The 57,671-nt window shown below is 38.4% G+C and carries 53 protein-coding genes, 1 tRNA gene and 2 pseudogenes (1 of these 56 running past the window's edge); 20 read left to right on the forward strand and 36 right to left on the reverse strand.

Annotated elements, in window-relative coordinates:
- Nucleotides 1-304 precede the first annotated feature (304 nt).
- Nucleotides 305-1,129: a DUF5718 family protein gene (locus JP36_RS04435; RefSeq protein WP_039172349.1), complete on the forward strand. Its 825-nt coding sequence runs from the start codon at nucleotides 305-307 to the stop codon at nucleotides 1,127-1,129.
- 44 nt (nucleotides 1,130-1,173) lie between these two features.
- Here the strand turns inward: JP36_RS04435 and era are convergent, their stop codons facing one another.
- The 6 genes from era to JP36_RS04465 form a co-directional block, all read right to left on the reverse strand.
- Nucleotides 1,174-2,097: a GTPase Era gene (gene era, locus JP36_RS04440; RefSeq protein WP_039172352.1), complete on the reverse strand. Its 924-nt coding sequence runs from the start codon at nucleotides 2,095-2,097 to the stop codon at nucleotides 1,174-1,176.
- Between the two features lie 11 nt (nucleotides 2,098-2,108).
- Complete coding sequence (rnc, locus tag JP36_RS04445) at nucleotides 2,109-2,789, reverse strand: ribonuclease III (protein ID WP_039172355.1); 681 nt, start codon at nucleotides 2,787-2,789, stop codon at nucleotides 2,109-2,111.
- A 2-nt stretch (nucleotides 2,790-2,791) separates the two neighbouring features.
- Nucleotides 2,792-3,763, reverse strand: coding sequence for a signal peptidase I (gene lepB, locus JP36_RS04450; protein WP_039172357.1), 972 nt, complete (start codon nucleotides 3,761-3,763; stop codon nucleotides 2,792-2,794).
- 9 nt (nucleotides 3,764-3,772) lie between these two features.
- A complete protein-coding gene (gene lepA, locus JP36_RS04455; RefSeq protein ID WP_039137134.1) occupies nucleotides 3,773-5,569 on the reverse strand; it encodes a translation elongation factor 4 in 1,797 nt (598 codons plus the stop codon).
- 145 nt (nucleotides 5,570-5,714) lie between these two features.
- Nucleotides 5,715-6,299, reverse strand: coding sequence for a Fe-S biogenesis protein NfuA (gene nfuA, locus JP36_RS04460; RefSeq protein WP_013745975.1), 585 nt, complete (start codon nucleotides 6,297-6,299; stop codon nucleotides 5,715-5,717).
- 105 nt (nucleotides 6,300-6,404) lie between these two features.
- Nucleotides 6,405-7,103: a DNA utilization protein GntX gene (locus JP36_RS04465; RefSeq protein ID WP_039172359.1), complete on the reverse strand. Its 699-nt coding sequence runs from the start codon at nucleotides 7,101-7,103 to the stop codon at nucleotides 6,405-6,407.
- Between the two features lie 122 nt (nucleotides 7,104-7,225).
- On the opposite strand from JP36_RS04465, the gene JP36_RS04470 reads away from it, so the two are divergent.
- Complete coding sequence (locus tag JP36_RS04470) at nucleotides 7,226-8,044, forward strand: Cof-type HAD-IIB family hydrolase (protein ID WP_039172362.1); 819 nt, start codon at nucleotides 7,226-7,228, stop codon at nucleotides 8,042-8,044.
- Between the two features lie 67 nt (nucleotides 8,045-8,111).
- On the opposite strand, the gene JP36_RS04475 is transcribed toward JP36_RS04470, so the two are convergent.
- The 3 genes and pseudogenes from JP36_RS04475 to JP36_RS04485 form a co-directional block, all read right to left on the reverse strand.
- Nucleotides 8,112-9,056: a transketolase family protein gene (locus JP36_RS04475; RefSeq protein WP_039172365.1), complete on the reverse strand. Its 945-nt coding sequence runs from the start codon at nucleotides 9,054-9,056 to the stop codon at nucleotides 8,112-8,114.
- Nucleotides 9,049-9,870 carry a transketolase gene (locus tag JP36_RS04480; protein WP_081964337.1) on the reverse strand — a complete coding sequence of 274 codons (822 nt, stop codon included), beginning with the start codon at nucleotides 9,868-9,870 and terminating at the stop codon, nucleotides 9,049-9,051. Before JP36_RS04480 ends, JP36_RS04475 begins: the two co-directional genes overlap by 8 nt.
- 10 nt (nucleotides 9,871-9,880) lie before the next feature.
- A pseudogene (locus JP36_RS04485) lies at nucleotides 9,881-10,186 on the reverse strand (PTS transporter subunit IIC); the annotation flags it as partial.
- Between the two features lie 38 nt (nucleotides 10,187-10,224).
- Here JP36_RS04485 and JP36_RS04490 point away from each other — a divergent pair.
- Nucleotides 10,225-11,160: a LacI family DNA-binding transcriptional regulator gene (locus tag JP36_RS04490; RefSeq protein ID WP_234702146.1), complete on the forward strand. Its 936-nt coding sequence runs from the start codon at nucleotides 10,225-10,227 to the stop codon at nucleotides 11,158-11,160.
- Here JP36_RS04490 and JP36_RS04495 read toward each other — a convergent pair.
- A complete protein-coding gene (locus JP36_RS04495) occupies nucleotides 11,157-12,146 on the reverse strand; it encodes an acryloyl-CoA reductase (protein ID WP_039172373.1) in 990 nt (329 codons plus the stop codon). The two genes, JP36_RS04490 and JP36_RS04495, sit on opposite strands and share 4 nt — an antisense overlap.
- Nucleotides 12,147-12,149: 3 nt before the next feature.
- Entirely contained in the window at nucleotides 12,150-12,743 is a 594-nt protein-coding gene (gene rsmD / locus JP36_RS04500) for a 16S rRNA (guanine(966)-N(2))-methyltransferase RsmD (protein WP_039172377.1), read from the reverse strand.
- 125 nt (nucleotides 12,744-12,868) lie between these two features.
- Between rsmD and ftsY the strand changes: the two genes are divergently transcribed.
- The 4 genes from ftsY (at nucleotide 12,869) to corA (ending at nucleotide 16,983) form a co-directional block, all read left to right on the forward strand.
- The gene (ftsY, locus tag JP36_RS04505; RefSeq protein ID WP_039172380.1) at nucleotides 12,869-14,134 is read left to right on the forward strand and encodes a signal recognition particle-docking protein FtsY; all 1,266 of its coding nucleotides are present in this window, start codon (nucleotides 12,869-12,871) and stop codon (nucleotides 14,132-14,134) included.
- Between the two features lie 9 nt (nucleotides 14,135-14,143).
- On the forward strand, nucleotides 14,144-14,809 hold the full coding sequence (ftsE, locus tag JP36_RS04510; RefSeq protein ID WP_018345464.1) for a cell division ATP-binding protein FtsE: 666 nt from the start codon (nucleotides 14,144-14,146) through the stop codon (nucleotides 14,807-14,809).
- Nucleotides 14,810-14,819: 10 nt separating this feature from the next.
- Nucleotides 14,820-15,755 carry a permease-like cell division protein FtsX gene (gene ftsX / locus JP36_RS04515; RefSeq protein ID WP_039172382.1) on the forward strand — a complete coding sequence of 312 codons (936 nt, stop codon included), beginning with the start codon at nucleotides 14,820-14,822 and terminating at the stop codon, nucleotides 15,753-15,755.
- 280 nt (nucleotides 15,756-16,035) lie between these two features.
- Nucleotides 16,036-16,983, forward strand: a complete 948-nt coding sequence (gene corA, locus JP36_RS04520; RefSeq protein ID WP_039136178.1) for a magnesium/cobalt transporter CorA — start codon at nucleotides 16,036-16,038, stop codon at nucleotides 16,981-16,983.
- 30 nt (nucleotides 16,984-17,013) lie between these two features.
- Here the strand turns inward: corA and napF are convergent, their stop codons facing one another.
- From napF to ftsB, 23 genes and pseudogenes are all read right to left on the reverse strand, one after another.
- On the reverse strand, nucleotides 17,014-17,583 hold the full coding sequence (gene napF, locus JP36_RS04525) for a ferredoxin-type protein NapF (protein ID WP_234702147.1): 570 nt from the start codon (nucleotides 17,581-17,583) through the stop codon (nucleotides 17,014-17,016).
- Nucleotides 17,550-18,158: a Tat proofreading chaperone DmsD gene (gene dmsD / locus JP36_RS04530; RefSeq protein WP_052119445.1), complete on the reverse strand. Its 609-nt coding sequence runs from the start codon at nucleotides 18,156-18,158 to the stop codon at nucleotides 17,550-17,552. The genes napF and dmsD overlap by 34 nt, the downstream gene beginning before the upstream one ends.
- Nucleotides 18,159-18,215: 57 nt before the next feature.
- Nucleotides 18,216-18,305, reverse strand: a pseudogene (locus JP36_RS11905) (dimethyl sulfoxide reductase); the annotation flags it as partial.
- 192 nt (nucleotides 18,306-18,497) lie between these two features.
- Nucleotides 18,498-19,235, reverse strand: a complete 738-nt coding sequence (locus tag JP36_RS04535; protein WP_039172385.1) for an acid phosphatase — start codon at nucleotides 19,233-19,235, stop codon at nucleotides 18,498-18,500.
- 300 nt (nucleotides 19,236-19,535) lie between these two features.
- Nucleotides 19,536-19,961 carry a F0F1 ATP synthase subunit epsilon gene (locus JP36_RS04540; RefSeq protein WP_039136180.1) on the reverse strand — a complete coding sequence of 142 codons (426 nt, stop codon included), beginning with the start codon at nucleotides 19,959-19,961 and terminating at the stop codon, nucleotides 19,536-19,538.
- 37 nt (nucleotides 19,962-19,998) lie between these two features.
- Nucleotides 19,999-21,372 (reverse strand): F0F1 ATP synthase subunit beta, encoded by a 1,374-nt coding sequence (atpD, locus tag JP36_RS04545; RefSeq protein WP_039172389.1) that lies wholly within the window; start codon nucleotides 21,370-21,372, stop codon nucleotides 19,999-20,001.
- Between the two features lie 20 nt (nucleotides 21,373-21,392).
- Nucleotides 21,393-22,268 (reverse strand): F0F1 ATP synthase subunit gamma, encoded by an 876-nt coding sequence (atpG, locus tag JP36_RS04550; RefSeq protein ID WP_039172391.1) that lies wholly within the window; start codon nucleotides 22,266-22,268, stop codon nucleotides 21,393-21,395.
- 26 nt (nucleotides 22,269-22,294) lie between these two features.
- On the reverse strand, nucleotides 22,295-23,836 hold the full coding sequence (gene atpA, locus JP36_RS04555) for a F0F1 ATP synthase subunit alpha (protein WP_039172394.1): 1,542 nt from the start codon (nucleotides 23,834-23,836) through the stop codon (nucleotides 22,295-22,297).
- A 12-nt stretch (nucleotides 23,837-23,848) separates the two neighbouring features.
- Nucleotides 23,849-24,382, reverse strand: a complete 534-nt coding sequence (atpH, locus tag JP36_RS04560; protein WP_039172396.1) for a F0F1 ATP synthase subunit delta — start codon at nucleotides 24,380-24,382, stop codon at nucleotides 23,849-23,851.
- 12 nt (nucleotides 24,383-24,394) lie between these two features.
- Nucleotides 24,395-24,865 (reverse strand): F0F1 ATP synthase subunit B, encoded by a 471-nt coding sequence (gene atpF / locus JP36_RS04565; RefSeq protein WP_039172398.1) that lies wholly within the window; start codon nucleotides 24,863-24,865, stop codon nucleotides 24,395-24,397.
- Between the two features lie 57 nt (nucleotides 24,866-24,922).
- A complete protein-coding gene (gene atpE, locus JP36_RS04570; RefSeq protein WP_013746002.1) occupies nucleotides 24,923-25,177 on the reverse strand; it encodes a F0F1 ATP synthase subunit C in 255 nt (84 codons plus the stop codon).
- 57 nt (nucleotides 25,178-25,234) lie between these two features.
- A complete protein-coding gene (gene atpB, locus JP36_RS04575; protein WP_039141281.1) occupies nucleotides 25,235-26,044 on the reverse strand; it encodes a F0F1 ATP synthase subunit A in 810 nt (269 codons plus the stop codon).
- Nucleotides 26,045-26,070: 26 nt separating this feature from the next.
- Nucleotides 26,071-26,466, reverse strand: a complete 396-nt coding sequence (locus tag JP36_RS04580; RefSeq protein ID WP_039172400.1) for an ATP synthase subunit I — start codon at nucleotides 26,464-26,466, stop codon at nucleotides 26,071-26,073.
- Nucleotides 26,467-26,693: 227 nt separating this feature from the next.
- Nucleotides 26,694-27,317, reverse strand: a complete 624-nt coding sequence (gene rsmG, locus JP36_RS04585) for a 16S rRNA (guanine(527)-N(7))-methyltransferase RsmG (protein WP_039136188.1) — start codon at nucleotides 27,315-27,317, stop codon at nucleotides 26,694-26,696.
- 1 nt (nucleotide 27,318) lies between these two features.
- Nucleotides 27,319-29,208 (reverse strand): tRNA uridine-5-carboxymethylaminomethyl(34) synthesis enzyme MnmG, encoded by a 1,890-nt coding sequence (gene mnmG / locus JP36_RS04590; RefSeq protein ID WP_039172402.1) that lies wholly within the window; start codon nucleotides 29,206-29,208, stop codon nucleotides 27,319-27,321.
- 378 nt (nucleotides 29,209-29,586) lie between these two features.
- Nucleotides 29,587-30,033 (reverse strand): FMN-binding protein MioC, encoded by a 447-nt coding sequence (mioC, locus tag JP36_RS04595; RefSeq protein WP_039172404.1) that lies wholly within the window; start codon nucleotides 30,031-30,033, stop codon nucleotides 29,587-29,589.
- A 74-nt stretch (nucleotides 30,034-30,107) separates the two neighbouring features.
- Nucleotides 30,108-31,304, reverse strand: a complete 1,197-nt coding sequence (nlpD, locus tag JP36_RS04600) for a murein hydrolase activator NlpD (protein WP_039172406.1) — start codon at nucleotides 31,302-31,304, stop codon at nucleotides 30,108-30,110.
- 22 nt (nucleotides 31,305-31,326) lie between these two features.
- Nucleotides 31,327-31,902, reverse strand: a complete 576-nt coding sequence (locus JP36_RS04605) for a YqaA family protein (RefSeq protein WP_039172409.1) — start codon at nucleotides 31,900-31,902, stop codon at nucleotides 31,327-31,329.
- Nucleotides 31,899-32,525, reverse strand: coding sequence for a protein-L-isoaspartate(D-aspartate) O-methyltransferase (locus JP36_RS04610; protein WP_418904662.1), 627 nt, complete (start codon nucleotides 32,523-32,525; stop codon nucleotides 31,899-31,901). The genes JP36_RS04605 and JP36_RS04610 overlap by 4 nt, the downstream gene beginning before the upstream one ends.
- A 2-nt stretch (nucleotides 32,526-32,527) precedes the next feature.
- Nucleotides 32,528-33,268 (reverse strand): 5'/3'-nucleotidase SurE, encoded by a 741-nt coding sequence (surE, locus tag JP36_RS04615; protein WP_039172413.1) that lies wholly within the window; start codon nucleotides 33,266-33,268, stop codon nucleotides 32,528-32,530.
- A gap of 42 nt (nucleotides 33,269-33,310) precedes the next feature.
- A complete protein-coding gene (ispF, locus tag JP36_RS04620) occupies nucleotides 33,311-33,796 on the reverse strand; it encodes a 2-C-methyl-D-erythritol 2,4-cyclodiphosphate synthase (RefSeq protein WP_039172415.1) in 486 nt (161 codons plus the stop codon).
- The gene (ispD, locus tag JP36_RS04625) at nucleotides 33,793-34,488 is read right to left on the reverse strand and encodes a 2-C-methyl-D-erythritol 4-phosphate cytidylyltransferase (RefSeq protein ID WP_039172417.1); all 696 of its coding nucleotides are present in this window, start codon (nucleotides 34,486-34,488) and stop codon (nucleotides 33,793-33,795) included. The genes ispF and ispD overlap by 4 nt, the downstream gene beginning before the upstream one ends.
- A 14-nt stretch (nucleotides 34,489-34,502) precedes the next feature.
- Nucleotides 34,503-34,781: a cell division protein FtsB gene (ftsB, locus tag JP36_RS04630; protein ID WP_039136207.1), complete on the reverse strand. Its 279-nt coding sequence runs from the start codon at nucleotides 34,779-34,781 to the stop codon at nucleotides 34,503-34,505.
- Between the two features lie 182 nt (nucleotides 34,782-34,963).
- Between ftsB and fmt the strand changes: the two genes are divergently transcribed.
- From fmt to JP36_RS04660, 6 genes are all read left to right on the forward strand, one after another.
- Nucleotides 34,964-35,920: a methionyl-tRNA formyltransferase gene (fmt, locus tag JP36_RS04635; protein ID WP_039172419.1), complete on the forward strand. Its 957-nt coding sequence runs from the start codon at nucleotides 34,964-34,966 to the stop codon at nucleotides 35,918-35,920.
- An 11-nt stretch (nucleotides 35,921-35,931) separates the two neighbouring features.
- Nucleotides 35,932-37,254 (forward strand): 16S rRNA (cytosine(967)-C(5))-methyltransferase RsmB, encoded by a 1,323-nt coding sequence (rsmB, locus tag JP36_RS04640; protein WP_039172422.1) that lies wholly within the window; start codon nucleotides 35,932-35,934, stop codon nucleotides 37,252-37,254.
- A 5-nt stretch (nucleotides 37,255-37,259) separates the two neighbouring features.
- Complete coding sequence (gene trkA / locus JP36_RS04645; RefSeq protein WP_039172424.1) at nucleotides 37,260-38,636, forward strand: Trk system potassium transporter TrkA; 1,377 nt, start codon at nucleotides 37,260-37,262, stop codon at nucleotides 38,634-38,636.
- Between the two features lie 12 nt (nucleotides 38,637-38,648).
- The gene (locus tag JP36_RS04650) at nucleotides 38,649-40,091 is read left to right on the forward strand and encodes a TrkH family potassium uptake protein (protein WP_039172428.1); all 1,443 of its coding nucleotides are present in this window, start codon (nucleotides 38,649-38,651) and stop codon (nucleotides 40,089-40,091) included.
- 88 nt (nucleotides 40,092-40,179) lie between these two features.
- The gene (gene mscL / locus JP36_RS04655) at nucleotides 40,180-40,581 is read left to right on the forward strand and encodes a large-conductance mechanosensitive channel protein MscL (RefSeq protein WP_039136217.1); all 402 of its coding nucleotides are present in this window, start codon (nucleotides 40,180-40,182) and stop codon (nucleotides 40,579-40,581) included.
- A gap of 11 nt (nucleotides 40,582-40,592) precedes the next feature.
- Nucleotides 40,593-41,123 (forward strand): TIGR00645 family protein, encoded by a 531-nt coding sequence (locus JP36_RS04660; protein ID WP_039136219.1) that lies wholly within the window; start codon nucleotides 40,593-40,595, stop codon nucleotides 41,121-41,123.
- Nucleotides 41,124-41,435: 312 nt separating this feature from the next.
- Here JP36_RS04660 and JP36_RS11495 read toward each other — a convergent pair.
- Nucleotides 41,436-41,530: transfer RNA gene (locus JP36_RS11495), tRNA-Sec, on the reverse strand.
- A gap of 99 nt (nucleotides 41,531-41,629) precedes the next feature.
- Here JP36_RS11495 and selA point away from each other — a divergent pair.
- From selA to JP36_RS04685, 5 genes are all read left to right on the forward strand, one after another.
- Entirely contained in the window at nucleotides 41,630-43,021 is a 1,392-nt protein-coding gene (gene selA, locus JP36_RS04665) for an L-seryl-tRNA(Sec) selenium transferase (RefSeq protein WP_039172433.1), read from the forward strand.
- Nucleotides 43,018-44,856, forward strand: coding sequence for a selenocysteine-specific translation elongation factor (gene selB, locus JP36_RS04670; RefSeq protein ID WP_039172436.1), 1,839 nt, complete (start codon nucleotides 43,018-43,020; stop codon nucleotides 44,854-44,856). Before selA ends, selB begins: the two co-directional genes overlap by 4 nt.
- A gap of 92 nt (nucleotides 44,857-44,948) precedes the next feature.
- Nucleotides 44,949-46,205 (forward strand): TolC family protein, encoded by a 1,257-nt coding sequence (locus tag JP36_RS04675; RefSeq protein ID WP_039172439.1) that lies wholly within the window; start codon nucleotides 44,949-44,951, stop codon nucleotides 46,203-46,205.
- 15 nt (nucleotides 46,206-46,220) lie between these two features.
- Nucleotides 46,221-48,398 carry a type I secretion system permease/ATPase gene (locus tag JP36_RS04680; protein WP_039136227.1) on the forward strand — a complete coding sequence of 726 codons (2,178 nt, stop codon included), beginning with the start codon at nucleotides 46,221-46,223 and terminating at the stop codon, nucleotides 48,396-48,398.
- A 9-nt stretch (nucleotides 48,399-48,407) separates the two neighbouring features.
- A complete protein-coding gene (locus JP36_RS04685; RefSeq protein ID WP_039172442.1) occupies nucleotides 48,408-49,748 on the forward strand; it encodes an HlyD family efflux transporter periplasmic adaptor subunit in 1,341 nt (446 codons plus the stop codon).
- A 333-nt stretch (nucleotides 49,749-50,081) separates the two neighbouring features.
- Here the strand turns inward: JP36_RS04685 and JP36_RS11610 are convergent, their stop codons facing one another.
- Nucleotides 50,082-50,321 (reverse strand): hypothetical protein, encoded by a 240-nt coding sequence (locus JP36_RS11610; RefSeq protein WP_039172445.1) that lies wholly within the window; start codon nucleotides 50,319-50,321, stop codon nucleotides 50,082-50,084.
- A 452-nt stretch (nucleotides 50,322-50,773) separates the two neighbouring features.
- On the opposite strand from JP36_RS11610, the gene JP36_RS11310 reads away from it, so the two are divergent.
- Entirely contained in the window at nucleotides 50,774-50,923 is a 150-nt protein-coding gene (locus tag JP36_RS11310; protein WP_081964338.1) for an ESPR domain-containing protein, read from the forward strand.
- Between the two features lie 53 nt (nucleotides 50,924-50,976).
- On the forward strand, nucleotides 50,977-57,671 hold the 5' portion of the coding sequence (locus tag JP36_RS04695) for a YadA-like family protein (RefSeq protein ID WP_039172449.1). The gene runs 6,442 nt beyond the window's last position; the window shows 6,695 of its 13,137 coding nt (coding positions 1-6,695); it begins with the start codon at nucleotides 50,977-50,979; its stop codon lies beyond the right edge, outside the window.

Below are 57,671 nucleotides of genomic sequence, written 5' to 3' on the forward strand. Positions count from 1 at the left end.
TTTTTTAAAGAACAGGTCGCATTATTGCGACAAGGTCGTCTATACTACATTTCTTGACCTTTATTGTCAACAAGATTTTTTCAAGCTTTTTTTTCACTTTCTGGGATATTCTCTTCACTTTTGAGCCAATGTTTATCCTCTCTTGTTGCGTGAGGCGGCATTATAGGGATTTTTTTATGCCTTGCAACTGTTTTTATGACGAATATCACACTTTTTTATTTAACTGCCTAGAATTTCTGCAAAATGTATTGTTTTACATCAATTTTCTTTTTAATCTGTATTTTTTACTACTATGGAGATAACTATGGACTTAACTCAATTTATCGGCTTCGGAGTAGCCGGTAACTTTGCTGGGCATTTAGAACAAGCTGGTGAAGCAAAAGATTTTGAACAGGTTGTAACAAAAGAGGCTTCTCAACCGAAAGCTATTTTTCCTTTTTATGTACCTAATGCCGATAATTTTTTAGCAACTTTTCCGCTTTCATCCTCAACCATTCAAGCCCCTGTGGGTGCAGATAATTTACAAATAGAGCCAGAAGTTGCCATACTATTTAATATTAGTTATGACAGCAACAAAAAAGTCATCGCTTTATCGCCTTTTGCTTTTGCAGCTTATAATGATTGCTCCATCCGAAAACCTAATGCCAAGAAAATTTGTGAAAAAAAGAATTGGGGAAATGCGTCAAAAGGCATTTCGAGTCGCTTTTTAGATGTCAATTCTATAGATAAAGGTGGCAAACTAGATCATTATCGTATTGCTTGTTTTCACAAAAGAAATGATATCTTGACTGCATACGGTATAGATAGCCCTATATCAGGCTATAATTATTTCAATCAAAAATTAGTAAATTGGCTAATTGACAGAATGAATAATCAGCCCGATCAAGGACCAATGAATAACATTTCTGAATTGTTGCAACAAGCCAATTATCCTTCTCAAGCAATTATCAGTATTGGTGCAACCAGATATACCGAATTTGGTGAAACCCATTATTTACAAGCTGGAGATACCAGTATCGTAGTAGTATATGATGGAAGACAATATCATCATCAACAGATTGCACAATTTGCCCAAGCCGAAAACTTCCCTGACGATATTTCTGCACTTATTCAAAAAGTAAGTGCTTAATTAATGAAAAACCTCAAAAATCTGCTTTTTTGAGGTTTTCTTTTTTAGTCATCCATATAGCCTAGACTTCTTAACGCTCGTTCATCATCAGCCCAACCACTTTTCACTTTGACCCAAAGTTCCAAATGCACTTTCGCATCGAATAATCGTTGCATATCCTGTCGAGCTTCCGTTCCAATCGTTTTTAATTTTTGACCCTGATGACCAATCACCATTTTTTTCTGTCCATCACGCTCAACTAAAATTAATCCATTAATTTCATAAGTGCCACGTTCATTAATTTTAAACTGCTCAATTTCTACTGTAACGGAATAAGGCAACTCTTCTCCCATAAAACGCATTAACTTCTCACGAATGATTTCTGATGCCATAAAACGTTGAGAACGGTCGGTAACATACTCCTCCGGAAAATGGTGAACGCCTTTGTGTAAAAATTGACGCACAATCGCTTTTAATTGATGCACATTATTGCCTCGCTGTGCCGAAATAGGCACAACCTCTTTAAATGAAAACTTTTCTGTCAATTGCTGAATGAAAGGCAACAATTCATCTTTATTTTTCACATTATCAATTTTATTGATGGCCAACACTACCGGCGCTTTCGCACTGCGTAATTTTGTCAACACCATTTCATCATCATCAGTCCAATGGGTGCCATCAACAACAAAAATGATTAAATCTACATCTCCAATTGCACTACTCGCCGCACGATTCATCAAACGATTAATCGCACGTTTCTCTTCAATATGAAGTCCCGGAGTATCAACATATACCGCTTGATACACACCATCCGTATCAATTCCAACAATACGATGGCGTGTAGTTTGAGCTTTTCTTGAAGTAATGGATATTTTTTGCCCTAAAATTTTATTTAATAGTGTTGATTTACCGACATTCGGCCTCCCAACAATAGCGATAAAACCACAATAGGTTTCTTGTTGATTATCTGTTTGATGATCTACTGTCATTATGCTCTCATTTATTTTATTTTCAATGCAGACAAAATTTTCTCTGCCACAGCTTGTTCTGCTTTACGACGACTACTGCCGACGCCTTCAAATAAAGTTTCAGATTGTGAGATCTTACAGGTCACTTTAAAAGTTTGATTATGCGCTTCACCTTTAATTTCCACCACTTTATAAGTTGGCAGAGGTTGACGAATACCCTGTAGATATTCCTGTAAACGTGTTTTCGGATCTTTTTGATTATCGCCAGGCTTAATTTCTGCTAAGCGTTGTTGATACCATTTTAAAACAGTATCTTTCACTTTCTCAAAATTACTGTCTAAATAAATCGCACCAATAATCGCTTCCACACAATCAGAAAGGATTGAGCTTCTGCGATAACCACCACTTTTTAATTCACCCGGTCCTAATTTCAAATATTCACCCAAATCAAACTCTACTGCAATTTGAGCTAAAGTCTGTTCCCTAACTAGAGTAGCACGCATACGACTTAAATCCCCTTCAGCAGATTTAGGAAATTGATGATATAACGCCTCACCAATCGTAAAGTTTAAGATCGAATCACCTAAAAATTCTAAACGTTCATTATGTTCACTTGCCGCACTACGATGGGTTAAAGCTTGTTGCAATAACACCATTTTTTTAAATTGATAATTCAATTTATTTTGTAATCTATCTAAATGTTGATTATTCATAACTATTTAATTTGTTTAAAGAAACGCTCAGTCCGAATACCTCTCGGCCACTCACCTTCTTTTTTATCTAAACTTAACCAAATTACAGTAGCTTTACCAACAATATTTTTTTCCGGCACAAATCCCCAAAAACGGCTATCATTGCTATTATCTCGATTATCGCCCATCACAAAATACTCACCTTTCGGCACAGTCCATTCGCCGGCCGCATTTCCATCTTGTTTAAAATAATAAGGGTCATAATTAAAACGATCTGGATTAAGTAAAATCTGATGTGTTACTGCACCTATTTCAGTTCGTTCAATTTGTGAGTTACCGTGATAAACGAACTCCGGATTAGGTTCAAATCCCTCATACTGATAAGTTTGGCTTTCACAAACATCCTGACCACAAGCTGGTGTTATCGTTAAAACGCCATCCTGCTGATCATACTTAATATGATCTCCAGGTAATCCAATAACACGTTTAATATAATCCACGTTCGGTTGCATTGGTGCTTTAAAAACAATGACATCACCACGTTTCGGCTCGCCTAACGCCACCCACTTTTCCTGAAATACCGGATCTTTAATACCATACTCATATTTATTGACCAATAAGAAATCCCCTACTCTCAAAGTAGGTTCCATTGAACCAGAAGGAATTTGGAATGGTTCATATAAAAAAGAACGCACAATTAATACTACTGCCAACACAGGAAATAATGAAGCAATAAATTCCGCACTTTCTGAAATTGGCTCTATTTTTGATTTTTCTTCATCTGTTAACTGTTTACCACTACGTTGCTCTGCTCTTGCAATTTGACGCTGACGTTTCGGTTTCAGTACAAAACGTTGATGACACCAAAAAATACCCGATAACACCGAGAACACAATTAACAAAATTGTGAATGTATTCGGTAGTTGAAAATAATCCAACACTTTCCACAGGATAAATCCAACTACTAACAAAATAGGCAAGAAAAAGTTTGACATACTTGCTCCTTATTTATCTTTTCCAACGTGTAGAATCGCCAAAAACGCCTCTTGGGGAACTTCAACATTACCAAGCGATTTCATCCGCTTTTTACCCTCTTTTTGTTTCTGCAATAGTTTCTTCTTACGACTAACATCACCACCATAACATTTTGCCAACACGTTTTTCCGTAACTGTTTTACTGTTGAGCGTGCGATAATATGGTTGCCAATTGCTGCCTGAATCGCAATATCGAATTGTTGACGAGGAATAAGCTCTTTCATTTTCTCTACCAACTCTCGACCACGATAAGGCGCATTATCTTTATGAACAATCAACGCTAAAGCGTCTACACGCTCCCCATTAATCATTATATCTACTCGCACCATATCTGCCGCTTGGAAACGTTTAAATGAATAATCCAAAGACGCATAGCCACGCGAAGTTGATTTCAAACGGTCAAAGAAATCCAACACCACCTCACCCATTGGCATTTCATATGTCAATGCCACTTGATTACCGTGATATACCATATGCGTCTGTACACCACGTTTCTCAACACACAGAGTAATTACATTACCAAGATATTCCTGTGGCAGTAACATATTACATTCAGCAATAGGCTCTCTGATTTCAGCAATATTATTAATTGGTGGCAATTTTGCCGGACTATCGACATATAATACTTCTCCGTTTGTCATCGCCACTTCGTATATTACTGTCGGTGCAGTAGTAATTAAATCTAGATCATATTCTCGCTCCAAACGTTCTTGGATAATTTCCATATGTAATAAACCCAAGAAGCCACAACGAAAACCGAAGCCAAGCGCACTAGAATTTTCCGGTTCATAAAATAGCGATGCATCATTTAAACTTAATTTTCCTAATGCATCTCGGAATGCTTCATAATCATCGGAACTAACAGGAAATAAGCCTGCATATACTTGCGGTTTTACTTTTTTAAACCCCGGTAATGGTTTTAATGCAGGATTAAATTGTAATGTCAAAGTATCTCCTACCGGTGCGCCAAGAATATCTTTAATACCACAAACAACCCAGCCAACCTCACCACACGATAATTCATTCTTATCAACCTGTTTAGGTGTAAAAATACCTAATCTATCAACACCATAACTTTGACCGGTGCTCATTACTTTAATCTTATCACCTTTCTTTAAGGTTCCATTTTTTATACGAACTAAAGAAACCACACCTAAATAATTATCAAACCACGAATCAATAATTAACGCTTGTAACGGCGCTTCAGGATCACCTTGTGGTGCTGGAATACGTTTAACAATTTCTTCCAATACATCCTCAACTCCGACGCCAGTTTTCGCCGAACAACGAACTGCATCAATTGCATCAATCCCGACAATATCCTCAATCTCTTCCGCCACTCTTTCCGGATCGGCCGCCGGCAAATCAATCTTATTCAAGATCGGCACTACCTCAAGATCCATCTCAATTGCTGTATAACAATTCGCCAAAGTTTGAGCCTCAACGCCTTGTCCAGCATCAACCACTAATAAAGCTCCTTCACAAGCTGCCAACGAACGGGAAACTTCATAAGAAAAGTCTACATGCCCGGGAGTATCAATAAAATTTAACTGATAAATTTCACCATTTTTCGCTGTATAATTTAATGTAACGCTTTGTGCCTTAATAGTAATGCCACGCTCACGCTCTAAATCCATTGAATCTAATACTTGAGCTTCCATTTCACGGTCACTTAAACCACCACAAATTTGAATAAGACGATCTGATAGAGTGGACTTGCCGTGATCGATATGAGCAATAATTGAGAAATTACGGATATTCTTCATAAATGGATAATTTTAATAAAATAGTTGATTAATCAAATAAACCGCAAGATTTTACAAGAAACTAGCAAAAACTGCTACAAGAAAGGAATTTGTCAACAATATATCAAAAATATGGCAGGAATAGTCCTGCCCTTAACTTAACATTTTAATAATAAGAATGTTCACCACGTTGGTGTTCTGTAACATCTTTTACACCTGTCAGTTCACCTTCAAATTGTGCCAATAACTGTTTTTCCACACCATCTTTCAATGTAACATCAACCATTGAACATCCATTACAACCGCCACCGAATTGAAGAATTGCTTCGCCTTTATCAGTAATTTCAATCAAAGTTATGCGTCCGCCGTGGTTTGCCAACTGCGGATTAATCTGTGTTTGAATAACATATTCAACACGTTCAATTAATGGTGCATCATCCGCTACTTTACGCATTTTGGCATTCGGTGCTTTTAAAGTTAATTGTGACCCCATTTCATCAGTCACAAAATCAATTTCCGCATCCTCCAAAAACGGCAAACTTAACTCATCAACAAACGCTGAAAATGTTTCATATTTCATTTCATGGTCTGTTGCTTCAACTGCTGATTTCGGACAATAAGACACCCCGCATTCCGCATTCGGTGTACCCGGATTAACGACAAAAATACGGATATTTGTTCCCTCTTCCTGTTGATCAAGCAGTTTACGGAAATGTGCCTGTGCCGCACTGGAAATCACAATTTGCTGCATAATTTATCTATCCTTTTTGTTAATACTTGACTGATATGGTCGGGAATAATACGCCTAATCTAAAATTTTTTCTACTCCCTCACTCAATTAAACCGAAAGGAAAAATCATTTTTGCGTTCTACACAATGCCCATACCTGAATTTCTGCCAACTCCTGTTGCATCAGGCAACGACAAATTGCCTCCATTGTCGCTCCGGTAGTGATAACATCATCAATTAACGCAATTCGCTTTATTTGCGCCGGAAGACGCTGTTTTAAGGCAAATGCCTGTTGCATATTTTGCTCTCTTTGCCAGCTATTTTTGCCTCGCTGTGTCGAGGTAGCACGTTGACGAATAATAGCATTCTCTAAATAGGGAATATTCAACCAGCGACTTAAATATCGAGCTAACAATGAAGATTGATTATAACCGCGTCCCCACTGTCTTTTATGATGTAACGGCACCGGAATTAACAACTCCGGCAATTCTAATTGATGTGTTCGTCTCGCTTCTCTAACAGACAATAACAGCAATCTTGCTAAACTTCGATCCAACCAATAATCTTGCCGAAATTTAAAACGATAAATAAGCGATTGCAACGGTTCTTCAAACGCCGAAACAAATACTATTTTTTGCCATAACGGCGGTGTTAATAAACAAATACCACAACGTTGCCGATTCTCTGGTAATTTTGTACCACAACAACCACAATAATGAAATTTCTTAATCTGTTTATAACAAAATGAACAAAGCCCGTGTACCGCAATCTGCAAACGTCTTCCACATTGAATGCAACAAAAATCAAAAATATTATTCCGCTTCATTCCATTATCGTAATCAAAATCCTTAAACTATTAATGAGATAATGATAATTTTTGTGAAGAGGATCGAGAAATAAAGAAAAACTGCTAAAATTAACACTCTTTTCATTATCTCAAGGCAAGTTATGACAAAACCAGACATTAAAATTATCTTTTTCGATATTGACGAAACACTTTACGTAAAAAATAAAGCTATTCTGCCTGCCAGCGTGCCAAGCGTAATCCGCAGTTTAAAACATAAGGGCATTATTCCGGCTATCGCTACTGGACGAGCAAGATGTGCTTTTCCAGAAAAAATTGATCAATTAATCAAGCAAGAAGGTATCGAATTATTTGTAACTATTAACGGCCAATATAATAGTTATAAAAATCAAGTCATTAGCAAACATCCTATTGCTACAACAGATATTGAAAGAATTATCCATTTTTTACATACACACCAAATAGATTATGCTTTTGTCAGCAATGAAGCCATTGCAGTTTCTAACATTACGCCACAATTAAAAGAGGCACTTGATCCTATTACTACCCGATATTTTATCGACAAAGACTACTATAAAACGCACGACATTTATCAACTTTTACTTTTCTATCCTGAATCACAAGACCAATTTATCGCCGACTCAGGCATTTTAGGTGAACAATTTAAAACTGTCCGCTGGCACGACTATTCTGTGGATTGCCTTATCGCAAGTGGCTCAAAAGCAAGCGGTATTGATTCTGTTATAAACTATTTCGGTTTCACAATTGATAATGTGATGGCATTTGGCGATGGTTTAAATGATATTGAAATGATAACTCATGTCGGTACAGGTGTAGCGATGGGTAATGCTCATCCCGAACTGAAAAAAATTGCTAATTATGTTACTGAAGATATTGAACACGATGGTGTTCTCAAAGGTTTATTGGCTTTAGGTGTGTTAACTGAAGATGATTTAATTTAGGATATTAAAGTGGCTTAATTTTTTACAGAAAAAACAGTTAAGCCACTTATAAACGCTCTCTTTTTAATTAAAATATTGATAATGCTTGTTTAACAATATCCTCTGCAGTAAGTTGGTACTCTTTTTGCAAAAAATCGACCGTTCCCACTTGACCATAACGATGTTTTATCCCTACTCTTCTCATTGGCACAGGACAATGTTCAACTAGCACTTCGGCAACTGCCGAGCCTAAACCGTTTTCAATACTATGATTTTCACAGGTCACTACTTTTCCTGTTTGTTGGGCAAATTTCACTATCGTTTCTGCATCTATCGGTTTTAAGGTGAACATATCAATTACGGCTGCGGAAATTTGATGCTGTTCAGCTAAAATATCCGCCGCTCTTAACGCTTCTGCAACCATAATGCCATTAGCAATTAATGTCACATCCTTTCCTTGTTGCAAAACTTTTGCTTTACCGATAACAAATTCTTCATTGTCAGAATAAATTTTTGTCGCCTGCTTACGCATTGTTCTCACCCAATAAAAACCTTTCAATAATGCTAATTGACGCACAATATTTTTCATCATTGTCGCATCAGTCATTTCCATTACTGTTGCATAAGCCAAACCTCTAACAATTCCCATATCTTCAAACGACATATGTGTTCCACCATTATGTGCAGAAGTAATACCGGCATCAGAAGCAATCACTTTCACATTATTTTGCTGATAATCTACCGACATAAATAGTTGATCGAAACATCTGCGACTGGCAAAAGCTGTGAATGTATGAAAAAACGGAATATGTCCGGCTATCGACATTCCTGCTGCTAAACCGATACTATGCGCTTCCATAATGCCACAATTAATCACATTTTTCGGATACAGCTTCTGTACTTTATCCATCGACATAGAGCTCATTAAATCTGCTTCTAAATCAATGATTAAAGGATTTTCTTGGATCAATTCAGCCATAGTAGAGGCATAAACTGCTCTCATTTCCAGAGTATCTTTTTCTAAATTACGCATTCTTAACCTCCAACTCTGCAATGGCCTTTTCAATCTGCGCCTTCATTTCATCATTTAGTCTTAAATGATGACTATTTTGCAAACCTTCCAAATAAGGCACGCCTTGTCCTTTCTTCGTGTTTAGAATGATAACTTTCGGTTTGTCTTGTGCTGGTTCAGATAAAATTCGAGCCAACATTTGTACATCAGCTCCATCAACGGCAAGGCAATTAAAACCAAACGCAGTAAATTTCTCCTGCAAATTAAAAGGAGCTATGATCTCTGTTAAAGCTCCATCCAACTGCATTTTGTTGTAATCCACCATCACAGTGAGATTAGTTAAACGATGATGAGCAATAAATTGAAACGCTTCCCAACATTGCCCTTCATTTAATTCACCGTCCCCCACTATACAAAATGTTCTGTTCGGCAAATTTCTTAATTGATGAGAAAAAGCAATTCCGCTAGCAATTGATAAACCTTGTCCCAAAGAACCGGTTGTCACATCAACACCAAGTGTTTTCAAACGATCCGGATGACTAGGTAACAATGTGCCATTTCGATTGAGTGTTTTTAATTGCTCTAATGGGAAATATCCCTTTAATGCTAATGTACTATATAAAGCAGGGCCTGCGTGTCCTTTTGATAACACAAAATAATCTCGCTCATTCCAATTTGGATTTTTCGGATCAATTTTCATCACCTTTCCATATAATGCAGCAAGAGCCTCTACCACAGACAAACTACCGCCGAAATGACCAAATCCTAAATTCATCAACATTTTTAATGTTTCAATTCTAATTTGATTAGCAAATTGGATCAGATTAGTTTCCATCATCTACCCCTTAATTATTTGCTTTTTCTTTTTTAAGATAGTTGTAAGCCACTAACGCTATAAATAAACTGACAATCACAACAGTAATAATATTTTTATCCCAATAATTCGCCATATTTCCTAAGATAATGCCCACTACCCCAAAATCTGCATCTGAGAAAGTAGTATTTGAAAATCCCAAGTTTCCTAATACAGGCAATAGGAATACAGGAAGGAATGTAATTAATATGCCGTGTGCAAATGCACCTAGAATTGCACCTCTTCTTCCACCCATTGCATTACCGAATACACCAGCAGTTGCAGTACAGGGAAAGTAACTTTAGCTGATATCGCCAAGAAAGTGGGGTTGGTGCAATGACGGTTTCCCGAGCTATTCATAAACCAGATTTGGTTTCTGAAGAGTTAAGGAATAAAATTCAACAGACTATTCAGGAAATGGGTTACATTCCGAATGTAGCAGCAAGAAATCTGGCAAGTGTCAACTCCAATAATATCGTGATTGTTACAACATCATTAATTGCCACTGAGAATACACTTATTCTAGAAGGGCTACAGAGGGAATTACAAACCGCTAATGTACAACTTCTGTTTCTTCTTACTGAAAAAGACAAAGATTGGATCAACGAAGCAATTCAATATTCCCCTGAAATTATTGTTTTATTAAATATGGAATATGATGCCAATCAATCACAACGACTAAAAAATCTTAATTTACCACTCATATCCATTGGTGCACATAAAACTGACGGTTTAGGTATCAACATAGGCGTTGATATATCACAAGTCATTCATCTGTTGGTTTCGCATTTATTACAAAAAGGAAAACAAGAAATAGGTTTACTTTGCGCCAATCAACAACTTTCTATTTTCCAACAATATATGAAAAGTTGGCATAGCGCTTGTTTGCAATACGCCATTAACCCTCACCTTGTCCTACACGGTGCTAATCACGCCTCTTTCAAAACTGGAGCGCAACTGTTCAACGAGGCGTTTTTACTTTGGGGACGAATTGACGCTTTTATCTGCCTATCTGATGAAATGGCTTGTGGCGCACTATTTGAAGCTCATCGTCGTCATATTAATATTCCTTATGAAACAACAATAAGCAGCATAGGCGGTTTAGAAGTTAGCGAAGTGTGTTATCCCAAATTAACAACTGTAGCCATTCCTTATAAAGAAATGGGAATTCTAGCCGGGCGAACTGTAAGACGCTTATTCAATCAACAAATAGCCTATAAACCGGATAGTATCCTTGTTCGCAGCCGGCTCATCATCCGAGACAGTACCTAACCCACCCTCACAATTGTTCTGCCGTATAACTGGTGATCGAGCATCTTTTTAGCATATTCGGCAGCTTCTGCTAATGGGATTTCACGCGTGAACGCTTGTAAATAATCATCACCGATCAGTTGTGCCAGTTGCTGCCAAATGGCTGTGCGTTTTTCGAGCGGAAAATAAACTGACTCCACGCCTTGCAATCGCACATTACGCAATATAAACGGCATTACTGTGGTTTGCAGTTGATAACTTTGTGCTAAACCGCAGCAAGCAACACAACCGTGATACTGCACACGACTTAACAAATTTGCCAAAATATCGCCACCGACAGTATCAATCACGCCGGCAAATTGTTGTTTTTCTAATGGACGGCTTGGTTGTGCAAAATGGGATCGATCATAAATTTTCTCTGCACCGAAATCCAAAAGTTGTTGATAACGATCCGTATTTCCTGAAACGGCAACCACTGAATAGCCTAATTTATGCAATAAATAGACCGCAATTGAGCCGACACCGCCGCTTGCACCGGTCACAATAATTTGCCCTTTATCAGGCGTAATTTCAGCCTGTTGTAACGCATTCACGCACAACATTGCAGTAAAACCTGCCGTACCTAATGCTATCGCTTTATATTCTGTCAGCGTTATCGGCAGTTTCAACAAATGTTGCGGTTGTACATAGGTATATTCCGCCATCGCACCGAACTGCAATTCCCCATAGCCAAAGCCGGTAGCCAACACTAAATCCCCCACCTTAAACGCCGGATCATTGCTTTCGGCAACACTGCCGACCAAATCAATGCCGGGAATGAAGGGGTACTGTTTAATAATCCGACCGGTTCCGCATAATGCCAACGCATCTTTATAATTCAACGCTGAATAATGCACTTTAACTTTAATGCCTTGTCGTTGTGCTTCAGAGAAAAATTGCGAATCGATATTTTCAATTTTTGCCTGAAAAGGTTGATTTTCCGATTGACGTAATACCAATGCTTTCATAATTCACCCCTGTTTCTGATATAAACGATATGCAACTTGCTGTGTAAATTTCTCTTTTAACAACTGCCAGTTTTCCGGTACGGTCGGTGTTAAGTTTTTTTCCGTTTCAATGTAAATCAACGCCTCCTCCGCCAGCCAACCGTGATTATTTAATAATAACAGTGTTTCTGAAAGCAGATTCTGATGAAACGGCGGATCAATAAAAACAATATTAAAACCTTTCGCTTCAGCTGTTGCTAAAAACGACAAGGTATCCGCACAAACCACTTCGCCCTGCTCTGTTTTAAGCTGTTGTAAATTTTGCTTTAACTGTTTTGCCACTTGTGGCGATTTTTCCAACATTACTACCGAATTTGCCTGACGAGATAACGCCTCAAGCCCCAAAGCACCGCTACCAGAAAAACAATCTAAACAATCCGCTCCAACAATATCGTGCATTAGCCAATTAAACAGTGTTTCACGCACTCGATCTGAAGTAGGACGCAACCCTTGGGACAACAATACCGGCAATTTACGCCCTCGCCATAATCCACCGATAATTCTCACTTCGCCCTTGTTGTTACTCAATTGTGCTATTTTTGAAAGGTTTTTTGCCATAAATAAAAGAAATGCTAAACATCAATAACATTAAAATGATAAACTAGCTGGTATTTTAGTCTATTCTTTTCACTTTGTGCATAACCTTATGCAGATTATCATTTGATATTAATTTGGAAATAAATATGTCGGAAAATAAACAGAAAAAAGGCTTTTGGGCATCATTATTCGGTCGTAATAAATCTCAACAACCGCAACAAAATACACAACAGGAAACAAAAACTGATAAAAATGTAGATAATGTTATTTCAGATCAGCATCCACAAACTGAAGCTCATAAAACTGAAACACCGATTACTGAATCACAACTTACCGACACAGAAATAGCAACAACAGAACAGCAAGAACAACAAAATTCTTCACTTCCACCACAGCAAATCGAGCCTGAGCCTGAGCCTGAGCCTGAGCCTGAGCCTGAGCCTGAGCCTGAGCCTACAAAAATTAGAACACAGGAAAAACCAACTAAACAAGGCTTTTTCAGCCGTTTAGTACAAGGCTTAGTGAAAACCAAACAAAATATCGGTGCCGGTTTTCGCTCTCTCTTTTCAGGTAAAAAAATTGATGATGATCTGTTTGAAGAATTAGAAGAACAGTTGTTAATTGCCGATATTGGCGTGCCAACCACTAATAAAATTATTAAAAATCTAACAGAACACGCCAGTCGTAAACAGTTAAAAGATGCGGAATTACTCTATCAACAATTAAAGGTCGAATTAGCAACTATTTTGAAACCGAATGAACAACCTTTGGTGCTAACCGATAAAAAACCTTTTGTTATTCTGATGGTCGGTGTAAACGGTGTAGGTAAAACCACAACCATTGGTAAATTAGCAAAACAGTTCCAGCAGCAAGGTAAATCCGTTATGTTAGCTGCCGGTGATACTTTCAGAGCAGCAGCTGTGGAACAGTTACAAGTTTGGGGTGAGCGGAATCATATTCCTGTTATCGCTCAAGCAACCGGTGCAGATTCCGCTTCAGTATTATTTGATGCAATGCAATCTGCAACTGCAAAAGGGGTGGATATTCTCATTGCCGACACCGCAGGTCGTTTACAAAATAAAAATAATCTAATGGATGAACTAAGAAAAATTGTGCGAGTGATGAAAAAATATGATGAAAATGCACCACACGAAATTATGCTGACATTAGATGCCGGCACCGGTCAAAACGCCATTAGTCAGATGAAATTATTTAATGAAGCGGTCGGTATTACAGGAATTACACTAACTAAATTGGACGGCACAGCAAAAGGCGGTGTCATTTTTGCACTAGCAGATCAATTTAATGTACCTATTCGTTATATTGGAGTGGGTGAAAAAATTGATGATTTACGCCCATTTAATAGCGAAGAGTTTATTGAAGCGCTGTTTACATCGGATAAAGAGGTTTAAGGAACAGTTATGATTCGGTTTTCAGATGTCAGTAAAGTTTATAGTGGCGGAAACAAACCCGCCCTGCAAGGAATCAGTTTTCATTTACCTGTCGGCAGTATGACCTATATCACCGGTCATTCCGGTGCCGGTAAAAGCACGCTGTTAAAACTGATCCTTGGTATTGAACGTGCCAATGGCGGTAATATTTGGTTCAATAATCACGATATTACCCGCTTACCCGCATCTGAAATGCCTTATTTACGCCGCCAAATCGGAATGGTGCATCAGGATTATCGTCTGCTCACTAACTACACTGTGTTGGATAATGTCGGTTTGCCGTTAGTCATTAACGGAATGCACCCTAATGAAGTCAAAAGACGTGCTTCGGCAGCATTGGATCGTGTTGGTTTATTCCATCGTGCCGATTACTATCCGCAGCAACTTTCAGGCGGTGAGCAGCAACGTGTCGATATTGCTCGTGCCATTGTGAATCGCCCACAACTTCTGTTGGCAGACGAGCCAACCGGCAATCTGGATAAAGAGCTTTCATTGGATATTTTTCATCTTTTCGAGCAATTGAACAGTATGGGGGTAACGGTGATTATTGCCACGCACGATGTCAATATCATCGCACAGAATCCAAAACCGACCATCGTTTTAGAACAAGGGCATTTAAAACAGTTTATTTGTTAATGGGATTATTATGAACCAACATCATCTCAACGCTTCCATTTTCTTGCAATTCAAAATTGTCTTCCAAATGGTATTTCGTGAACTATTAAAAAGAAAACTCGGTACATTATTAACCGTTATTGTGATCGCCGTTTCATTAACTATTCCGGTAACGACTTATTTATTATGGAAAAATGTGGAATATACTATCGATAACTTCTATCCAGAATCAGAATTGGCAGTATATCTGAATAAGAATTTGAGTGAACAGGATACAGAACGCGTTGTTGAGTCACTCAGAGCACAACAAGGTGTCGATTCACTCAATTATATTTCTCGCCAAAAAAGCCTTGAAGATTTTCGTCAATGGTCAGGATTTAATGAAGAATTATCTCTTTTAGATGACAATCCTTTACCAGCTGTAGTGATGATAAAACCAACAAATGAATATAAAAGCAGCGATAAAATGATGGAATTACGCACAGAACTGGCGAAAGTCAAAGGCGTACAGGAAGTACGTTTAGATGACGGCTGGATAGAAAAATTAGGAGCAATTTCCTATTTAATCGCAAAAATTGCCACTATTTGCAGTTTTTTAATGAGCTTGGCAGTATTTTTAGTTATTGGAAATAGTGTACGTTCCGATGTTTATAGCAGCCGCACTAATATTGAAGTAATGAAACTGCTTGGTGCTACTAATCACTTCATTCTTCGACCATTTCTTTGCACCGGCATTATTTATGGTATGTTAGGCAGTATTCTAGCTACTATTTTCAGTTTTTTATTAATCAGCTATTTCTCTACTGCTGTTGGTTATGTTGCTGATATTTTTGCTATAAAAATTGCCTTAAATGGCTTAGCTATTTCAGAAATACTTCTTATGATTATTATCTGTTCTGCGATTGGCTATACAGCAGCTTGGATTTCAGCCAACAAGCATATCAATGATTTTGAAAAGAAAAATTAATCTTTAAAGTAAAGTCAAGTTTCATTAATGGTGAAACTTGACTATTTCATTTGACAAGAGTAACATTCCGCCCGATATTTTTTCTATGAGGACAAACACTTTGGACAGTCACAGTCGATACTGGTTTTACTATTACAACTAATCTTTTCGCCTCATAGCCTCTTTTGCTTATCGGCGAAAAGTCGGTAAGTATCAAACTTCCCATTATATTAAATAAACTGGAATCTTTTTTATTTTGTTCATTGCGTTGTTCAAAACCCAACTTAGGGAGTAAGAACAGATGATTGGAGCATTTGCCTTAGATGACGCACGTTTAGTGCGAATTGACGAAAACAGCGATGCATTAAATGATGCAATTTGGATTGATTTATTAGAACCAACTGCCGAAGAGCGTGAGATGCTACAAAAAGGACTAGGTCAAAGCTTAGCTTCTTATCTTGAATTGGAAGATATTGAGGCATCCGCACGCTTCTTTGAAGATGAAGACGGCTTACATTTACACTCTTTCTTTTATTGTGAAGATGAAGATGATTACGCCGATATTGCCACCGTTGCTTTTACCTTACGTGACGGACGTTTGTTCTCATTAAGAGACCGTGAATTGCCGGCTTTCCGTCTTTATCGTATGCGTTCCAGAACTCAACGTTTACTTGAATGCAATGCTTATGAATTACTGCTTGATTTATTTGAAACTAAAATTGAACAGTTGGCCGATGTTATAGAAACTGTTTATGCTGATTTAGAAAAATTAAGCCGTATTATTCTTGAAGGGAAACAAGGTGAAGCCTTTGATCAAGCACTATCTACTCTTACTGAACAAGAAGACGTAAGCTCAAAAGTGCGTTTATGTTTGATGGATACACAACGGGCATTAAGTTTCTTAGTGCGAAAAACTCGCTTACCAGCTAGCCAGTTAGAACAAGCACGTGAAGTATTACGAGATATTGAATCACTACAACCTCACAACGAATCTTTATTCCAAAAAGTGAACTTCTTAATGCAGGCGGCAATGGGTTTTATGAATATCGAACAGAACAGAATTATGAAGATCTTCTCTGTGGCATCCTTGATTTTCCTACCGCCAACATTGGTTTCTTCCACTTACGGTATGAACTTTGCCAATATGCCGGAATTAACTTGGAAATTCGGATACCCATTCGCCTTAGTTTTAATGGCTCTCGCCGCCTTATTCCCATTCCTTTATTTCAAACGAAAAGGGTGGTTGTAAGAAAAATGCAGTATTCCGATACTGCATTTTTCATTCCATTAATGTCAAATCTATCGCACTCATAAAACAGCTGACTTTACATTCGCCGCAGCCATTACAGTGCGATAAATCAACCATAAGTTGTTTATTACTATCAAGTCGGATCGCTTTTGTCGAGCAGCTTTGTATACAACTATCACACGCTTGTCCCTGTTGTTGTAAACATTCCGTTAAGAAGTATGGTCTTAATTCAGTGTCTGCTTTGAATGCCGGATGTAATGCTTTTGTTGAACAAACTTGTGCACAGAGTCCACAAAAATCACAGGCAGTATAAGTTATCGCTAAAGTCGCTTTTTGTTGTTCAATTTGGATTAACCCATATGGGCAAACTTGCGCACATTTACCACAACCATCACAAAAAGCGGTAAACAACGACTCTTTTGCAGCAAACGGTGGGCGATTTTGTAATCGCCGCAACGATTGTTGTTGCGGTGATTGTTTAAAAATACGAAAAAGCCCTCGCCTTGAAATATTATGATGTGACAAATATGCCGAATAATAACGTTCGTCTTTTGTTGTCATCATTGCTAAAAATAGAGTGGTAATTTTGGAACAGAGCATTTAATGTTCATCTGCCATAACGATAAAGTTTGTTCCGCAATTAAACCAATTCCACGATAAAAAGGAGATTCTGTTTGTTTAGTAAGTAAACTTAAATAACGCCAAATCCAAGTAAACAGATACTTCGCTAAATATTCATCAAGAATTTTCGGATTACTATTAGCAATATAACCTGCCATCATTAACATTAAGCCAACCTGATCTTCAGGTTCTTCAGTACCAACATTACAGCAGATATTATTTTTCAGCATAAATTTGCGAAGATCTATCAAGGGTTCGCCGAAGATGACAGCCTCTTCATCCAAATAAACTGTACTCCAAGGCGGTGCCGGTAAAGCATTAGGCCCAATAAATTGCGCTTGGAATTGTTCCGGCAAATTATCACGTTGGCGTAACAACGCCACAATTTCATCCTCATTTTTGAGTGCTGGAAACCAATCTCCTTGCCAATCCATATGATCCAATGCATCTAGAATAGGCTTTAAAACAGAGTGTCTTGGTTCAAAATATAATAACATTCCCATCCAATAACCACTTGTTTTTACCCATTCTAAAAACTTTTCTCGTTCCATCATTGTGTCTCCCACAGAAAGGAACTACGCCTAAATCATTAGGCATAGCCATCATTAACATCAAACTGCCATACCTACCGTCATATGCAGTCCATAAAAAATGATGCGACCTAACACTTCTCCACCGAAAACTAATAATACCGCGAATAGTAATCCGGCTCTATGATTACTTTTACAAAATAAACTTATTTTATATGACCCTTAGGAGATGCTATTATATGGAGTGTTTTCTGCTCCAAGATAAAAAAGATAATATATATCAACTAATTATAATTAATGAAAATTATTGCTAACAAAAAACCGGCTATATCGCTATAGCCGGTTGCCATCGCTATTCAAAAATTATTTGTTAGAAAGTTTATTAAATTCCTGTTTTGCTTTTTCTAACTGTTGTAAAAATGCCGGTTTAGTATGCAATGTTGCCACTACTGCACTCGCCACCACTCTTGCTGCATCAACATCACTCTGCCAGTGATAACCGCAAATCACTCTGCTTTGCCCCATTTCATAACCACGTTCTATAATTTCATTTTGACGAGCTGGGTTAATTTCAGTTAAAACTAAAGCAGTTGCCCAACCGATAGCAGTATGTCCAGAAGGATAGGAACCATTTGTCGATAAAGTTTTTTCATCATCAGGTCGGCAAGTTCCTTCTTTGAAGAAAGCAAACGGACGAATTCTCATATAACCTTTTTTCGCAGCCCTTGTTGAGAGATCGCCGGCATCCTCTCTAAAGTTTTGTAGTAATTTATAAATTTCAGGTGTTTTTTGTTGAGAAATTTCTAAACCAAACGCTTCTGAAAATGCTTGTGGCACACCGTCAGCCGCGACATAAGCATCTTTATAAGCCTGTTTTCCTCTTTCTGTATTTCTCAGTAATTTTCCTTTTTCATATTGTGCTTTATCGTTTAAAAACAGAACACTATCGACCGCAGGCGGCGGTGGTAAAAGTTTAAAACTATCAATTACTTCACTACTTTTTAGAAAATACAAATCAGGCTTAGTAGTAACATCATTATCCTGTGCAAAAGAAAATGTGGATACTGAAAGAAGTAATGTAATTAATGAAAGTTTTTTCATTTTTTAATCCCCATAAATATAACAAACATATAATTTCACAGTGCAACACATAAAATATTGCCTATGAATCAGCTCACTTTGGAAGAATTTTCTTTCTACCAAATCAAACATATTTCTCAACCATAAGTGAAAGATTTTATTCATCAATGTGTTGTTAATAACATCATAAAACTCGCCCAATTTTATTCAATGGGAACGATACCAATTATTTTAAAAATGTTAACTGGATCACATTTTTAATGCCTTAAAAAAACAAAAAACCGGCTATATCGCTATAACCGGCTTTTTCAATATTAAGAATTAGCGTTTATTTTTGACTAATTTTTCTGTGAGTTCATAAGCACGCAATTTCGCAAGCTCTCTGGAAAGTTTAGAAGCCATAAGCTCATAATTACCATCCTTATGTGCGCTGCGAATATTTTCTTCTGCACGGCGTTTCGCTGCAAGGATACGTTCTTTATCAAGCTCTTCTCCTCGAATCGCAGTGTCCGCCAATACAATCACATTTCCTGGTTGCACTTCAAGAAAGCCTCCGGATACATAAATAACTTCTTCTTTACCTTCTTTCATCATTTTTACGATGCCAGGTTTAATCGAAGTTAATAACGGGGTATGCCCAGCGAGAATACCTAACTCACCTTCGCTCCCTGTAACCTGAATACTTTCAACAACACCTGAAAATATTTTTTCTTCCGCACTTACAACTGTTAAGTTAAACGTTGCCATTAGTTATCTCCTTAGCGATTGTTTGCCTTAGGAGCAATTACATTTTTTTCGCTTTTTCTAATACTTCATCGATAGAACCAACCATATAGAACGCTTGTTCAGGAATATGGTCATATTCTCCGTTTAAAATACCTTTAAAGCCGCGAATTGTTTCTTTTAATGGCACATATTTACCCGGTGAACCGGTAAATACTTCAGCAACGAAGAACGGCTGTGATAAGAAACGTTCGATTTTACGTGCACGAGCCACCACTAATTTATCTTCTTCAGACAATTCGTCCATACCAAGAATTGCGATAATATCTTTCAATTCTTTATAACGCTGTAAGATACCCTGTACGCCACGAGCAACATCATAATGTTCTTGTCCAACAACTTGCGGATCTAATTGACGTGAAGTTGAATCAAGCGGATCCACCGCAGGATAAATACCGAGTGAAGCGATTTGACGGCTTAATACGACAGTTGAATCCAAGTGAGCAAAAGTTGTTGCCGGAGATGGGTCAGTCAAGTCATCCGCAGGAACGTAAACCGCTTGTACGGAAGTGATTGATCCAGTTTTAGTTGAAGTAATACGTTCTTGTAAAACCCCCATTTCTTCCGCAAGAGTAGGTTGATAACCTACCGCTGACGGCATACGACCTAACAACGCAGAAACCTCTGTACCAGCAAGGGTATAACGATAAATATTATCCACGAAAAACAATACATCACGTCCTTCATCACGGAATTTTTCAGCCATAGTCAAACCGGTTAATGCAACACGTAAACGGTTACCTGGTGGTTCATTCATTTGTCCGTAAACAAGTGATACTTTATCTAAAACGTTGGATTCTTGCATTTCGTGATAGAAGTCATTACCTTCACGGGTACGTTCACCTACCCCTGCAAATACGGAATAACCTGAGTGTTCAATTGCGATATTACGGATAAGTTCCATCATATTAACAGTTTTACCTACACCCGCACCACCGAACAAACCAACTTTACCCCCCTTCGCAAATGGGCAAACCAAATCGATAACTTTAATACCGGTTTCCAACAATTCTGTACTGTTTGCTTGTTCTTCATAACTCGGTGCAGCGCGGTGAATTGACCAACGTTCTTTTTCGCCAATAGGACCACGTTCATCAATTGGCTCACCAAGTACATTCATAATACGACCTAATGTTTCTGTTCCAACCGGTACAGAAATTGGGCTACCTGTATTAGTTACAGATAAACCACGTTTTAATCCGTCTGAAGATCCCATCGCAATACAACGAACAATACCACCACCTAATTGTTGTTGTACCTCAAGCACAAGACCAGTTTCAACGTTTAATGCTTCATACACTTTTGGTACAGCATCTTGTGGAAACTCAACGTCAATGACGGCACCGATGATTTGTACAATTTTTCCAGTTGCCATTATCATTCCTCTAATCTACTTTAAATTGCAGCCGCACCAGCGACAATTTCATTTAATTCATTTGTAATACTTGCTTGACGAGCCTTATTATAGACAAGCTGTAAATCATTGATTAAATTACCAGCATTATCTGTTGCTGCTTTCATAGCAACCATTCTCGCCGCTTGTTCAGATGCTAAGTTTTCTACTACGGCTTGATAAACTTGAGATTCAATATATCGAATTAACAAATTATCAAGCAACACTTTTGGATCTGGCTCATAAATATAATCCCAAAGACCTGACTGAGAACCATCGTTTTCTAGTGCTGGCAATGGAAGTAATCTTTCCAAAATTGGTTTTTGCAACATAGTATTAACAAATTTATTGTATACTAAATACACTGCATCAACTTCACCTTTTCGATAAGCTTCCACCATTGTATTTACGGTACCAATTAACTCTTCAACCGATGGTGTATCACTAACTCCTGAAGTTTGAGAGATAATTTCAGCAAAATTCATTGATTGAAAAAAATTAATAGCTTTAGATCCAATTAAACTCAATTGAACATTAACCCCTCGATCATTAAATGATTTAAGTTCATTTAATACTCTCTTAAAAAGATTAATATTTAAACCGCCACACAATCCACGATCAGTTGAAACAATTATGTAACCAACATTTTTAATGTCTTCTGCTTTTTTCTCTTCTAAGAAAAGGTGTTTATATCCAATACTACCTTTTGATACATGGCTAATTACGTAACGTATTGTGTCAGAATACGGACGTGAAGAAGACATGCGTTCTTGCGTTTTACGCATTTTGGAGGCAGCAACCATTTCCATCGCCTTAGTAATTTTTTGTGTACTTTGTACACTAGCGATTTTGGTTCTTATCTCTTTCGCACCTGCCATTTCATCTCTCCGTTACGTTATGATAATTACCAAGCACCGTTTTTCTTAAATGAGTCTAAAATTGCTTTTAAAGTCTCTTTTACTGCATCATCATAATTACCGGTTTTAGTCAATTCTAGCATAAATTCCTCATAATTATTTTGAGCATATTCCAACAAAGCAGATTCAAATGATCCAATACGGTCTAATTCAACATCATCTAAATAACCAAATTCAACAGCAAACAACACTAAAGATTGTTGTGCTACAGTCATCGGTGAATATTGTTTTTGTTTCAACAATTCTGTAACTTTCTGACCAAGAGAAAGTTGTTTACGAGTTGCATCGTCCAAATCAGAAGCAAATTGAGCAAAGGCCGCCAATTCACGATATTGTGCTAATGCGGTACGAATACCACCTGACAATTTCTTCATTGATTTAGTTTGTGCAGCACCACCAACACGAGAAACAGAAATACCAGGGTTAACTGCCGGACGAATACCAGAATTAAACAAGTTTGTTTCAAGGAAGATCTGACCATCAGTAATAGAAATTACGTTGGTTGGAACAAATGCTGAAACATCTCCCGCTTGAGTTTCAATAATAGGCAATGCTGTTAGTGATCCTGTTTTTCCTTTTACTTCACCATTAGTAAAACGCTCTACGAATTCAGCATTAACTCGAGCAGCACGTTCTAATAAGCGAGAATGTAAATAGAAAACGTCACCTGGGAAGGCTTCACGTCCAGGCGGACGACGTAATAACAATGAAATTTGACGATAGGCTACAGCTTGTTTTGACAAATCATCATAAACAATCAGAGCATCTTCACCACGGTTACGGAAATATTCTCCCATTGCACAACCAGCATATGGAGCAAGATATTGTAAAGCCGCTGATTCTGCCGCCGAAGCAACTACAACAATTGTATTATCTAACGCACCATATTCTTCTAATTTACGTACTACATTAGCAATTGTTGATGCTTTTTGTCCAATAGCGACATAAACACATTTAATACCTGAATCACGTTGGTTGATGATTGCGTCAATCGCCAATGCGGTTTTACCGGTTTGACGGTCACCGATAATTAACTCACGTTGACCACGACCGATTGGAATCATTGAATCAACCGCTTTATAACCGGTTTGCACTGGCTGATCAACAGATTGACGATCAATAACACCCGGTGCAATCACTTCAACCGGAGAGAAACCATCATTTTCAATCTCACCTTTACCATCGATCGGCTGACCTAATGTATTAACCACACGACCTAATAAACCACGACCGACTGGCACTTCCAAAATACGTCCAGTACATTGTACTTCCATACCTTCAGCCAAGTCAGCATAAGGTCCCATTACTACCGCACCAACTGAATCTCTTTCTAAGTTCAAAGCAATAGCATAACGATTGTCCGGTAATGCAATCATTTCCCCTTGCATTACCTCTGTTAAACCGTGAATACGAATAATACCATCACTCACGGAAACGATTGTACCAGTATTACGTGCTTCACTAACGACTTCAAACTGGGCAATACGTTTTTTAATCAGTTCACTAATTTCTGTAGAATTTAGTTGCATCTTTTTTTCCTCTTACAATTGCAACTCATTAGCTAAACGAGCAATTTGACCACGACTACTTCCATCAATGACAAATTCATTAGTACGAATAACTGCTCCCGCAATTAAAGTACTGTCCACATTGCAATTTAATTTAACTTTACGAGCAAGCCTTTTTTCCATCGCGGCAATAATATTTTTTTGTTGCTTATCACTTAATGGAAAAGCGGAGGTAACATAAACTTCTGTGATTGACTTATAATCATCCACATACTCTTTAAACAGTGCCAACACAGCCGGCAAAACTTGTAGACGTTTATTTTCAGCCATAATACGGATAAGGTTTTCACCATATTTATCCAACTGATCACCGCAAATTTTAATCACTATATCGGCAATTTTATTTGCTGATAAATCGCTGACTAATAAATTTTGCATTCTATCATCAGTAACTACAGCTGCCGCAAAACCTAACATTGTTTGCCACTGAGCTAATTGATCGTGTTCAATCGCAAAATCAAAAGCCGCTTTCGCATAAGGACGAGCTACTGTAGTAAATTCTGACATAGCTTACCTTCCTTATAATTCAGCCACTAATTTATTGATAATGTCGTTATTAGCAGCTTCATCGACATTGCGAGCAACAATTTTTTCAGCACCGGCCACTGCTAAAGAAGCCACTTTAGCTCGTAATTCTTCCTGAACACGTTTACGTTCAGCTTCAATTTGAGCATAACCTTGTTCCACGATTTTTGCTTTCAAAGTTTCTGCCTCATTTTGAACTTCAGCTAAAATTTCATTACGGCGACGATTCGCTGCATCAATAATAGATTGAGCTTGTGTTTTTGCCGCATTCACTTCTTTTTCAATCAGTGCTTGTGTATCCGCTTGTTCTTTTTTCGCTACTTCAGCCGCAGCCAATGCATTCGCAATTTGTGATTGACGCTCTTCGATAGCTTTAATAATCGGTGGCCAAACATATTTCACGCAAAACCATACAAAGATGATAAAAGCTATTGTTTGTCCAATTAATGTTGCGTTGATATTCACAACGGACCTCCTATTGAAGTTGGTTGATTTACTCTATAAAGAGTAACCCGTTATGTATTAACCTAACAATGAAACGAATGGGTTTGCAAACGCAAAGTATAAACCGATACCTACTGCAATCATCGCAATCGCATCAAGCAAACCAGCAACGATAAACATTTTTGTCAATAAAGAGTTTGCTAACTCTGGTTGACGAGCAGCTGATTCCAAGTATTTACCACCTAAGATACCGAAACCAATAGCGGTACCTAAAGCAGCAAAAGCGAACATGATAGATGCAGCGATAATTGTTGCACTAATTACAGTTTCCATATTTTTCTCCAGTTTGGTTAAAGATAACAGCAAAATGCTGAGGTTAAAAAAAATCAATTAATGTTCCGATTTATTGTAAGCAATACTTACATAAACCACAGTAAGCATCATAAAGATAAATGCTTGTAATGTAACAACTAAAATGTGGAAGATTGCCCAAATAATCTGCAATGGAATTCCCATTGTGGCAACAAACATATTGGCGGAATACATCACAGCAATCAAAATAAAGATCAACTCACCTGCATACATATTACCGAAAAGACGAAGTGACAAAGATACAGGTTTAGAAAGTAAAGTTACAGATTCAAGGATAAGGTTAACAGGAATTAATGCCCAATGATTAAATGGATGCATTGTATATTCTTTAACAAATCCACTTACTCCTTTAGATTTCACAGTGTAGAAAATAATCAGCACAAACACACCCAAAGCTAATGAGAAAGTAAGATTCATATCAGTAGTTGGTACTGCACGTAAATGAATTTCATCATTACCAGACAAAATAGCGGCTAGCTTCGGCAAATAATCGACCGGAATAAGGTCAATAGTATTCATCAAAAACACCCAAACAAAAATGCTTAATGCTAACGGCGCAACAACATTACGACTACCGTGGAAATTTTCGGTAACAACACCGTTGATCCATTCAACCAAGATCTCAACCGCCGCTTGTAGTTTTGTTGGTTTGCCAGTCGTTACTTTTTGTGCTACACGATAAAATAGATACAAAAAAGCAACACCGCAAATAATAGAGAATAAAAGAGTATCAAAATGGAATGACCAAAAACCCTCACCAGCTTTAAGATTGCCTAAGTGGTGGTTAATATATTCCATAGAAGTAAGAGATGAACCTTCTGCAGACATATTTGTTCCTACTGATTGTTAAGATGCTAGTTTATTACCTTGTTACTATTTCTTAAACGAAATAACAAGAAATTATTCAAAAAGATTACTCCCAAGTAACCACCGAATAATCCTAATGGTGACACTGTTTTATCAAAGACAAACAACATCACGAAAAACAAAATAGTTATACAAATTTTAAAAATTTCAGCTTGGTATAACACTTTAGCCTTATTTATTTGCGCTGTTTTTAATCCTTTAAAAATCAGAAAACCAACAAATAGAATTTGAGGAATCCAACCAATTAAAGCGCCGATTAAATAAGAAAAGGCATAATCCGGTTTAAAAAAATACATCCCAATAAAAACGACGGCAATAATCATTGCCATCGTTAAAAATATTTTTTTATAGAGCGTTTTTGTATGATTAATCCAAAAAGACATTGTTCAGATTCTATCCATATTTCAATTCACAAAACAAAACACAAATTGTTACTCTATGAATTGCTCTGAATTGAAGGAATTATCCCGTTTATGCACCACTCAATTATACGAGGACTATGATTTTATGCAATCGATTTAATACTATAAAAGTGTTACATAGTTAACATTTTTAATAAAAATTTTAACTTTTTGATTTCCTTTTTGCATAAAATCTCTTTTTGTTAAAATTATGCTACAATTTTTATTTTTACTAAATGCCTTTCTCCCACTAATTCTGGCACAGCTAACGTAACAACATCAATCACTTGAAAACGATTATTTAGCATTTTGACTTCTTCTGTTTGATATTGACCTTTTAACGCATAAAAAAAACCATTTTCATTCAGTAAATGCTGACACCATTGCGTCATATCAGATAAAGAAGCAAAAGCACGACTTAATACGCCATCAAACTTTTGCTCCGGTTGATACTCCTCAACACGACTTAAAACAGGTTCAACATTAGTCAGCTCCAATTCTCTCACTGCATTACGAATAAAACTGATGCGTTTACCTAAACTATCCAACAGATAGAACTTTTTATTCGGATTAGCAATCGCCAACGGTAAACCAGGCAATCCCGGCCCAGTACCAACATCAATAAAACGTCTTCCAACCAAATAAGGGCTTACCACTAAACTATCTAAAATATGTTTTATTAACATCTCTTGCGGATCACGCACTGAAGTAAGGTTATATGCCTTATTCCACTTATGCAAAAGCTCCACTAATTTCACTAATTGAGACTTTTGCTGATCGGTCAAGGAAATATCGGCAATTGACAATAATTGAGTCAGTTTTTCCAATAACATCTTACTCACCACGTTTCAACATTCCTTGCTTTTTCAAATAAACTAATAAAATTGAAATTGCTGCTGGGGTAATGCCGGAAATACGCGAAGCCTGTCCAATAGAAACAGGTCGATGCTGTTCTAATTTAGATCTCACTTCATTAGATAAGCCAACAACAGCGGAATAATCAAATTCAGAAGGAATTAAAGTATTTTCGTGGCGTTTATGTCGTTCTATCTCTTCTTTTTGATGCTCAATATAACCTTGATATTTAATCGAAATCTCAACCTGTTCCACTGCCTCTTTATCTTGCATTGCCGGTTGGAAAGGGGTTAATTGACATAATTTTTCATAATCTATCTCCGGACGGCGTAGCAGATCCTCTCCGTTTGCTTCACGTATTAACGGAGAATTCAACACAGAATTGACTTCATCCAAATATTCAGAACGAGGATGAATCCAAATTTGTCTTAAACGTTGACGTTCAAGCTCAATATTTTCTAATTTTTGATTAAATCTCGCCCAGCGCGCATCATCAACCAAACCAAGCTCACGTCCAATAGAAGTTAAACGCAAATCGGCATTATCTTCACGTAACAATAAACGATATTCCGCACGCGAAGTAAAGACACGATATGGTTCTTTCGTACCTAATGTGCAGAGATCATCAACCAATACACCGATATATGCTTGATCACGACGCGGATACCACGCCTCTTTGTCTTGTACGTGTAAACCGGCATTCAATCCCGCAAGAATACCTTGTGCTGCCGCTTCTTCATAACCTGTGGTACCATTGATCTGTCCAGCAAAGAACAAACCGTTGATCGCTTTCGTTTCTAAAGAAGGTTTCAGATCTCTCGGATCAAAGAAATCATATTCAATTGCATAACCAGGTTTAACAATTCGAGCATTTTCCAAACCCTGCATTGAGTTAACGATGCCCATTTGCACATCAAACGGTAGACTGGTAGAAATGCCGTTCGGATAGATCTCATTGCTGGTTAATCCTTCTGGTTCTAAAAAGATCTGATGTCCATTTCGATCACCGAACCGCATTACTTTGTCTTCTATCGAAGGGCAATACCGTGGACCAACACCTTCAATGATCCCTGTGTACATTGGACTACGATCTAAATTAGCACGAATAATATCGTGTGTTTTAAGATTAGTATGAGTAATGTAGCAAGGCACTTGTTGTGGATGTTCATCAACACTTCCCATATAGGAAAATACCGGCAAAATCTCATCACCGTGTTGCTGTTTTAGCACGGAAAAATCGATAGTTCTTGCATCAAGACGCGGTGGAGTACCAGTTTTTAATCTAGCTACGCGCAGATCAAGATCACGAAGACGTTCTGCTAAACGAACGGATGCAGGATCTCCGGCACGTCCACCTTCATAATGATCAAGACCAATGTGAATTTTACCTGCTAAGAAAGTACCTGCTGTTAATACCACTGCTTTAGCCTTAAATGTTAATCCCATTTTGGTATTAACACCGCTTACGTGACCATTTTCAATAAGAATATCAGTTACTTCTTGTTGAAAAAGATCTAAATTAGGCTGCCGTTCTAAAGCCGTTCTAACCGCCTGACGATATAAAACACGATCTGCCTGAGCTCTAGTTGCTCTTACAGCAGGCCCTTTACTACTATTTAATGTTCTGAACTGAATTCCTGCTTGGTCAGTAGCGTGAGCCATTAAACCGCCTAAAGCATCGATCTCTTTTACTAAATGTCCTTTACCGATCCCTCCGATTGCCGGATTACAGGACATTTGCCCTAAAGTATCTATATTATGTGTGATTAATAATGTTTTTAGACCCATTCTTGCCGGGGCGAGAGCCGCTTCTGTACCTGCGTGACCTCCACCGACAACAATGACATCATATTGATTTGGATAAAGCATAAAAAACCTAAAATTTGAAAATTAATTTGTGATAAGAAAATTTGATTATTTTAACTGAATTTTGAGGATCTGTTAAAATTTAATTTTTAAGATCACAATGAATGATCGCTAATAATAGAACAGATCTCTATATAGAGATCTTTTTATTATTGTTATTATTAGTAGCTTAGATCCTTGTGAGAAAGTTTGTTTTTCATAAAGATCTTAATGAGTTAAGATCCTTATGAAACTGTGAAGATCATTAGCGAAAGTGTGATCTTTTTTGTGGATAAAGTGCTTTTTTTTCCACAGGTGATCTAATTTATAAAATTATATTCAGCAATAAAACAGTTTATATAATGGAAATTCATCAGTTTATCCACAGGAGATCATAACAGATCAGGAAAGACGACTGAGTAAATTTGGTAGCCATTGCTCAGCTTCAGCTTCCGGATCAGCACAGACTGACATATCAATTCTCAGTGAAGGACAGATCTTTACAGCGTGACATTGAGTAAGCTCGGTTTCAACCCGATCTACTGCAAAACAGAAAGTGTCGTAATCACTGTTTCCTAAACCGACCACAGCAAAACGCAGATCGGAAAGATCTGGATTTTCTTCATTAATCTGTTCAAAAAGCGGTTGTAAATTATCGGGTAAATCACCAGCACCGTGTGTAGAAGTGACTATCAGCCAGTTTTTATCCTCGATCACTTGATTTAACTCATCAGGGCCGTGAAATAAATTGGTTTTGAAACCTTGTTGCTGTAAACAGTCTTCTAAATGTTCAGCTACATACTCCGCACCGCCTAAAGTACTGCCGCTGATAATTGTGATTTTTTTCATTAAAAAACTCCTTAAGGTTAGCGTCGCTATTTTTTGCAATAAAAAACGGTATCTTTGCGATACCGTTTGTCATTTTAGTTTCTTGGTAGGTAATTGGTTGGGTTGACCGATTTGCCTTTATAACGAATCTCAAAGTGTAATTTAACACTATTGGTTCCGGAACTTCCCATTTTTGCGATCTGTTGCCCCGCTGTCACCTGTTGCTGATCTTTTACTAAGATCGATTCATTGTGGGCATAAGCACTGAGATAATCATCATTGTGTTTAATAATGATCAAGTTACCGTAGCCACGCAATGCATTGCCGGCATAAACAACACGTCCGGGTGCGGCAGCATAAACGGCTTGACCTCGAGAACCTCCAATGTCGATCCCTTTATTGCCGCCATCACTGTTGGAGAAGCCTTGAATAATATTACCTTTTGTCGGCCAAATCCAAGTGATGTTACTGTTATTAACGGCAACAGGCTCAATATTACGTGGTGCTTGGTTAACGGTGTTAGTTGGCTGCGGTTCAACCGGAACGGTATTGACGGAATTGTTGCTGGTTGTCTGCATTGTACCAGCAGTAGATTTAATTGGACCAATTACTGTGCCGTCAGAGCCGTAAGCTGTACCGTTTGGACCCGGTGTGTAAGTGACGGCTGGTTGTGTCGGTGCGGTAGCAGCTGTTGTAGTTGATGCAGTAGTTGTGGTCGCCGCAATAGTTTCATTGCTTTCCGCCGCATTGTTACTAATACGTAATTTTTGACCGACACTTAATTTATAAGGTTCGGGAATATGGTTTAATGCCGCCAATTCACGCACATCCATACCGGAAATATAGGCAATTAAGAACATTGTATCGCCTTTACGTACAGTATAACTGTCGCCTTTATAGAAACCTTTATCTATTTTGCTATAGTCAGGTGCATTGGTTTGTGGATTGCGTGGAATAGTGAAATCTTGAGAAACAGCTTTTTTCGTAGCTGGTTTTGTTACCGGTTGAGGTGCTGGTGTTGGCGCTGAAACAGGTTGTGGTTGTTGATAAGTTGATTGAGTTTGCACCGGTTGAGCTTGCGGTTGTGGTGTTGCTGGTGTCGCCATCATATCGGAAGGCATTTGTTGTTGTTGTACCTGTGGTTCCCAGGTAGAATTTGCACTATTACCGACGGACTGCATAATTCCCGGTGTTAATGTACCATTAACATCTTCGACAGGTGCAGAATTATTACTGCTACAACCTGCAAGCACGGCAACAACAACGGGGATAAGTAAAAAAGATTGTTTCATAAATATTCCTATTAAAATTTTGCTACTTTAAGAGAAAATAGGCACAGATTGCTAATACTACAACGCCCCAGCCAATGATTTCAATATAATTGCGTAATTGTGCGGCAAATCGTTCTCCTCCCCAAGCGGATAATTTTGCGACTAAAAGAAAACGAGCGGTACGAGAAATAAAGGCCGTTGCAACAAACGGCAAGAATGCCATTTGCATTACACCAGCACAAATAGTGAACACTTTATAAGGAATTGGCGAAAAGCCGGCAACGAAAACTACTAAAATACCCCATTTTTCAAACCAAGATACAGCGGTGTCCCAATGTGATTGATATCCCCAAAGAGAAATATAATCTTTAATAAAATCAAAAGCATAATAGCCAACAGCATAACCGATTATACCGCCGATAGTTGAAGCTAAACCACAATAAATAGCATAACGCAAAGCTTTTTGTGGTTTTGACATCGACATTGGCACCAACATCACATCTGGAGGAATAGGAAAAAAAATAGCTTCAATGAAGCTAACTAATAATAACCAATAAACGGCAAATTTATGTTTCGACCATTGCATTGTTTTGTCATACATTCGGCCAAACAGATTCATAAAGTATCTCCTTTTACTAACGGCACAAATTTAACTTTTTCAATATTTTCAATCTGATATTTATCATTAATACGCGTAATACGTTGCAAAACCTGTTGCTCTTCTCCTACCGGCAAAACGAGTCGCCCGCCATCCGACAACTGTTGTAATAATGCAGTTGGTATAGTTGACGGCGCAGCGGTAACGATAATCGCATTAAATGGTGCTTGTCCTGCTAAACCTTCCCAGCCATCACCGTGTTTTAAGCGAATATTATGTAATTCCAATTTTTTAAAACGGTGCATTGCCTGCCATTGTAAGGATTTAATTCTTTCTACACTAAAGATCTGTTGTGCCAATTTGGCTAAAATTGCGGTTTGATAACCACTGCCGGTGCCGATTTCCAACACTTTATCGGTCGATTGTAATTGCAGCAGTGCTGTCATTTTTGCCACGATATAGGGTTGTGAAATGGTTTGCCCATCACCAATCGGCAACGGCATATCTTCGTAACTGTGTTGACGGAAGACCTCCTCAATAAAGAAAGGACGAGGAACTTCATAGATCGCTTGTAAAACTCGTTGATCGTGAATACCACGATGATAGAGTTCATTAACCAAACGTTGTTGTTCAACAGACATAATGATTATCCTAAATTAATCCACTCTTGTACTGCAGCTAGAGAATGATGAGCGGTCATATCTGTCTGTATTGGCGTAATAGAAACAAAACCATTGGCAACAGCGTGAAAATCAGTGCCTTCATCGGCATATTCCGGCAAACTGGACAGACCTAACCAGTAAATAGCTTCGCCACGTGGATCAATTTGTTTAATAATTTCTCCTTCACTGGAACGATAGCCGAGTTTAGTCACTTTTGTACCTTTTAATTGATCATAAGGCAGATCAGGGACATTGATATTTAAAATTTCACGACGATGCAATAGATGAGAGTGTAATTTCGGAATTAGATCACAAACCACTTTAGCGGCGGTGTCGTAATGTTGTCTGCCGTCAAGTGATACCGCAATAGCAGGTAAACCTAAATGGCGACCTTCAAAGGCGGCGGCAACCGTACCCGAATAGAGAATATCATCGCCAAGATTGCAACCAGCATTAATACCGGATACCACTAAATCGATTTTACCGGCAAGCAAATAATTCATCGCTAAATAAACGCAATCCGCAGGCGTGCCGTTAACACAATAGTCGCCATTATCAATTTGGCGTGGACGCAACGGTTCAACCAGAGTGAGTGCAGAAGACGCAGCACTTCGATTGCGATCAGGAGCAACAATAATAACATTGGCAAAAGTACGTAAATAGGAAGCTAAAGTTTGAATGCCTTCAGCGTGAAAGCCATCATCATTACTTAATAAAATATTCATCATATGCTCCTTTTTTCTTTCTGAATATAAGTGAGGAATAATCTAAAGAGTTTTGTGCAATAAAGCAACAGCTTCGCAAGCTATCCCTTCTCCGCGACCAGTAAAGCCCAATTTTTCGGTAGTGGTGGCTTTAACATTGACTTGAGCAATATTGCATTGCAAATCTTGAGCGATATTAGCTCGCATCTGATCGATATACGGTCGCATTTTCGGGGCTTGAGCAATAATGGTGACATCCACATTTCCGATATGGTAGCCAAGTTGTTGAATTTGGCGGAATGCTTCCTTTAATAATTCTCGGCTGTCCGCACCTTTATATGCGATATCGGTATCTGGAAACAGTTTACCAATATCGCCTAATGCAGCGGCACCGAGTAAGGCATCGGTTAGTGCGTGCAATGCAACATCGCCGTCTGAATGAGCTAACAAACTTTTGGCATAGGGAATTTTAACGCCACCAAGGATGACAAAACCCTTGCCGTCATCAGTAAAGGCGTGAACATCAAAACCGTGACCGATTCTTATCATTGTTTTTCCTCTTTTTGTTGTTGCAGTAAATAAAATTCGGCTAATGCCAGATCTTCCGGACGGGTAATTTTGATATTATCGCTGCGACCGGAAACTAATTGCGGATAATCACCGATTAACTCCAGTGCAGAGGCTTCATCGGTAACACTTAACCCTTGTTGATGAGCATATTGCAACGCTTGTTTTAAACGTTGTGCCGGGAAAAATTGTGGCGTTAATGCGTGCCATAAACGTGATCTATCTTCCGTTTTTTCAATCTGCTGTCGATTTGGAAAAGCTTTTTTGATAGTGTCAACAACTGGTTTAGCCAAAATAGCTCCCTGAGTATCGGTTATCGCACATAATTTATCTAAATCCTGATGGGTAATGCAGGGTCTGGCAGCATCGTGTACCATCACCCAACCATCTTCATCAACAGTTTTTAAGGCATTTAATACTGACTGATCGCGGCTTTTACCGCCAATTACCCATTTGATTTTTGGATGATTTTTTAACGGAAATTGGGAAATATAGGGATCTTCAGCGGCAACAGCGACAATAATTTTTTCAATTGCAACATAAGTGAGAAGTTTTTCCAATGTGTGTTGCAAAATGGTTTTGCCGAGCAAAGAGAGATACTGCTTTGGGCAGTTGCTTTGCATACGACTGCCAACACCGGCAGCAGGGACAATAGCAAATATTCGACGAATCATTAACGAATGCTCCTTTATTTTTCAGATTTTAAGATACGATAAAAAGTTTCATTCGGTTTGACCATTTCATAATTTCTGCGAGCACGTTCTTCAACCGCCGCAAAACCCTGTTTTAAATCTTGTGTTTCCGCTTTTGCTTCTTGGTTAATTTGGCTCTGTTTTTCATTGATGCTTTTCTGTTGACTGATTTCTGTTATTGTTTGTTTATAAGTTTTATAACCGGAATCACCGAACCAAAAGTTATAAATTGAAATTAATAATAATGAGAATAAAGCGATAGTTAATAAACGCATAAAACGAAATAAGCTAGCGAAAATGAATAGTGCATAGTTTACCTTGAATTACATCACAATACGACATTTAATCTCGTAAACGAGAGGGATAGATAATTAACGATTTTATTTCATAAACCCCTAAGGTAAGATAACCAATTTATTTTAACGATAAAACAGAATTGATATTTAGGTGCAAATTGATGAAACCTTTAAAAATTATTTTTGCCGGCACGCCCGATTTTGCGGCAAAACATTTGCAGGCGTTATTAGACTCTCAACATCAGGTGATTGCGGTTTATACTCAGCCAGACAAACCGGCGGGACGAGGTAAAAAATTACAACCAAGTGCAGTTAAGCAGTTGGCATTGGCTCATAATCTATCTGTTTTTCAACCGAAATCACTACGTAAAGAAGAGGCTCAACAGCAATTAGCACAATTAAATGCTGATGTAATGGTAGTGGTAGCTTATGGGTTAATTTTACCGAAAGCAGTGTTGGAGATGCCTCGTTTAGGCTGTTTAAATGTTCACGGTTCATTATTGCCTCGTTGGCGAGGTGCTGCGCCGATTCAACGTGCGATTTGGGCAGGCGATGACCAAACTGGTGTCACCATTATGCAGATGGATGAAGGTTTAGATACTGGTGATATGTTGTATAAAGTAAGTTGTGAAATCAGCAAGGATGAAACTTCCGCATCGTTATATCAAAAGTTAGCTACATTGGCACCAAAAGCATTAATTGAGGTGTTGGATCATTTAGATGAGGGCAAATATCCGCCACAAGCGCAACAAAATGAATTCAGCAATTATGCCGAAAAATTAAGTAAAGAAGAGGCAAAATTGGATTGGTCATTGCCGGCAGCTCAGCTTGAACGTTGCATTCGAGCATTTAATCCGTGGCCGATTAGTTGGTTGGAAACAACGGATGCTCAAGGTAATAAACAAATATTGAAAGTTTATCAAGCCACTGTGTTGCCACATCAAAATCAAACAGCTGGCACTGTGTTGCAGGTAAATAAACAGGGAATACAGATTGCTACTGCTGATGGTGTATTGAATATTACACAATTACAGCCGGCAGGTAAGAAACCGATGACAGTGCAAGATTTCCTTAATGGACGCAGTGATTGGTTTGAAGTCGGAAAACAACTTGATTAAGTGAGCCAGAAATGAAACCTCAATTATCTAAAAAAATGCCGTTGCGAGCGGTGATGGCTGAAGTGATATTGCAAGTGTTGGATCAAGGAAAATCACTCTCTTCATTATTACCGGAGGCACAACAACGTGTTTCCCTACAGGATATGGGATTGTTACAGGAAGTTTGTTTTGGTATCTGTCGTGTTTTACCAAGACTGGAACGTATTATCGGTAAATTGGTGACTAAACCTTTAAAAGGAAAAACTCGCATTGTTCATTGTCTGTTATTAGTGGGGTTGTATCAGTTACTTTATACCCGTATTCCGGCACACGCCGCAGTCGATGAAGTAGTAAAAGCAACCAAAGTATTAAAAGTGGAGAGCTTTCGTGGCTTGGTCAATGGTGTAATGCGTCATTTTTTGCGAGAGCAAGAGTCGATTTTGGCGGTGATTGATAAACATTGGCAAACATTACATCCGGAATGGTTGGTGAATCTATTGAAATCTTATTATCCGCAAAATTGGCGACAGATTGTTGAAGAAAATAATCAAAAACCGCCGATGTGGTTACGCGTTAATCAACAATATTGTAGTACCGAACAGTATCAACAGTTATTAGCACAACAACAAATTGCCAGTGAAGTATCACAACTACCTTCTGCTTTACGTTTACAAAACGCCATTTCAGTGGAGCAGTTGCCTAATTTTGAACAGGGCTGGGTAAGCGTTCAGGATTGTCACGCACAATGGGCAGCATTGCTATTAGATGGGCAGAATAATGAAACGATATTGGATGCTTGTGCTGCACCAGGCGGAAAGACAACGCATATTTTAGAATTAGCACCACAAGCAGTAGTCACTGCTTTGGACGTTGATGTTGGTCGTTTGCAACGAGTTGAGCAGAATTTGCAACGCCTCAATCAGCACGCAAACGTGATTTGCGGTGATGCATCACAGCCGCAACAATGGTTGAATAATGATGAAAGGTTTGATCGTATTTTATTGGATGCACCTTGTTCGGCAACCGGTGTGATTCGTCGTCATCCAGACATCAAATGGTTGCGACAGCCAAGTGATATAGAGCAGTTGGTTGCATTACAAAAACAGATTTTGGAGGCCTTATGGCAACGACTAAAAGTAAATGGTGTTTTACTTTATGCGACTTGTTCTATTTTGCCACAGGAAAATAGTGAGCAAATTCGATCTTTTTTAGCGACGCATTCCGATGCAAAATTGAGCGCAGTTGATTTAGGCGAGCAGGGCATAGATACCGGATTCGGTTTTCAATGTTTTCCGCATCAACAAGGCGGAGATGGTTTCTTTTATGCCAAATTAGTGAAACAAGCTGAAAGGTAAGAAGGGTGAAAATTATCATATTGGGGGCCGGTCAGGTTGGCGGTACGTTAGCAGAGAATTTGGTTAGCGAAGATAACGAAATCACGTTAGTAGATAATGATATTGAACGATTGAATCGTTTGCAGGATAAGCACGATTTACGTGTCGTTCACGGTAATGCATCATCGCCACGTACTCTACGTGAAGCAGGGGCTACTGATGCAGATATGCTGGTGGCGGTTACCAGTTCGGATGAAGTCAATATGGTGGCTTGTCAGGTGGCTTATACACTATTTAAAGTTCCGACAAAAATTGCGCGTATCCGTAATGCTGAATATATTCGTGAAAAAGATAAACTGTTTAAGAATGAAGTTTTGCCTATCGATCATATTATTTCACCTGAACAGTTGGTAATTGATGATATTGCCCGTTTGGTGAATTACCCCGGAACATTACAAGTAGCTAATTTTGCGGATGGATTGATCAGTTTAGCTGTAGTTAAGGCTTATTACGGTGGGCCTTTAGTTGGCTACTCCATTTCAATGTTACAGGAACATTTGCCACATATTGATGCACGTGTTGTATCTATTTGGCGTCAAGATAAAGTGATTCGACCGCAAGGTTCAACCATTATTGAAGCGGGCGATGAAGTGACTTTTATTTGTGCCAGTCAGCACATCCGTGCGGTGATGAGTGAATTGCAACGGTTAGAGAAAAATTATCGTCGCATAATGATTGTTGGCGGTGGTAATGTGGGGTCGGGCTTGGCAAGAACACTGGAAAATGATTACAGTGTTAAACTGGTTGAGCGTAATCAAAAGCGAGCGGAAATATTGGCGGAGAGATTATCAAAAACCATTGTTTTTTGTGCCGATGCCTCTGATCAATCTTTTCTGTTTGAAGAACATATTGAAAATATTGATGCATTTATTGCCTTAACCAGTGATGATGAAGCCAATATTATGGCATCACTGTTGGCAAAACGGTTGGGAACAAAAAAAGCGATTGCTTTAATCCAACGTATTGCTTATCTGCATTTGGTACAGGGCGGCACGATCGATATTGCCATTTCACCGCAACAGGCGACTGTTTCGGCACTGTTAAGTTATGTCAGAAAAGGCGATATTGTGAATGTTACCGTATTGCGGCGCGGTGTGGCTGAAGTGATCGAAATTGTGGCTCACGGTAATGTACAAACTTCACAAGTTATTGGACGTGAGTTGAAAAAAATCAAAATTCCGCAAGGCGTGATCATCGGGGCAGTTAGTCGTAACGGTGAAGTGTTAATTGCCAATGAGGAGTTGATGATTGAAGAAAATGATCACGTTATTTTGTTCTTGCAAGATAAAAAGTATATTGCTGAAGTGGAAAAATTATTCCAACCAAGCCCGTTCTTTATCTAAAAAGGTAACACTATGTTTAATCGACCATTTATTCTCTACATTTTAGGTTCAGTGCTTTCTAAAATTGCGTGGTTGATGATTATTCCGTTAATCGTAACCTTTTTTCATAATGGTGATGGTTTGATTGGTTTTTTAATCTGTATCGGCATCACTCATTTTGTCTCTTTTATTTTAACGCGTAAAAAACCGCAAGATATGCGCTTACGTGTGAAAGATATGCTGTTGTTGACGACTCTGATTTGGGTGATTAGTTGCGTGTTCAGTGCATTACCATTTATTGTAATCAGTGATTTTAGTTTTACTGATGCCTATTTTGAAACTGTTTCTGGTCTGACAACTACAGGTTCTAGCATTATTGTTGATGTGAGCGATACCTCTCCGGCACTGTTAATGTGGCGTTCTACAATGCAATGGTTAGGAGGTTTAGGCTTTATTGTGATGGCAGTTGCGGTGTTGCCGTTCTTAAATGTGGGGGGAATGACATTGTTCCGAACCGAGTCTTCTGATAAATCCGATAAAATTTTGCCGCAAGCACGAGATATTGCTAAAAGTATTATTCAGATTTATCTCTCTTTAACCGTTATTTGTCTATTTTGCTATATGTGGTCGGAAATGGATTTTTTTGATGCAATTAATCACGCCTTTACCACGATTGCAACCGGCGGATTTTCGACACGCAGTGGCTCAATGAGTGAATTTAACAGTAATACACAATGGATTTGCACGGTATTTATGTTTATCGGCTCATTACCTTTCCTATTAATGGTGCAGGCAATTCATCGGCGAAATATTTGGGTTTTATTCCGTGATCAGCAATTAATGGGATTTACTGTTTTTGTTTTTATTGTTGCTTTATTCACTGCTGCTTGGCTCAATTATGAGAATGTATTTAGTTGGCAGGATAGCCTTCGTTATGCTTTTTTTAATTTAATTAATATTATGTCCACTTGTGGCTTTAGTTTAGGTAATTTTGATACTTGGACGGCAACCACAACAATGATATTTACGGTCGCTTTTATTTTAGGAGGGTGTTCAGGCTCAACTACCGGTGGAATTAAGATATTCCGTTTTCAAATAATGTTCCAAGTATTAAAACATCAAATATTAAGATTGATTCATCCAAATAGTATTTCCGCTGTACATTATAATCGCCATACGGTATCAAATGAAACAGTGTTTGGGATTGTAGGATTTATCTTCAGTTACTTTATGATTATGGCTGTATTAGCAGTGTTAATGGCAATTTCAGGAATGAATTTTGAAAGTGCGTGGAGTGCGGCTGCAACAGCAATCAGTAATGTTGGACCGGGATTTGGTAATGAAGTAGGAGCCAGTGGCAGTTTTGCTAATATTCCGACAGTAGCAAAATGGCTGATGATTTTAGGAATGTTATTGGGACGACTTGAAATTATGACAATTCTTATTTTATTGTTTCCTAATTTTTGGAAAAAATAGTTAAAAATATTTGTATCACATTTTCAATAAAAATATAATGTGCGCCGTTTTAACATTTGATTATTAATTTTAGATTGGAAGTATAAAAATGAGTTTTTTTAAAGAATTCCGTGAGTTTGCAATGCGTGGTAATGTCGTTGATATGGCTGTCGGGGTTATTATCGGCGGTGCATTTGGTAAAATTGTAAGCTCTTTAGTTGGTGATGTTGTAATGCCGATTATCGGTTTATTGGTAGGCGGAGTTGATTTTAAAGATCTTAAAATTATTTTGCGCGGACCGGTCGGTGATATACCAGCAGTGACCTTAAATTATGGTATGTTTATTCAAACTGTTTTTGATTTCATTATTATTGCATTTGCTATTTTTGTTGCAATTAAAGCGATGAATAAATTAAAACGTGAAAAACCGGTAGAAGAACCAAAACCTGCTGAACCAAGCGCAGAAGAAAAATTATTAACAGAAATTCGTGATTTATTAAAAAATAAATAATTAAGGATTTTATGCAACAAGAACAAACAACTCCAAAACCAAATGCGATTGCTAAATTGATTTTTGCCAGTAGATGGGTTCAATTGCCGATCTATCTTGGTTTAATCGTGGTACAGATTATTTATGCCTTTAAATTTTTGAAATCACTTTGGCATTTGATAGTAAATCTTAATCAAATGGATGAAAACACAATAATGTTAGCAGTGTTGAATCTGATTGATGTGGTTATGATTGCCAACTTATTGGTGATGGTGTTGGTTGGCGGTTATGAAACTTTTGTTTCTAAATTAAATACTGATAATCATCCGGATCAACCGGAATGGTTGGATCACGTTAATGCTTCAGTGTTGAAAGTGAAGTTATCAATGGCGATAATTAGTATTTCCTCTATTCATATGTTGCAGACATTTATTAATGCGGCTAATTTGCCGGAAAAACAGGTTATGTGGCAATTGTTTTTACATCTCGGTTTCTTAGCATCAGCATTGGCGGTGGCATATACTGATAGGATTTTATATAACACAACGCATAAACAGCATTAATAATGATAGATGTACTTTTAAAATTCTTCTAAGATATAAACTAAACCTACATTTTGAAGTCAGTTCATTTTGTAGGTTTTTTTGTAGAATTGTCAAACCAAGTACAATACCTTATGAAAAAACTTCATAAGGTGTTCTGAGTTACTCCTATTGATTTATTCTCTTACTGTTTTGGGAAATTTTCCTGTATTAGCCCATTGCTGTTCTCATCAATAATGTTTAATTGGGATTTTTCCACGATGTTCTTCGTTCTAGCGAGCTTTAAAAATAAAATGGTACTATCAGCTTATTAAGATATGTTAATGAAATTAATGGCGGAGAGTCATAGGAGTTGAACCTACCCAAGACTGCTGGCAGCCTTAACAGGATTTGAAGTCCTGCCGCCTCACCGGAAACGACGACTCTCCCGAGAGTGTAAGATATGTAACAAAAGTGTACTCATTTTACTGAATTTTTCTGATAAAAACAGTATTATTTATTTTATTTTCAATAATTAGGAATCTGTTATGTCAGGATTTTACCGACAACTTCCCTCTATTGATCGTTTACTGAAAACCGAAAACGGTATACTTCTTCTGGAAGAGTATGGACATAGCGCAACGGTTTCAGCAATGCGTAATTTTTTACAGCAAGCAAGGGAGTTCATTAAAATATCGGCACAATTACCGTCGTTTTGTGTAGATGATCAGGCTTTTTTGCGACAAGTGGAATTATCGTTACAACAGCAACGGCAAGTTGCCATTCAACCGGTGCATAATTTAACCGGAACGGTGCTACATACGAATTTAGGTAGGGCTATTTGGGCGGAATCGGCACAACAGGCGGCACTACAGGCGATGCGACAAAATGTGGCATTAGAGTTTGATTTGCAACAAGGTAAGCGTGGACATCGTGATGAAGCAATAAGTGAGTTGTTAGTACGTTTGACAGGTGCAGAAGCTGCTTGTGTTGTGAATAATAATGCAGCAGCAGTGTTGTTAATGTTAGCGACTTTTGCAAAGGATAGAGAAGTTATTATTTCGCGTGGTGAGCTGATCGAAATTGGTGGTGCTTTCCGTATTCCCGACATTATGCAACAGGCAGGTTGTAAGCTAGTAGAGGTTGGTACAACAAATCGTACACACTTGCGTGATTATGCACAAGCAATCAATGAAAATACTGCTTTTTTATTGAAGGTGCATAGCAGTAATTATCAAATTGTCGGTTTTACTAATAGTGTTAGTGAAGAAGAGTTAGTACAGTTGGGGAAAAATAAAAATATTCCAGTAATTACTGATTTAGGTAGTGGAGCGTTGATCGATTTTCGTAATTATGGTTTGCCATACGAACCACAAGTACAACAGAAAGTGGTGGCGGGAGTGGATTTAATCTCGTTTTCTGGTGACAAATTATTGGGTGGGCCACAGGCAGGCATTATTGTCGGCAAAAAAGCGTTGATTGAGCAATTACAACAACATCCGTTAAAACGAGTGTTGCGTTGTGATAAGGTGATTTTAAGTGCATTGGAAGCAACGTTACGCTTATATCTCGAGCCAGAAAAGTTACCTAAATCATTGCCGACATTAAATGCTTTAACAAAAACTATAGAAGAATTACAAACGCAGGCGCAACAATTATTACAAATGTTACAGGTAAAGTTCGGAGATCGCTTTTATTTAATGATAGAATCTTCTGTTGCTCAAATTGGTAGTGGGGCGCAACCAATGACAAAAATTGATTCTTTAGCGGTAACTTTGCAGGCAAAATCGACGAAAAGCGAAGATTTATATCAATTAATGACAATACTTAAGTCATTATCGCAACCTATTATCGGTCGTGTTGAAAATAATAAATTATGGTTAGATTTGCGTAGTGTAGCACGAATAGAAACATTATTAACAACGGTAAATGAATTATGATTATAGTCACGGCGGGACACGTTGATCACGGAAAAACTGCTTTACTTCAAGCATTGACAGGCACTAATGCTGATCGTCTTCCGGAAGAGAAAAAACGGGGAATGACGATTGATCTTGGTTATGCTTATTTGCCAATCGGTGATCGTGTTCTTGGTTTTATTGATGTGCCGGGACACGAAAAATTTCTCTCTAATATGTTGGCAGGATTGGGGGGTGTAGATTATGCAATGTTGATGGTGGCGGCAGATGAAGGTATTAAGCCACAAACTGTTGAACATTTAACCTTACTGTATTTATTGCAGTTTAAACAAATTTTAATTGTTATTACAAAAGCGGATCGTGTTGATTCTAAGCTAATTGAGCAATTATTGCAGAAAATTCGCAAGCAATTTCCATTCTTAGCTCAAAATCCTGCATTTATCACTTCCGCTTATTCAGGTCAGGGTATTGATGAGTTAAAGCAGTATTTATTGAAACTGGAAAATCTGAGTGATCAAAATAAACCGTTCCGTTATGCAATAGATCGCGTATTTACTTTAAAAGGTGCTGGATTAGTAGTCACTGGAACTGTGTTCAGTGGAGCGGTGTCAGTAGGTGATGAACTTTATCTTTCTTGTGCACAACAGAAGGTTAGGGTTAAAAGCATTCACGCTCAAAATCAGAATTCGTCAAAAGGGGTTGCCGGGCAACGTGTGGCATTAAATCTTGCTACTGAATTAGGCAAAGATGAGATTAAACGTGGAGATTGGCTTAGTAGTTTAGAAACAATGCCTTTTAGTGACAGAATAACGATTAAATTAAAACCAAATCAGGTTTTAAATGACAGTCAGGCGGTGCATATTTATTATGCGGCAAATCATACAATTGGCAAATTTACTCGATTGATCAATGGTGAAAATGATTTAGTTGAATTGGTAATGGATAAACCGTTGTTGATGGCGAGTGGTGATAAATTGATTTTGCGTAATGCTGATGATCAGCAGACATTAGCTGGTGCAACAGTATTGGAGATTAACTCTCCGAAACGGCATAAACGTACGCCGGAACGGTTGAGTTATCTGCAATCGTTATTACAGTGTACTAACAGCATTGAAAGGATCAAATTTTATCTTAAAAATCAGACATTGGAAGTTGCTCATTTACAATGGATAGAGCAGTTGACTTCTAGTCAGTTACGACAATTACAACAGCAACAACACTTGTTTTTATACCGTGATCAGGCATTTTCCTTGAATTACCAACAGCAACAACAACAAGCGTTATTACAGCATTTGGCTCAGTTTCACGAGCAACATCAAGATCAATTAGGAGTTAGTAAGGTACGTTTATGGCGAATGAGTGCCTTGCAACAACCGAAGATATTAATTTTCCATTTTATTGATCAATTAGTGGCACAGCAGCAGATGCTGCAAGCCAATGGTTGGTTACATTTACCTGAACATCAGATCAGTTTTACTTCACAGGAGCAGCAGCTTTGGCAAGCGGTGGAGGCGGAATTTACGAAAACCACACAACCTATTTGGGTGCGTGATATGGCAAAAATTTTATCGTTAGATGAACAGGAGATGCGCTGTTTTATGTATAAAGCAGGAAAAATGGGATTATTGATTCCAATTGTGAAGGATCGATTTTTCCGTCAGCAAGATATTCAGCGTTTTGCACAATGGTTAAAAGTTTACCTTCGTCAATATCAACAGATTTCGGTAAATGAGGTTCGGGATCAACTCGGGTTTGGACGTAAATTATCGGTACAGTTAGTAGAATATTTTGATCGTTCCGGATTTTTACGACGAAAAGGAAACTTTCATTTATTAAGAGATGAAGATGCTTTTTAATAAAATAAGCGTAATAGTTAACAACAGGTACAAATAATATTTAATTTGTCCTATAATTACGCGATTTTTAAATTGGTTGAGGAATATAGGTTATGACACGAAATTATTTCACTTACTCTATTCTTGCTTTGGGGTTATGCTTATCGAGTGTTACCTATGCAGCGAATAGCCAAAATACAGAATTGAAACAAATTTTATCCCGTGCTTTTGAGAAAGATCCGGAATTATTAGAAGCAAAAGCCAATACGATGATTGCTCACAATCAAACAGAACAGGCAATTTCGGGGCATTATCCAACACTATCTGTTTTTGGTCGTCAGTCATTAGAGGATTATTCTCGTTATCAAACAAATGATAGAAATAATAAATTTACACCGGGAGCACAGGCGAATGTGAACCTTTACTCTTTTGGTGCAATTGAAAAAAAGGTCGCTTATTCTGAGGCCAATGAAGATTCTTTCCGTTATAAATATGATGAAACAAAAGAGAATATTGCCTATAAAATTACAGAACTCTATTTAATGGCAATTCGTAGTAAAGATGCGATTGCAGCACAACAACGAGGATTAGCTCGTTTGCGTAGTATTATCGGTGAAATAGAGGCGATTGCAGACAATGATGAAGGGCGTCGTTCTGAGTTGGTGCAGGCAGAAGCACGAATGTTTGCAGTTGAGCAACAACAAAATACCTCTGAACGTGAGTTACAGGACGCATTAAGTCAATTGCAACGTTATTCAGGTAAAGCGGTAAAAGTGAGTGGGTTGTCTGATCCTTTTAAAGGAATGACAGCTGTTGTACTAAAGAAACAGTATTCTCAGAACCAATATTTGCATCCTTCCTATAAGACTGCTCAAGCTAAAATTAAGAGTGCGCACGCGAGTGTAGAAGCGGAGCAAGCGAGTCGTTATCCTAAATTAGATTTGATAGGGCAGGCAACTAAAGATGATCGCCAGGTTTATTTGAATGTATCTTGGGATATGTTTAATCGTGCTTCTTCATACAGCGTACAGGAAAAAGCACAAACATTAGAAGCTGAAAAAAGTCGTTTAGAGCAGACTAAATTAGAGTTGGAAGAGAAAACTAGGACTGCATTAATTAATTTAGAAGAGTACCAACGTCAAATTGGCACGTTATCAAAACAGGTTAACTCACTTTATGAAGTTACCAACTTTTATAAATTACAATTCCAAATTGCAAAGCGTTCTTTATTGGATTTGTTGAATGCGGAAAATGAATTATTAAGCGCGGAATTAAATCGAGTATCCGCCGAATATCAATTACGTCATTCTGTGTTGGATTATCTTTATTCACAAGGAATGACTACTAAATGGGCTATTGATCTTAAATAGAAAATAAAAACAGTTATGAAGTTAATTATTGAAAATGTTGCATTGGCAACACAAATTTTAGGGTCGCCACTTTCTGTGGCGACACTTGCCTCTCATACTATTCGCCGTAATGGCAATAATCTTGATTTTTCATCATTATGTGAATATTTGCGAAGCGAAGGTTTTGAGAATAATTTATCGCAACGATCATTGAATGAAATTCCTTCTTTGGCATTACCAGTAATTTTGATTTTACAGAATGAAGAAGCTGCAGTGGTAACTGCCATAGATACTAATGAAGAGGGTAAACGCCTTTATACCATTACTCATACTGATGGTATAAAACAGCAACTTGCTGAAGTAGATTTAGCTGAAAAATATCTTGGTTACTGTTGGTTTATTAAGCCGAAAGTAGAAAAAGATATCCGTTCTGAATTGCCGGAATACTCTTTGCCGAAGAGTTGGTTTTTCCGTATTATTTGGCGGTTTAAAAAATATTATTATCAGGTTATTGCGGCAACATTTATTATCAATTTCCTTGCTTTAATTAGTTCTCTCTATGTAATGAATGTGTATGACCGGGTAATTCCTAATCAGGCATATGAAACCTTATGGGTATTAAGTATAGGTGTGATTTTGGCAATCAGTTTTGAGTTTGCCGCCAAAATGATACGTGGACATTTAACAGATGTGGCAGGTAAAAAAGCCGATCTAATTATTAGTGCGATGCTGTTTCGGCGAGTAATGGCCTTGAAGTTGCAGAATCGTCCGGTTTCTTCTGGTTCTTACGCTAATAACTTACGTGATTTTGAGTCGGTGCGTGAATTTTTAACTAGTGCCAGTTTGCTGACTTTGGTTGATTTACCATTCTTATTGCTGTTTGTTACTGTAATTTGGATTGTCGCTGGTAAATTAGCATTGGTACCAGCGATTATTATTCCTTTGGTGATTGTTATCGGTATTTTGGCACAGGCCCCACTTTCCCGTGCCATTAATGAATCAATGCGTGAATCTTCACAACGTCAAGGCTTGGTGGTGGAAGCAATAGAGGGGATTGAAACTATTAAAAATAACAATGCAATGTCGTGGGCGCAGAAGCGTTGGGATTTTTATACCGCAAAAAGTTCTTTTTCCTCAATTAAAGTAAAAGATACCAGTAATTTTGTGGTGAATTTAATCACCGCTTTGCAGCAGTTAAACACTGTAATTCTAGTAATTTTCGGTACTTATCTGATTCATAGTGAAGATCCGAGTAGTCGCATCACAATGGGGGCACTGATAGCTTCTGTCATTCTTTCTGGGCGAGCATTAGCACCGTTGGGACAAATTGCTGGATTGGCAACTCGTTTCCAACAGGCGTGGTTAGCATTAAAAGGGGTAGAAGGTATTGTATCTAAACCTATTGATAAACCCGCAGATCGTGAATATATCAGTTTGAAACAGGTGCAAGGTCATTTGCAGTTTAATCACGTTTCTTTTAAATATCAGGAAGATAGTCAACCAGCATTGCAAGATTTTAACCTAATTGTTCGTCCGGGTGAGAAAGTAGGGGTATTGGGTAAAATTGGCAGTGGAAAATCTACGGCGTTGAAATTAGGTGTTGGTTTGTATGATCCGAGTAAAGGAAATATTACTTTAGATGGTATCAACCTCAAACAGCTCGATCCTTATTATTTACGCAATCAAGTTTTGTTATTAGAACAAAATCCTCGTCTATTTTTAGGAACTTTGCGTGAAAATTTGGATATAGGTCGAATGGATTCCTTCCCGAGCGATCAAACCCTATTAGTGGCGTTGCAACGTTTCGGCTTGTTAGGCTTAGTGCAAAATCATCCGCGAGGATTGGATATGTATCTTGGGGAAAATGGTTTAGGGCTATCCGGTGGGCAAAAACAGGCAGTGGCATTGGCTCGTATGACGTTAAAAGATCCGAAAGTAGTGTTGTTGGATGAACCTACTACTGGGTTGGATCAATTCCACGAACAACAGGCTTTGGTAGGTTTGTCACAATGGGTACAAAACCGTACTTTAGTGGTAGTTACACATCGTCCTCAAGTGTTGCAGTTAGTTGATAGAGTGATTGTAGTTGATAACGGAAAAGTGGTAATGGATGGGCCAAAGGATGCAGTATTAAAACGTTTAGCACAACCACAACAGCAAGAAGAAGCCACTGTGAAAATAGAACATCACAGCGATGATACAGAGAATAAATAGGTTTGAGCAATGAGTGATAAAAATAACGAAAATAAAAAGGATAACGAGCAAAGCGGAGAGCAGAAAAAGCAAGCTGATAATAAGGCGACATCTCTGAGTACTGAAATAAAAAAATCTGAACAATCACAAATGCCAACAGAAAAAGTGAATAGTAAGGATTTACGTCTGTTAAATGACCTCAATGCGGCATTGCAGGTGGAAAAACACACGGGTTCATTTGCTATGATTTGGCTATTGGGTGCTTTTTTAGTGGTGTTTCTAATTTGGTCATATTTTAGCAAAATAGAAGAAGTTACCCGTGGGCAAGGTACTATTATTCCAAATAGCCGAGAACAGATTATTCAAAGTTTGGATCCCGGCATTTTGGATCAAATGATGGTGCATGAGGGAGATTTGGTGGAAAAAGGACAGGTGTTATTAAAACTGGACGACACCAGAAGTTCTGCTATTTTGCGTGAAACACAAGCGAAAGTAGATAATCTTGAGGCGATTACCACACGTCTAAAAGCTGAAATTTCAGGGCAGACACCTGTTTTTTCAGAAAAAATTCCGAAAGAGATTAAAGATCGTGAAATGGAGGTCTATAAAGCGAAAAAACAAGCATTGGAAGAAGCAGTTAAAACTTTGCGAGATAGTAAAGCCTATCTTGATTCTGAAATTGCTTTGACAGAACCGATGGTAGCAAAAGGAGCGGTTTCACAGGTGGAATTATTGCGAATGAAGCGCTCAGCGAATGATATGGCATTGCAGATTTCTGAACGTGAACATAAGTATATTACTGATGCAGGTAATGAATTAGTGAGAGTACAAGGCGATCTTGATCAGGCAAAAGAGAATCTTGCAGCGCGAGCTGATCCAGTGGAGCGTTCTTTTATTCGTGCACCGTTAAAAGGTATTGTCAAAAATATCCGCATTAACACTATTGGTGGAGTCATTTCTGCTGGACAAGATATTATGGAAATTGTGCCGGTGGAGGATAATTTATTAGTGGAAGCCTATATCAATCCGAAAGATGTGGCTTATATACGTCCCGGAATGAAAGCAGTAGTGAAATTAACAGCTTATGATTATGCGATTTACGGTGGATTAGATGGCATAGTGACGTTATTAAGTCCGAGTACTTTGCAGGATAAACGTCAACCGAGTGACTTAAATTTAAATCCGAATAACTCGTTCTATCGTGTGTTGGTAAAAACTAATGGCAGTCATTTGACTGATAAAAACGGTCACGAATTGCCGGTATTACCGGGAATGATTGCAACAGTGGATATTAAGACTGGTGAAAAAACAGTATTTCAATATTTAATCAAACCGATTACACGAATGAAGCAGGCGTTACAGGAACGTTAATTTATAATGTGTTTTAGAAAATAGAATCTTTTTAACTTGATATAATAGAAACATAGCTTAAAAAAGAGGCTTAATGTCTTTATATTACAAGGCATTAAGCCATTTTATTTAAATGCTTATTAAATTGTTTGGTTATCTTGTTCGATTTTCCTTAATCCTTTATGAGATAAAAAACAAAATAAGAAACATAATATTATGCCAATTAGTAGGGTATAGAAGCCACTATCCCAACCAAAATGTTTTACAACAAATCCGAAAAGTGTGGTGCCTAAAGACGAGCCAACGATATAGCTCATAAAACCACGGAGTCCAACAGCAGATCCGAGAGCAAAACTAGGAATCACCTCCATTGCTTGTACTGCAACCATAAGCAATCAGGAGTAATGATGTCATAAGCCCTATTTGTGTTGTATCCATTCCCATTTCACTTTTTAAAAAGTGAGTAGAGAAAACGAAATTATTTCGTACGATATAATACATCATATATCCAATAAAAATACCGGCTAAAGATGAATATTGGTATCGTTGAAATTTTAATCTCGTTTCGTGAGTAATTAAATTTTCCCTTTGCATCTTTATTGATCTCCATGAATGATAATATTAGTTATAAAATTAAAATATAGTATAAGTTAACTGCTGCAAATCAAATAGATAAAAATCAAAGCGTATTAATATAAAAAATGAAACAAAGAAATGCTCTTTGAATTGTTAGGAGCGTGTTTTTTGCAAGAGCAAAAAATGAAGTTGACCTTTAAGTCGAAACCCAAACTTCAATACAAGGCACAGTCACAGTAAAGTGTCGTCTTTTGATCAAAACCAATAAAATCACTCCAAAATAAGATTTAACGTAAATTATTAAAAAATTATGAATATAAAATTATTTTTGTCTTTACCTAAGCTTGGGTAAAGACTAAAATCTTACAAACTGATTTCCGTGTCTATAACGTGAACTTACAATTCAATCGTAACAAGCTTTTTATGCGGCAGGCTTTTTTTGCAACAAATCATAATGTTGAGGGTAATTTATGAACCATATTTTTAGAGTCATTTTTGATCACATTAAAGGTGTTTTTATTGCTGTATCAGAATTAACGCCGGGAAAACGTAAGCAAAAATCTGAAAAATTGTCTGAAAGTCAATTTATGTCAAATAGTATTGGGGGGGGGGTAAACTAAAATCATTTGTTCTCTCTCTCATTTCCTCATCTTTATTTTTGGTAGTAGGTTTTTTGCCAAGTCAATCATTAGCGTTTCAGTATGTTCAAACAAAAGACAATAACCTTTTCCCTGATAATTCTGTGAAAGGTTGTCGTCCATTAGGTTCGGTATTTCTTAATCCAAAACTAGGAGCAGAAACCGTAGAGGGCTGTGATAGAATTTCTTCTCAAAGTGTTGCGATAGGATTTAATGCTCAGAATTATAACGGTTTCAGCGGCAGTGGCTCGGCAGCTCCCTTTCAAACTAACGAGTTTGGACAAACGGCAATCGGTTATGCGGCGACCACGCTTGCTCAACAAGCTACTGCGATTGGTAATAATGCTGGTGCAAAAGGACAAGCAACAGCAATTGGTAATGATGTGTTTGCCAATGGGGTAAGTTCAATTGCCATTGGTAGTGATGACTTAACATTTGGCGATAAAAATAAAACTTATGGAGATAAGTTGCCTGCTGAAACTATTAATAGTGTGTTTGCTGATTTAAAAAATGCTCGTCAATATTGGGTAGGGAAAGACAAAACTTTTGACCCAAAATACAACTCTCCTGAAACGAGAGAATGGTCTCCAACCTATGCTGCTAAATTAGGGGCGATTGCGATTGGTTCACGTGCGGTTGCCGGCGGTGAGGTTTCGACTTCAGTGGGTTCACTTTCTTTTGCATTGGCAGATCGTTCTACTGCAATGGGTATTCGTACGTTTGTAGCACAAAATGCGGTGGGAGGTACAGCAATTGGTGAGCAATCACGTGTTTTTGCTCCCAATTCTATCGCGATGGGTAACTACACGGAATCCGCTTCCCAAGGCTCATTCTCTTATGGTTATAACGCCAAGGCGATTGGTCAAGGTGCATTGGCTTTTGGTTATGATTCTGCAGCAGGTGCAAAAATTAATGGTGAACAATATGCCAAATTGCTAGGCTTTACTCGAAATTTACACACATTGGAGCTGTTTAAGTCGGATGGTTCTATTGATAACGAGAAAGTAGCACAATTCTATGCTGGCGTGAATACCTTAATTAAGGGTGGTAATGTTAACGGTACACAATTTGGTGGTGTGGCGGAAATGTTTGCCGATGAAACGTTGTTTGAGAAAGATACATCAAAAGAATATTTAAATATCGGTGGTAAATCAATTTATAAAACGGCCACTTCTACCAGCACTTTTAACAGTTCCGATGCCGCTGAAAACTCTTTTGCAATGGGGCGTTATGCCTTTGCCTTGCGTTCTAATGCGATGGCATTCGGCTACTCAACAATTGCCGATGCACAATCTAGCTTGGCTATCGGTTCATTTGCACATACTGATTACACTGCGGATAACTCTATTGCTTTCGGTGTAAACACCTATGCTGCTGGTAAAAATAACTTCGTTGCCGGCTATTCTTCTCGTTCTTATGCCAATGACTCTATGGCGTTAGGGGTAGGTTCTTATATTGGACAAAGATCTGCAAACTCTACTGCAATTGGTAAGGTTGCCCGCGTTAATGATGGCACTAGTGATGGTATGGCAATCGGCAACTACTCTTCTGCGACTATTGATAACTCTGTGGCACTTGGGGTAAATTCCAAAACAGACTATAAAACTGCTGATTTAAATCAACCTGGTTGGGTAGCAAAAGGGGCAATTGCTATTCCGACATCAGCAGCAACAGGCTTGATTTCTGTAGGGGCAATTAATAATGAACGCCGTATTACTAACGTAGCTTCTGGTTATGCGGATACAGATGCTGCCAACGTGGCACAACTTCGCACTATTGATGAAAAATTTGATAACCGCATTGATAGCTTAGAAAATGGCGGTGGGGTGCAATATCAATCCATTGATAAATCTAATACAGCGGGTGAAGCGGCCAAGTTAGGACGTACCCTCAACGAGGTTAAAGATTATCAACAATATATCACTTTAGAAAAACAATGGATTGGCTTTAAAGCACGTGAAATCCTAAACGGTGAGCAAATTAATGAGGCTAGCCTACAAGCGATGAAAGATAAGGCGGACAAACTCAATGAGGGTGGTCGTTTTGATAGCTTAAGTTCAGAGCTTAAAGCGCTAGAACAAAGTTTATTAGCAGAAGCCAAAGGAATTGATAAAGATAAATATGATGATTATGTGAGTAGATTGACAACGGCATTTGAAAGTGATTCTACGCGCTTACCAAATAATCTCACTGCAGAGCAAATTGCTAACTTGAAAAAAGGCACCAACTACGATAATGATGGTGCGCAAGGGGCAGACAGCATTGCCTTTGGTTGGAAAGCAAAAACCAATGCAAGCGGTAAAAATGCCATTGCCTTGGGCGTAGAAGCAGGCGGTGAAAATGGTGTTTCCGGTGAAGATGGTATTGTAATCGGCACGAAATCAAAAGTGAGTGGCAATGCTTCCATTGCGATGGGTAAAGATAACAATGTTTCCGGCAACAACTCAATTGCAGTCGGTACAGCGTTAAGCATTTCCGGTAATAATGCCGGAGCGTTCGGTGATCCAAGCACCATCAATTATGATAACTCTTACTCTGTCGGTAATAACAACACCATCGGTACAGCGACAACAACTGAAACCGAAAAAGGCAGCTTTGTGGTCGGTAATAATGTTGAAGTCAGTGCGGATAATGTGTTCGTTTTGGGCAGCGGTAAAAGTAGCGATAATAAATTAAAAGCCAGCCAAGTCAATTCAGTTTATCTTGGTGCGCAAAGCAATGTCGTCACAACAGGCAGTGCCGGTGCCACAGATAAATACGAAGAAGCGACTATCGGTGGACAAAAATTTGGTAAGTTTGCCGGTTCAAAACCGGTTGGCGTTGTCACTGTTGGCAATGACGAACAAACGCGTCGTGTTCAAGGTGTGGCAGCAGGGTTGATTGCAGAAAACTCAACCGATGCCATCAATGGTTCACAATTGTTTGCTACCAATACTTACCTCACCAATTTGGCAGAAAAAATCGGTCTTAACGGCAAACCTATTAATGGTGTTGATGGCGCCAGCGGTACTGACGGCGCAACTGTCGCCGGTCAAGACGGTACCGCCGGAGCAGAAGGTGCTCAAGGTGTACCGGGTGCTGACGGGACAGATGGTTTACAAGGACCAGCCGGTCGTGATGGTTTAAACGACACGACTTTAGTGAATAAAGTGCAATCATTGCGTGATGGCGTAGCAGGGACAGTGGTGTATACCGATACCAACGGTAAACGCGTGTTAGCTGAAAATGGCAAATACTATTCTGCTGATATTGTGAGCGGTAAAGTAAAAGCCAACAACGGCTTGTGGTATGACGCTAGCAAAGTTAACTCTGACGGCACCTTAAAAGATGCCAATGATACCAGCGGTAAAACATTAGCAGAATTAGGCACGGCTATTGGTAGCGATAAAGTGATGCTTTCTGCGGTGAATCCAGATGGTAAAACTGCAATACCGGTTACATTGGCAAATATTGCGAGTGTATTGAATATTCCGGCTGCAACAGCGGTCACCTCAGTTGAGCAAGCCAAAAAATTTATCGGCACACCGGCTGTAGATGGTAAAGCAGCAAGCGGTCTTTATGATTTAAGAGAAGCGAACTTAAATCGAGCTGTTACCGTAGCCGATTTGCAAGCCTTAGGTTTAGCAGGGATTACCTTCACAGCCAATAGTGGTATAGCTGTGAATACGGCTATTGGCGGCACATTCAAAATCTTGGGTGATGGCTTAGGTGAAAATGGTGCGAATAAGTACATTAAAACGAAAACAACGACAGGTGGCGTTAATATCCAACTTGTCGATGCGTTACAAACTAAATTGGATAATTTACCGGAGGATGTGAATAGCAGTTTAGCCGGTAAAGCGAATGTTGCCTTAGACAATATCACGGACGCTGGACGCAAAGTGATTGCCGATACGATTGTGGTGCAAGAGGATGCGAGCAAGGAATCGAGTGCTTTAAACGTGACCTCTACTTCGGACAGCTCCGGCAAGAAAACCGTCAATATCGCTTTGGACAATGATAAGATCAAAGAAATTGCCGGTACCAATCAACTTGAGCAAAACTATGCGAAAGCAGATGCCAGCAACATTACGAGCAAAAACGGCAATCAACAGAAATGGCGTAATGCCTTGGGGGCAATGACATTTAGCGGTGATGCCGGTGAGCAACAGGCTAAAAAATTAGGTGAAGCCCTTAAAGTCTACGGTGGTAAAACTGAAGCGAGTGATTTGAGCAGCAATAATATCGGTGTGACTGCCGGTAGTGAAGGTTTATTGGTTCAATTAGCCAAAAATTTAACCGGATTGACCTCAGCACAATTTACCGATAACGGCACTACCACCACGATTAACGGCGGTGGTGTGACAATTCAACCTAGCACCTCAGGTAGCACTGTCAGATTGACGCAAAATGGCTTGGATAATGGTGGTCAACGTATTCAAAATGTAGCAGATGCCACAGAAAACGGCGATGCTGTGAACAAAGGTCAGATGGAATCGATGGTGAGCACAGCGACGACCATTATTACTAAAGATTTGACTGACAAAGGCTTTAAAGTAGCAGGTAATCAAGGCACTGAACAAACTATTAAACTAGGTTCAACCCTTAATGTGAAAGGCGCTGAGAGTGGTAAACGTATCACGACAACGGCTGGCACAGATGGGCTAAGCATTGATTTAAGCCAAGATGTGAAAGACAAATTGGATAAAATCCCTGATGAAGGATTGGTATCTGCTAATCAATCATTGAAATTAACAGCTAAAGATAATACTGCGACGGATCCGCAATCCTTTAATCAACAAGGTGGGCTTAATTTCACCGTCAGTGGTGATGGCTCTATTGATACCGTAGCGAGTGGTTCTACCGTAACGGTTAAGGTGGCTGAAAAAGGCATTGCGACAACGCATCTTGCTGATAAAGCAGTGACTACGGCTAAATTGGCTGATAATGCAGTCACTACGGCACAAATTCTCAATGGCACTATTCTCGAAGAGGATTTGGCAGAAGCCTTAAAACAAAAAATTAAGGCAGGTGGTGATTTATCGGATAACACTATTAAATTAACGGCCAACAACAATAGTACGACTGCTACACAAGCCCTTTCAAACGCAGAAATTGCGTTTGGTATTAATGGTGATGGCATCGATATTAAAACAGATGCCAGTGACAATACAGTAAACATTAGCTTAAATAAAGCGAATTCAGTCACTAATGATACCACCGAAGGTAAAAAAGTGGTGTCATCCAGTGCTGTTTATGATGCAGTGAAAGGTGCGAAAACCAAAGTTGCAATTGCTGGTGACTCAAGTAAATTATTAAGCGTAAACAAAACAGAAAATGACGATTTAAGTGCCAATAGTTACATCCTTTCTTTAAACAAAGAAGGCGTTGCCAACAGCTTGAAGGATGATTTTGCTAAAGTGGATGCCAGCAATTTAGACACTAGCAATGTGACTGCTTGGAAAAAGAAATTAGGCATAGATAATCTCGCTTCCAGTGTTTCCGGTATTACCTTCAAAGGTGCGGCAAGCGGTTCAAACGATGCAGTGGTCGGCTTAAACAAAACATTGGATGTCAGTGGTACTGATATTGAAGCGAAAACGGCCGCAGCAAGTGATGGAACCAATGCCAAACTTGAACTCTCTTTATCACAAGCAGTGAAAGAGAAATTAAACCAAATCGACACCACTAAAGGCGTAGCGACTGCTAATCAAACCATTGAATTGACCGCAGATAACAGCACCAAAACAGGTATACAGCGTCTAGATAAAGACGGCGGTATTAGTTTTGCTATTGGCGGTGAAGGTGCAATTGAAACCAATGCAAGCAATGGCAAAGTCACTATTAAAGTGAAAAACAGCGGTATTACAGAAACGATGTTGGCGGATAATGCTGTAACAACAGGCAAAATCAAAGATGCGTCTGTTACCGGAGCGAAGATTGCTGAAGGCACGATTGCGAAATCGAAATTAGATCAAGCTGTTAGCAAAGAGATTAATGACGCTACGGCATTGTTGGATAATACCATTACCTTGAACGGTAATAATAGCTCAACCACTGCTCAACGCCTTGATTCCCCAAATATTGCGTTTAATATCAAAGGAGCGGATGGCGGTGATATTACCACTACGGCTTCTAATAGCAATGTTACTTTGACATTAAACAAAGCCACTTCTATTACCAACACCGGTGATGACGCTAATCGTGTGGTCACTTCAAGTGCAGTTTACTCTGCGTTAGCGGCTGCGAAACCAGCGGTTGTTAAAGGGGAAGTCGCACAAGGGGATACCAACTTACTTGATATTGTTGGCACGAAGTCTGACGGTATTAATGGTGACACCTTTAAACTTTCGCTTTCTAAGAAAAACTTAGTGACTGCGTTGCAGGATGATTTTGTCAGTGCGGTCAATGGCGCAGGGATTGCTGTGTTTGACGGTCAGACTACACCAAGCAAAAAAGCAGTTAATTTAGGTGAAGGTATCCAACTTTTAGGTGACGGTTATGTGAATGCTACCTTTGAAACTAAAGATTATACTTACGCTGAGGGTGGCAAACAGCATAAAGCTCCTATCTTAAAATTTGGTGTGAGCGATCAAGTTAAAACAGCAATTGAAAAGCTCAATAACGGCACTGCATTGTCCGGAGTGACCTTTAACTATAAAGCGAATGGTAATGGTTCAGCTGGAAAAGTAGGTTCGGTCAATGGTGAAACCGGCTTTGACTTCCGTGGTGACGGCTCACTTACCGCAAC

Origin of the sequence: Gallibacterium genomosp. 1, from assembly GCF_000771875.1 — a bacterium.
In the GTDB taxonomy this organism is placed as follows: Bacteria; Pseudomonadota; Gammaproteobacteria; order Enterobacterales; family Pasteurellaceae; genus Gallibacterium.

Excerpts from the sequence above, each read along its gene's own strand:
- dmsD (WP_052119445.1), bottom strand. The coding sequence starts at position 18,158 with ATGATGGAACGAGAAAAGTTTTTAGAATGGGTAAAAACAAGTGGTTAT.
- JP36_RS11310 (WP_081964338.1), top strand. The coding sequence starts at position 50,774 with ATGAACCATATTTTTAGAGTCATTTTTGATCACATTAAAGGTGTTTTT.
- atpA (WP_039172394.1), bottom strand. The coding sequence starts at position 23,836 with ATGCAACTAAATTCTACAGAAATTAGTGAACTGATTAAAAAACGTATT.
- JP36_RS04435 (WP_039172349.1), top strand. The coding sequence starts at position 305 with ATGGACTTAACTCAATTTATCGGCTTCGGAGTAGCCGGTAACTTTGCT.
- surE (WP_039172413.1), bottom strand. The coding sequence starts at position 33,268 with ATGAATATTTTATTAAGTAATGATGATGGCTTTCACGCTGAAGGCATT.
- JP36_RS04675 (WP_039172439.1), top strand. The coding sequence starts at position 44,949 with ATGACACGAAATTATTTCACTTACTCTATTCTTGCTTTGGGGTTATGC.
- JP36_RS04540 (WP_039136180.1), bottom strand. The coding sequence starts at position 19,961 with ATGGCAACGTTTAACTTAACAGTTGTAAGTGCGGAAGAAAAAATATTT.
- JP36_RS04685 (WP_039172442.1), top strand. The coding sequence starts at position 48,408 with ATGAGTGATAAAAATAACGAAAATAAAAAGGATAACGAGCAAAGCGGA.
- era (WP_039172352.1), bottom strand. The coding sequence starts at position 2,097 with ATGACAGTAGATCATCAAACAGATAATCAACAAGAAACCTATTGTGGT.
- JP36_RS04475 (WP_039172365.1), bottom strand. The coding sequence starts at position 9,056 with ATGCGTAATTTAGAAAAAGATACTCTGGAAATGAGAGCAGTTTATGCC.
- atpD (WP_039172389.1), bottom strand. The coding sequence starts at position 21,372 with ATGGCAACTGGAAAAATTGTACAAATCATCGGTGCCGTCATTGACGTT.
- JP36_RS04650 (WP_039172428.1), top strand. The coding sequence starts at position 38,649 with ATGTTTAATCGACCATTTATTCTCTACATTTTAGGTTCAGTGCTTTCT.
- JP36_RS04495 (WP_039172373.1), bottom strand. The coding sequence starts at position 12,146 with ATGAAAGCATTGGTATTACGTCAATCGGAAAATCAACCTTTTCAGGCA.
- lepA (WP_039137134.1), bottom strand. The coding sequence starts at position 5,569 with ATGAAGAATATCCGTAATTTCTCAATTATTGCTCATATCGATCACGGC.
- mioC (WP_039172404.1), bottom strand. The coding sequence starts at position 30,033 with ATGAAAAAAATCACAATTATCAGCGGCAGTACTTTAGGCGGTGCGGAG.
- rsmB (WP_039172422.1), top strand. The coding sequence starts at position 35,932 with ATGAAACCTCAATTATCTAAAAAAATGCCGTTGCGAGCGGTGATGGCT.
- ftsX (WP_039172382.1), top strand. The coding sequence starts at position 14,820 with ATGAACCAACATCATCTCAACGCTTCCATTTTCTTGCAATTCAAAATT.
- rnc (WP_039172355.1), bottom strand. The coding sequence starts at position 2,789 with ATGAATAATCAACATTTAGATAGATTACAAAATAAATTGAATTATCAA.
- JP36_RS04580 (WP_039172400.1), bottom strand. The coding sequence starts at position 26,466 with ATGTCTTTTTGGATTAATCATACAAAAACGCTCTATAAAAAAATATTT.
- nfuA (WP_013745975.1), bottom strand. The coding sequence starts at position 6,299 with ATGCAGCAAATTGTGATTTCCAGTGCGGCACAGGCACATTTCCGTAAA.
- corA (WP_039136178.1), top strand. The coding sequence starts at position 16,036 with ATGATTGGAGCATTTGCCTTAGATGACGCACGTTTAGTGCGAATTGAC.
- fmt (WP_039172419.1), top strand. The coding sequence starts at position 34,964 with ATGAAACCTTTAAAAATTATTTTTGCCGGCACGCCCGATTTTGCGGCA.
- rsmD (WP_039172377.1), bottom strand. The coding sequence starts at position 12,743 with ATGGCAAAAAACCTTTCAAAAATAGCACAATTGAGTAACAACAAGGGC.
- JP36_RS11610 (WP_039172445.1), bottom strand. The coding sequence starts at position 50,321 with ATGCAAAGGGAAAATTTAATTACTCACGAAACGAGATTAAAATTTCAA.
- nlpD (WP_039172406.1), bottom strand. The coding sequence starts at position 31,304 with ATGAAACAATCTTTTTTACTTATCCCCGTTGTTGTTGCCGTGCTTGCA.
- atpE (WP_013746002.1), bottom strand. The coding sequence starts at position 25,177 with ATGGAAACTGTAATTAGTGCAACAATTATCGCTGCATCTATCATGTTC.
- ispF (WP_039172415.1), bottom strand. The coding sequence starts at position 33,796 with ATGATAAGAATCGGTCACGGTTTTGATGTTCACGCCTTTACTGATGAC.
- ftsY (WP_039172380.1), top strand. The coding sequence starts at position 12,869 with ATGTCGGAAAATAAACAGAAAAAAGGCTTTTGGGCATCATTATTCGGT.
- JP36_RS04660 (WP_039136219.1), top strand. The coding sequence starts at position 40,593 with ATGCAACAAGAACAAACAACTCCAAAACCAAATGCGATTGCTAAATTG.
- atpB (WP_039141281.1), bottom strand. The coding sequence starts at position 26,044 with ATGTCTGCAGAAGGTTCATCTCTTACTTCTATGGAATATATTAACCAC.
- ftsB (WP_039136207.1), bottom strand. The coding sequence starts at position 34,781 with ATGCGTTTATTAACTATCGCTTTATTCTCATTATTATTAATTTCAATT.
- atpG (WP_039172391.1), bottom strand. The coding sequence starts at position 22,268 with ATGGCAGGTGCGAAAGAGATAAGAACCAAAATCGCTAGTGTACAAAGT.
- ftsE (WP_018345464.1), top strand. The coding sequence starts at position 14,144 with ATGATTCGGTTTTCAGATGTCAGTAAAGTTTATAGTGGCGGAAACAAA.
- JP36_RS04490 (WP_234702146.1), top strand. The coding sequence starts at position 10,225 with ATGACGGTTTCCCGAGCTATTCATAAACCAGATTTGGTTTCTGAAGAG.
- selB (WP_039172436.1), top strand. The coding sequence starts at position 43,018 with ATGATTATAGTCACGGCGGGACACGTTGATCACGGAAAAACTGCTTTA.
- ispD (WP_039172417.1), bottom strand. The coding sequence starts at position 34,488 with ATGATTCGTCGAATATTTGCTATTGTCCCTGCTGCCGGTGTTGGCAGT.
- selA (WP_039172433.1), top strand. The coding sequence starts at position 41,630 with ATGTCAGGATTTTACCGACAACTTCCCTCTATTGATCGTTTACTGAAA.
- JP36_RS04470 (WP_039172362.1), top strand. The coding sequence starts at position 7,226 with ATGACAAAACCAGACATTAAAATTATCTTTTTCGATATTGACGAAACA.
- atpH (WP_039172396.1), bottom strand. The coding sequence starts at position 24,382 with ATGTCAGAATTTACTACAGTAGCTCGTCCTTATGCGAAAGCGGCTTTT.
- rsmG (WP_039136188.1), bottom strand. The coding sequence starts at position 27,317 with ATGTTATTGGAAAAACTGACTCAATTATTGTCAATTGCCGATATTTCC.
- JP36_RS04480 (WP_081964337.1), bottom strand. The coding sequence starts at position 9,870 with ATGGAAACTAATCTGATCCAATTTGCTAATCAAATTAGAATTGAAACA.
- napF (WP_234702147.1), bottom strand. The coding sequence starts at position 17,583 with ATGCTCTGTTCCAAAATTACCACTCTATTTTTAGCAATGATGACAACA.
- JP36_RS04605 (WP_039172409.1), bottom strand. The coding sequence starts at position 31,902 with ATGAATCTGTTTGGCCGAATGTATGACAAAACAATGCAATGGTCGAAA.
- mscL (WP_039136217.1), top strand. The coding sequence starts at position 40,180 with ATGAGTTTTTTTAAAGAATTCCGTGAGTTTGCAATGCGTGGTAATGTC.
- JP36_RS04535 (WP_039172385.1), bottom strand. The coding sequence starts at position 19,235 with ATGAAAAAACTTTCATTAATTACATTACTTCTTTCAGTATCCACATTT.
- JP36_RS04465 (WP_039172359.1), bottom strand. The coding sequence starts at position 7,103 with ATGAAGCGGAATAATATTTTTGATTTTTGTTGCATTCAATGTGGAAGA.
- lepB (WP_039172357.1), bottom strand. The coding sequence starts at position 3,763 with ATGTCAAACTTTTTCTTGCCTATTTTGTTAGTAGTTGGATTTATCCTG.
- mnmG (WP_039172402.1), bottom strand. The coding sequence starts at position 29,208 with ATGCTTTATCCAAATCAATATGATGTCATTGTTGTCGGTGGAGGTCAC.
- JP36_RS04680 (WP_039136227.1), top strand. The coding sequence starts at position 46,221 with ATGAAGTTAATTATTGAAAATGTTGCATTGGCAACACAAATTTTAGGG.